General features: G+C 68.3%; 42 protein-coding genes and 1 riboswitch (1 of these 43 running past the window's edge). Of the genes, 21 read left to right on the forward strand and 21 right to left on the reverse strand.

Annotation, left to right across the window (positions count from 1 at the left end):
* Positions 1–42: 42 nt before the first annotated feature.
* The 6 genes from Pph01_RS40660 to abc-f form a co-directional block, all read right to left on the reverse strand.
* On the reverse strand, positions 43–1,713 hold the full coding sequence (locus Pph01_RS40660; RefSeq protein WP_204078605.1) for a hypothetical protein: 1,671 nt from the start codon (positions 1,711–1,713) through the stop codon (positions 43–45).
* A 137-nt stretch (positions 1,714–1,850) separates the two neighbouring features.
* A complete protein-coding gene (locus Pph01_RS40665) occupies positions 1,851–2,219 on the reverse strand; it encodes a hypothetical protein (RefSeq protein WP_204078606.1) in 369 nt (122 codons plus the stop codon).
* A gap of 408 nt (positions 2,220–2,627) precedes the next feature.
* Positions 2,628–3,938 carry an MFS transporter gene (locus Pph01_RS40670; protein WP_204078607.1) on the reverse strand — a complete coding sequence of 437 codons (1,311 nt, stop codon included), beginning with the start codon at positions 3,936–3,938 and terminating at the stop codon, positions 2,628–2,630.
* Between the two features lie 147 nt (positions 3,939–4,085).
* The gene (locus Pph01_RS40675; RefSeq protein ID WP_204078608.1) at positions 4,086–4,616 is read right to left on the reverse strand and encodes a GNAT family N-acetyltransferase; all 531 of its coding nucleotides are present in this window, start codon (positions 4,614–4,616) and stop codon (positions 4,086–4,088) included.
* 173 nt (positions 4,617–4,789) lie between these two features.
* On the reverse strand, positions 4,790–6,190 hold the full coding sequence (lpdA, locus tag Pph01_RS40680) for a dihydrolipoyl dehydrogenase (RefSeq protein WP_204078609.1): 1,401 nt from the start codon (positions 6,188–6,190) through the stop codon (positions 4,790–4,792).
* 199 nt (positions 6,191–6,389) lie between these two features.
* Positions 6,390–8,027: a ribosomal protection-like ABC-F family protein gene (gene abc-f / locus Pph01_RS40685; protein ID WP_204078610.1), complete on the reverse strand. Its 1,638-nt coding sequence runs from the start codon at positions 8,025–8,027 to the stop codon at positions 6,390–6,392.
* Between the two features lie 371 nt (positions 8,028–8,398).
* Between abc-f and Pph01_RS40690 the strand changes: the two genes are divergently transcribed.
* On the forward strand, positions 8,399–9,046 hold the full coding sequence (locus Pph01_RS40690; protein ID WP_204078611.1) for a hypothetical protein: 648 nt from the start codon (positions 8,399–8,401) through the stop codon (positions 9,044–9,046).
* A 126-nt stretch (positions 9,047–9,172) separates the two neighbouring features.
* Here the strand turns inward: Pph01_RS40690 and Pph01_RS40695 are convergent, their stop codons facing one another.
* The 3 genes from Pph01_RS40695 to Pph01_RS40705 form a co-directional block, all read right to left on the reverse strand.
* Complete coding sequence (locus Pph01_RS40695; RefSeq protein WP_204078612.1) at positions 9,173–11,245, reverse strand: glycosyltransferase family 2 protein; 2,073 nt, start codon at positions 11,243–11,245, stop codon at positions 9,173–9,175.
* Between the two features lie 222 nt (positions 11,246–11,467).
* On the reverse strand, positions 11,468–11,707 hold the full coding sequence (locus tag Pph01_RS40700) for a tautomerase family protein (RefSeq protein WP_204078613.1): 240 nt from the start codon (positions 11,705–11,707) through the stop codon (positions 11,468–11,470).
* A gap of 38 nt (positions 11,708–11,745) precedes the next feature.
* Positions 11,746–12,453 (reverse strand): SDR family NAD(P)-dependent oxidoreductase, encoded by a 708-nt coding sequence (locus tag Pph01_RS40705; protein WP_204078614.1) that lies wholly within the window; start codon positions 12,451–12,453, stop codon positions 11,746–11,748.
* Positions 12,454–12,546: 93 nt separating this feature from the next.
* On the opposite strand from Pph01_RS40705, the gene Pph01_RS40710 reads away from it, so the two are divergent.
* Positions 12,547–13,173 carry a TetR/AcrR family transcriptional regulator gene (locus Pph01_RS40710; protein WP_204078615.1) on the forward strand — a complete coding sequence of 209 codons (627 nt, stop codon included), beginning with the start codon at positions 12,547–12,549 and terminating at the stop codon, positions 13,171–13,173.
* Here the strand turns inward: Pph01_RS40710 and Pph01_RS40715 are convergent.
* From Pph01_RS40715 to Pph01_RS40725, 3 genes are all read right to left on the reverse strand, one after another.
* Positions 13,162–13,833: a response regulator gene (locus tag Pph01_RS40715; RefSeq protein WP_204078616.1), complete on the reverse strand. Its 672-nt coding sequence runs from the start codon at positions 13,831–13,833 to the stop codon at positions 13,162–13,164. The two genes, Pph01_RS40710 and Pph01_RS40715, sit on opposite strands and share 12 nt — an antisense overlap.
* Positions 13,830–14,975, reverse strand: coding sequence for a sensor histidine kinase (locus Pph01_RS40720; RefSeq protein WP_239117382.1), 1,146 nt, complete (start codon positions 14,973–14,975; stop codon positions 13,830–13,832). Before Pph01_RS40720 ends, Pph01_RS40715 begins: the two co-directional genes overlap by 4 nt.
* 88 nt (positions 14,976–15,063) lie before the next feature.
* Positions 15,064–15,969 carry an EamA family transporter gene (locus Pph01_RS40725; RefSeq protein WP_204078617.1) on the reverse strand — a complete coding sequence of 302 codons (906 nt, stop codon included), beginning with the start codon at positions 15,967–15,969 and terminating at the stop codon, positions 15,064–15,066.
* Between the two features lie 147 nt (positions 15,970–16,116).
* Between Pph01_RS40725 and Pph01_RS40730 the strand changes: the two genes are divergently transcribed.
* The 3 genes from Pph01_RS40730 to Pph01_RS40740 all read left to right on the forward strand — a co-directional run bounded on the left by Pph01_RS40730 (position 16,117) and on the right by Pph01_RS40740 (position 18,943).
* Positions 16,117–17,535, forward strand: coding sequence for a sensor histidine kinase (locus tag Pph01_RS40730; protein WP_204078618.1), 1,419 nt, complete (start codon positions 16,117–16,119; stop codon positions 17,533–17,535).
* Positions 17,536–17,725: 190 nt separating this feature from the next.
* Positions 17,726–18,241, forward strand: a complete 516-nt coding sequence (locus Pph01_RS40735; protein ID WP_239117383.1) for an NUDIX hydrolase — start codon at positions 17,726–17,728, stop codon at positions 18,239–18,241.
* A 180-nt stretch (positions 18,242–18,421) separates the two neighbouring features.
* Positions 18,422–18,943 (forward strand): ATP-binding protein, encoded by a 522-nt coding sequence (locus Pph01_RS40740; protein ID WP_204078620.1) that lies wholly within the window; start codon positions 18,422–18,424, stop codon positions 18,941–18,943.
* Positions 18,944–18,980: 37 nt separating this feature from the next.
* Here the strand turns inward: Pph01_RS40740 and tenA are convergent, their stop codons facing one another.
* Complete coding sequence (gene tenA / locus Pph01_RS40745; RefSeq protein WP_204078621.1) at positions 18,981–19,679, reverse strand: thiaminase II; 699 nt, start codon at positions 19,677–19,679, stop codon at positions 18,981–18,983.
* A riboswitch (TPP riboswitch) is annotated at positions 19,674–19,785 on the reverse strand. It overlaps the preceding gene by 6 nt.
* Positions 19,786–19,871: 86 nt before the next feature.
* Between tenA and Pph01_RS40750 the strand changes: the two genes are divergently transcribed.
* The 7 genes from Pph01_RS40750 to Pph01_RS40780 all read left to right on the forward strand — a co-directional run bounded on the left by Pph01_RS40750 (position 19,872) and on the right by Pph01_RS40780 (position 35,058).
* Positions 19,872–21,410, forward strand: coding sequence for a TIGR02677 family protein (locus Pph01_RS40750; protein WP_204078622.1), 1,539 nt, complete (start codon positions 19,872–19,874; stop codon positions 21,408–21,410).
* A complete protein-coding gene (locus tag Pph01_RS40755) occupies positions 21,403–22,740 on the forward strand; it encodes a DUF2398 family protein (RefSeq protein ID WP_204078623.1) in 1,338 nt (445 codons plus the stop codon). The genes Pph01_RS40750 and Pph01_RS40755 overlap by 8 nt, the downstream gene beginning before the upstream one ends.
* A complete protein-coding gene (locus Pph01_RS40760) occupies positions 22,737–26,954 on the forward strand; it encodes a TIGR02680 family protein (RefSeq protein ID WP_204078624.1) in 4,218 nt (1,405 codons plus the stop codon). Before Pph01_RS40755 ends, Pph01_RS40760 begins: the two co-directional genes overlap by 4 nt.
* 212 nt (positions 26,955–27,166) lie before the next feature.
* On the forward strand, positions 27,167–30,712 hold the full coding sequence (locus Pph01_RS40765) for a lamin tail domain-containing protein (RefSeq protein ID WP_204078625.1): 3,546 nt from the start codon (positions 27,167–27,169) through the stop codon (positions 30,710–30,712).
* 516 nt (positions 30,713–31,228) lie between these two features.
* Entirely contained in the window at positions 31,229–33,928 is a 2,700-nt protein-coding gene (locus Pph01_RS40770) for a helix-turn-helix transcriptional regulator (RefSeq protein ID WP_204078626.1), read from the forward strand.
* A 144-nt stretch (positions 33,929–34,072) separates the two neighbouring features.
* The gene (gene wrbA / locus Pph01_RS40775) at positions 34,073–34,705 is read left to right on the forward strand and encodes an NAD(P)H:quinone oxidoreductase (RefSeq protein WP_204078627.1); all 633 of its coding nucleotides are present in this window, start codon (positions 34,073–34,075) and stop codon (positions 34,703–34,705) included.
* A gap of 62 nt (positions 34,706–34,767) precedes the next feature.
* Positions 34,768–35,058 carry a GNAT family N-acetyltransferase gene (locus tag Pph01_RS40780; protein ID WP_204078628.1) on the forward strand — a complete coding sequence of 97 codons (291 nt, stop codon included), beginning with the start codon at positions 34,768–34,770 and terminating at the stop codon, positions 35,056–35,058.
* On the opposite strand, the gene Pph01_RS40785 is transcribed toward Pph01_RS40780, so the two are convergent.
* Positions 35,039–35,794 (reverse strand): ferritin-like domain-containing protein, encoded by a 756-nt coding sequence (locus Pph01_RS40785; protein ID WP_204078629.1) that lies wholly within the window; start codon positions 35,792–35,794, stop codon positions 35,039–35,041. The two genes, Pph01_RS40780 and Pph01_RS40785, sit on opposite strands and share 20 nt — an antisense overlap.
* Before the next feature lie 255 nt (positions 35,795–36,049).
* The gene (locus Pph01_RS40790; RefSeq protein ID WP_239117384.1) at positions 36,050–36,445 is read right to left on the reverse strand and encodes a cytochrome P450; all 396 of its coding nucleotides are present in this window, start codon (positions 36,443–36,445) and stop codon (positions 36,050–36,052) included.
* A gap of 227 nt (positions 36,446–36,672) precedes the next feature.
* Here Pph01_RS40790 and Pph01_RS40795 point away from each other — a divergent pair, with 227 nt between their 5' ends.
* On the forward strand, positions 36,673–37,713 hold the full coding sequence (locus tag Pph01_RS40795) for a hypothetical protein (RefSeq protein ID WP_204078631.1): 1,041 nt from the start codon (positions 36,673–36,675) through the stop codon (positions 37,711–37,713).
* Here the strand turns inward: Pph01_RS40795 and Pph01_RS40800 are convergent.
* A complete protein-coding gene (locus Pph01_RS40800) occupies positions 37,651–38,469 on the reverse strand; it encodes a pyruvate kinase (RefSeq protein ID WP_204078632.1) in 819 nt (272 codons plus the stop codon). The genes Pph01_RS40795 and Pph01_RS40800 overlap by 63 nt on opposite strands.
* A gap of 376 nt (positions 38,470–38,845) precedes the next feature.
* Between Pph01_RS40800 and Pph01_RS40805 the strand changes: the two genes are divergently transcribed.
* The 4 genes from Pph01_RS40805 to Pph01_RS43805 all read left to right on the forward strand — a co-directional run bounded on the left by Pph01_RS40805 (position 38,846) and on the right by Pph01_RS43805 (position 42,834).
* Positions 38,846–39,661 (forward strand): hypothetical protein, encoded by an 816-nt coding sequence (locus tag Pph01_RS40805; RefSeq protein ID WP_204078633.1) that lies wholly within the window; start codon positions 38,846–38,848, stop codon positions 39,659–39,661.
* 23 nt (positions 39,662–39,684) lie between these two features.
* Entirely contained in the window at positions 39,685–40,239 is a 555-nt protein-coding gene (locus Pph01_RS40810; protein WP_204078634.1) for an NUDIX hydrolase, read from the forward strand.
* A 726-nt stretch (positions 40,240–40,965) separates the two neighbouring features.
* Positions 40,966–42,576, forward strand: a complete 1,611-nt coding sequence (locus tag Pph01_RS40815) for a GMC family oxidoreductase (protein ID WP_204078635.1) — start codon at positions 40,966–40,968, stop codon at positions 42,574–42,576.
* Between the two features lie 33 nt (positions 42,577–42,609).
* On the forward strand, positions 42,610–42,834 hold the full coding sequence (locus Pph01_RS43805; RefSeq protein ID WP_204078636.1) for a ketopantoate reductase family protein: 225 nt from the start codon (positions 42,610–42,612) through the stop codon (positions 42,832–42,834).
* Positions 42,835–42,951: 117 nt separating this feature from the next.
* Here Pph01_RS43805 and Pph01_RS40825 read toward each other — a convergent pair whose 3' ends face one another.
* From Pph01_RS40825 to Pph01_RS43540, 4 genes are all read right to left on the reverse strand, one after another.
* Positions 42,952–44,154: a cytochrome P450 gene (locus Pph01_RS40825; RefSeq protein ID WP_204078637.1), complete on the reverse strand. Its 1,203-nt coding sequence runs from the start codon at positions 44,152–44,154 to the stop codon at positions 42,952–42,954.
* Between the two features lie 36 nt (positions 44,155–44,190).
* Positions 44,191–45,561 carry an NAD(P)/FAD-dependent oxidoreductase gene (locus tag Pph01_RS40830; protein ID WP_204078638.1) on the reverse strand — a complete coding sequence of 457 codons (1,371 nt, stop codon included), beginning with the start codon at positions 45,559–45,561 and terminating at the stop codon, positions 44,191–44,193.
* A complete protein-coding gene (locus Pph01_RS40835; protein ID WP_239117385.1) occupies positions 45,551–45,856 on the reverse strand; it encodes a ferredoxin in 306 nt (101 codons plus the stop codon). Before Pph01_RS40835 ends, Pph01_RS40830 begins: the two co-directional genes overlap by 11 nt.
* Positions 45,857–46,616: 760 nt before the next feature.
* The gene (locus tag Pph01_RS43540; RefSeq protein WP_204078639.1) at positions 46,617–47,264 is read right to left on the reverse strand and encodes a DUF6444 domain-containing protein; all 648 of its coding nucleotides are present in this window, start codon (positions 47,262–47,264) and stop codon (positions 46,617–46,619) included.
* Between the two features lie 288 nt (positions 47,265–47,552).
* Here Pph01_RS43540 and Pph01_RS40850 point away from each other — a divergent pair, with 288 nt between their 5' ends.
* From Pph01_RS40850 to Pph01_RS40860, 3 genes are read left to right on the forward strand one after another with little or no spacing between them, the layout of a single operon-like run.
* A complete protein-coding gene (locus tag Pph01_RS40850) occupies positions 47,553–53,324 on the forward strand; it encodes an RHS repeat domain-containing protein (RefSeq protein WP_204078640.1) in 5,772 nt (1,923 codons plus the stop codon).
* Complete coding sequence (locus Pph01_RS40855; protein ID WP_204078641.1) at positions 53,321–53,809, forward strand: hypothetical protein; 489 nt, start codon at positions 53,321–53,323, stop codon at positions 53,807–53,809. The genes Pph01_RS40850 and Pph01_RS40855 overlap by 4 nt, the downstream gene beginning before the upstream one ends.
* A gap of 10 nt (positions 53,810–53,819) precedes the next feature.
* A complete protein-coding gene (locus tag Pph01_RS40860) occupies positions 53,820–54,077 on the forward strand; it encodes an SAM-dependent methyltransferase (protein ID WP_204078642.1) in 258 nt (85 codons plus the stop codon).
* Positions 54,078–54,383: 306 nt separating this feature from the next.
* Here the strand turns inward: Pph01_RS40860 and Pph01_RS40865 are convergent, their stop codons facing one another.
* Positions 54,384–55,763: an MDR family MFS transporter gene (locus tag Pph01_RS40865; protein WP_204078643.1), complete on the reverse strand. Its 1,380-nt coding sequence runs from the start codon at positions 55,761–55,763 to the stop codon at positions 54,384–54,386.
* A gap of 822 nt (positions 55,764–56,585) precedes the next feature.
* On the opposite strand from Pph01_RS40865, the gene Pph01_RS40870 reads away from it, so the two are divergent.
* Positions 56,586–57,671, forward strand: partial view of a T6SS phospholipase effector Tle1-like catalytic domain-containing protein gene (locus Pph01_RS40870; RefSeq protein WP_239117386.1) — the 5' portion only. 627 nt of this gene lie beyond the right edge of the window; 1,086 of the gene's 1,713 nt are visible here — the first part of the coding sequence; its start codon is at positions 56,586–56,588; its stop codon lies off the right edge, out of view.

The following is a 57,671-nucleotide window of genomic DNA, read 5'->3' on the forward strand; positions in this document are numbered from 1 at the left end:
CATCTAGGCGGATGATCGGGCGCCGGCCTGTCTCGACTCCCCTCAGCGGACGTCGACGTAGTCCTTGACGCTGCTGGCGGCCAGGTAGGTGACGTTGCCCGCGTACTTGGCCATCCAGGTGCCGTCCTTCCGCGCCTTGAAGCCCTTGTGCCACCTGCCGTAGCGGTCGGTGGCGGCGGTGCCGACGTAGGACCAGGACTTCGATCCGTGCGCCTGGAAGTAGATGTTCACGTTCTTACGGCCCAGAGCGTGCCAGGTGGAGGTGCGGTACTTCAACGTTCCGCTCACCGTGATCGTCTTACCCTTGCGCACCGGCTCGGGTTTCGCGTTGAACCCCGAGACGGCCGTCCGGTATTTCACCGTCGCGTAGGCGGTGCCGCCGACTGAGGCGAGCTCACGGGCCCAACCAAAGTAGTGCAGCCTCCAGTAGCCGGATGACACCGCGGTCGCGCGTATCTTCACCTGCCCATTGGCGCCTGGGCGGCCCTGTCCCGCCCAGGTCCAGTGCTTCTTGTCCTTGGAGAACTCCAGATCCACATAGCTGGTCGTCACCGGAAGCGCCGCGCCGGTGGCGGTGCGCTTGGTCAGGACGGCGTTCGCGGTGATCTGTGCGCCCTTGCCCGCCGGGCTCGGCGACATCGTGAACCGGCTGAACGACGTGCGGTAGTAGGAGTAGACGACGTCATCGAAGAGCTCGTTGCTGGGTGCGTAGGGACCCAGGACGACAGCGCCGTTCCGCTTCAGATAGGGCGAGAAATCCGCGAACCACTGGCCGGCCTGCGGTACGACCACCGACTTGGAGTAGCTCCCGTCCGATCTCGTGCGCGTCTTCCCGAAATCGGTCTCCTTCTGGGTATCGGGGTCCCAGGCGTAGATCCTCACGTCCTGACCCGCAGCGCCGGTCCACTGCCCATCGGCCTTCTTGCGTTCGAGCCGGCCGGTGACCTGAACGGTGGTGCCGATGACCGTCGGCAAGGAAGAGAAGCCGATGGACAGCCGGGTCAGCTGGGTGCGCACTTTGAGAGGGCTTCGCGTCGAATCGGCCCAGAAGTACTGCGAGCTACCCTCGTAGCTCGCGTAGGCATCGCCGTTGATCATGTTTGTGTCATCGGCCCTGATGTACAGGCGGACAGGGGTGGAGAACCTTCCGTCCGAGCCGGCCTTTCCATAGCCGACGCAGGCGCCGTTGAGGTTCAGGCAGATCGTCGCGCCGGGCACCCCGACGTCGTTGCCGTCCCCGTCCTTGTAGACCAACCGCCCCGCGTACGTCACGGTGTCGTGGTCGATGTCCACGGTGGAGGGCGAAATCGTGAACTCGCTGAACCGCGTGTTACCGCGCCGGTCGAGGCGGATGGCCACCGCCTTGGTCACTGTCGCGCCCGAGGCGTCGGTGGCGTCGACGCCGATGTCGATGAGACCCAGCTCGAGCGGCACCTGCTGGGAGGTGCGCCAGACACCGTCGGTGGCGGTCCCGCTGACCAGTGCGAAGTCCTCGGCCGTTGCGAACGGCTCGTCGCGGTCGAACAACCGCAGCCTCGCCGTGATCTTGGTGATGGGGCTGTCCGACGCCGCGCTCACTTCGATCTGGGTGGTGCTCCACCCGGGGGTGGTGGCCTTGGCTGACCGAATCGTCAGAGCCCCGGCGGAGGCGGGGTGGGCGATGACGATCAGCATGGCGGCGAGCGCGACGCTCAGGAGAAGGGCGAACGGCATTCGCCCGGATATGACACGTTTTACCCGTACTTGCACAGAGGTGAGACACCCAACGGGTCATCAAGGTTTACCTGCCGCCGACAACGGTTCGTCCGTTCTGTCTGAACGCAGGTGAACTCTTCTGTTGTGGATCCTCGTCAGGCTGTCCGTGCGAGGAACTGTGCCAGCACACCGGGAGTTCCAAGCAGAACCGTGCTGTCCTCGTCTGAGAGGCCTGCCTCCCGGAGGTGCCTGCTCAGCTGGCTGATCGTCTCGCGGTATGTGGCCAGTTCTTCGGGAGAGACTCCAGGGAGTTCAAAGATGTACTCCACCGCCACGGGCACGTCACCAGGCAGATCGAGGATGAAATGCTTGACCGCCTCGACTTCCTCGCGGAGCTCCGCCAAAGTCTCTCCGGACACACCCCCAGCGATGGGCGCATCGATCGGGTCCGCGCCCCAGACGACGGTTCCTGTGTCGAGAGCCTTCTCTCGGGTGACCCTGAATCGGAGACGATGTGTGGTCACTGAAGCCAATCCTTCCCGAACACGTGCTCAAGAGCGTGTTCCAGGTCGTTGAGCTGCGTAGGTCGGATGGCCCGGACGGGGACGACCGCACGGCGACGGTGATCTGCGTATGGTCGTACAGCAAGACTAGACGAACCGTTCGTGTTGTCTCGGCCCAGTCAACTCGCAGCCCACACTCCCGGGCGAGGTCGTAGATCCTGTCCCGGATTTCCGGGTAGCTGCTCAGCACACGGTCACCGTAGCGATGGAGCGAGGTCGCGGCAGATCCTAAGCGGAATCGATCACGCTAATCCTGTTGCTGATAAGGGCAACAGGGGCCGTTTCGGTCTCCGTACCGCAACCTCGTCTGAGATGCGATGTGCTTTGCGACAGAGCAGGGCAGGACGCAGTGGGGTTTGAGCGATTCTGTCAAGAGGCCTCCCGGTCGTACACGTGGCCGAGGACCGATGTCGTTGCGGGCCGTCCCGGCCGCGTCACCGCGATGAGAGCCGACAGCAGGGCCGGGGTCGCCGCCAGCACGAAACACAGCCCCAGGGGCAGGCCGTCCACCACGAGGCCGATGGCCGCGGTGCCCATGGAGTTGCCGATGTTGAAGGCCGTGTTGACCCATGCGCCCGCCTGGGTCCGGTTCTCCGGTCTGGCGAACTCGTCGGCGAGCAGGTAGGCCGTGGTCAGGGCGGGAGCCACGAACAGCCCGACGACGCACGCCGCGGCGGTCAGGGTGTGCAGGTTCGATGAGGCTCCGGCCGCGGCGAGTGCGAGGCCCAGCGCAGTGGCCAGCACCGGTGACCGCACCACCCCGGAGACGCGCCAGGAGACCGCGCCGTAGGCCAGGCCGCCGACCGCACTGCCTCCCGCCAGCGCGGCCTCGACCCATGCCACTGCCGCTGTCTGGTGTTGCCGTTCGGCGAAGACCACCATGAGCAGGCTCAGCGCCCCCAGGCACAGGCCCACTGCGGCTGACGTCGAGATCGGGAGGATCAGCGTGCTCGCACCGCGCCCCCACCTCCCCGGAGGTCCGGTCGGCGCCGGGTCCGTGTCAGGTCCCTCGTCCTCCGCGGCGACAGAGGCGGTATCGGCGACCGAGCCGGTGTCGGCGCGGAACGGCTGGGCGGCGTGTACCGCCGGCGTCGACACGAAAGCGAAGGTTCCGATCACTATCAGAGCGGCGCTCAGGGCGACTCCCGCGGCAGGGGTCGCGAGACCGGCCAGCAGTCCGGCCAGCAGCGGCCCGGTGACGTAGAGGAGTTCCTCGGCGACGGTGTCCAGGCTGTAGGCGCGTTGCAGCAGCATTCGGTCGGGCAGCAGGTCGCTCCACAGAGTCCGCATGACAGGCCCGAGTGGAGGCGCGCAGCAGCCCGCCGCGGCTGACAGAGCCGCCAGCAGCCCGCTCGGGGTTCCCGGCCGCCAGGTGAGTACGGCCAGGCAGGTCAGCAGCATCGCGTACAGGACGGCCATCGGCGGCAGGGCTCTGCGCGGTCCGTAGCGGTCGATCAGCCTGGCCCGTAGTGGGGCGAGCAGGGACGTGGTGAGGCCGAACAGGGCGATGACGCCGCCGGCGAGGGCGTAGGAACCGGTGGTGGCGGTGAACGCCAACGTGAGGGACAGGAAGACCGTCCCGTAGGACAGCCGGCCCAGCAGTGCGGCGCCGAAAGCGCGCCTGGCGGAGGGAAGGGACAGGACAGCAAGGTACGACGGAGGCCGCGAAGGCGAAGACATGGGGATGTTCCTCAGGAAAGCAGCGCGCATCCGAGGCGCTGCGAGCTGTCAAGGACGCCGGAGTGCCGCATCGCGACGATGCGACCGGTCCGATGTCCTAGGCACGGGGGAGGAACACGCCGTCAGACTAACAGCGGGCCGCGGCACCTAGAAAGAGATCCGTTGCTCCCGCACATGTCTGACCAGGCGTGCCTCCGGTACGCCCGTGCCGTCCTCGGCGTCGAGTCGGGTGACGCCGTCCTTAATGAATCCGGCCTTCTCGTAGAACCTCAGCGCGGTGGTGTTAGAGGTGTAGGCATAGACGCAGAGTGGGTCATGGCCCCTGGCTTCGAGGTCGGTCAGGGCATGGGTGAACAGTTCGCGGCCGAGGCCTGTGCCGATGAGATCCGGTTCGATGTACAGGCCGTATACCTCCGCGGCGTGGGCCCCGAGGTCGGTGTCGTCGTCCGCCGGTCCGGTGCGGCAGAACCCGATGACGGTTTCGGCGTGCTCGGCCACCCACAGGCGGTGCTCCTGAGGCATGTTCGCCAGGTACTCCGCCCAGCCTGCGGCGTCCTCGGCCGGATCCAGGGCGTCGAGGAACGCCTCCGGCATGAAACCGGCGTATGCCGAACGCCAGGCGCGGACCTTGAGACGGCCGATGGCGGGCGCGTCGCTCACTGCGGCAGCTCGGATCATGAATGAACTCTATGAATCCTTGGTGTTGTGGGTGCGGTCGCCGTATCACGAACCCCAGGGCCGGCACCGGGACCCGGCTATGCCGACCCATGGTGGTCAGGGCCCGCGGAGGAACGCTGAACGGCAACCCGTACGGCAACGCCGCGGCTCCGCCGGCCCCGCACGGCGTTGGCTCACATGTTGATCATGTGACCGGCGAGCCCGTGAATGGCCTCCTTGACCGCCTCGCCGAGTGTCGGATGGGCGTGGACGTTCCTGGCCACCTCCGTCACGGTCAGGTCCCACTGCTGAGCCAGAGTCAGCTCCGGCAGCAACTCGGTGACCTCCGGACCGATCAGATGGGCACCGAGGAGCTCGCCGTACTTCGCGTCACTGAGAATCTTGACGAACCCGGTGGTGTCGCCCAGTCCGTGCGCCTTGCCGTTCGCGGTGAACGGGAACTTGGCCACCTTGACGTCGAAGCCGCGCTCGCGGGCCTGCGCCTCGGTGAAGCCGAAGCTGGCGATCTGCGGCTGGCAGTACGTGGCCCGCGGGATCATCGGGTAGTCGAGCTCCATGGTCTCCGCACCCGCGATCGTCTCGGCGGCGACGATGCCCATCGACTCGGCCGCGTGGGCGAGCATCAGCTTGGCGGTCACGTCGCCGATGGCGAAGATGTGCGGCACGCTCGTACGGCACAGCCCGTCGATCTCGATCGCGCCCCGGTCGGTCAGCCGTACGCCGGTGTGCTCGAGCCCGTAGCCTGTCACGTTGGGCTGGAAGCCGATGGCCTGCAGCACCTTGTCGGCCTCGAGCGTCGACGTCTGGCCGTCGCGGGACACGGTCACGCGCACCTTCTCGCCCGACTCGTCGATCGATTCGACGCGAGTCGAGGTGAGGACGTCGATTCCGAGCCGCTTGTAGCGCCGCGCCAGCTCCGCCGAGACCTCCTCGTCCTCCAGCGGCACGATGCGGTCGAGGAACTCGACGATCGTCACCTTGACGCCGTAGCTGTTGAGCACGTACGCGAACTCGACACCGATGGCGCCCGCTCCCGCGATGACGATGCTCTCAGGGAGGCCCTCGCTGAGGATCTGCTCCTCGTAGGTGACGACCCTCTCGGTCACGGCCGTTCCCGGCAACAACTTGGTCGTCGCCCCGGTGGCGAGGATGCAGTGGCCGAACGTCACGGTGCGCTCGGCGCCGTCCGAGCCCGCCACGCGGAGGGTGTGCGCGTCCACGAAGGAGCCGCGCCCGTCGTACTCGGTGATGCCGTTCTTCTTCATGAGGTAGTGGACGCCCTTGACGCGGCCGTCCGCGACCTTGCGGCTGCGCTTGAAGGCTTCGCCGTAGTCGAACGTGAGCGTGCCGTCGACCTGGATGCCGAACGTCTTGGCCTCGTGCGTGAGCAGGTGCACGAGTTCGGCGTTGCGCAGCAGCGCCTTCGAAGGGATGCACCCCACGTTGAGGCACACGCCGCCCCAGTAGCGTTCCTCGACGATTGCCGTGCTGAGTCCGAGCTGGGCCGCGCGGACCGCGGCGACGTACCCGCCCGGGCCGGCCCCGAGGACCACGACGTCGTAGTGATCGGTCATACCGGGACCATAGGCGGCCCGGGAAGCAGCGTCTCCAACCGGGGTGGAAAGAGTCGCTCGTTCCTCGTTGCGAACGGCCGTGCCCGGGGAGCCGGGACCGGCCGTTGCTCCGTCCATGGGCGTGAGGACCTGAGTCCATCGCCGTGACGACGGGGTGGCTCAGGCGGGGCGGCCCCGCCTGAGCCATGGCGGGCGTGCTTCAGCCGCCGTCAGGGGCCCCGGTTTCCAGCAGGCGGCCGCCGTCGAGCCGCAGCCAGCGATCGACCTTGATCTCCGCGAGGAACCGCTGGTCGTGGCTGACCACCACGAACGCGCCTTCGTAGGCGTTGAGCGCGCTTTCCAGCTGGCCGACGCTGACGAGGTCGAGATTGTTGGTCGGTTCGTCCAGAAGCAGCAACTGGGGCGCCGGCTCGGCGTACAGGACGCAGGCCAGGGTGGCGCGCAGCCGCTCGCCGCCGGACAGCACCGCGACGGGGAGGTGCACGCGGGAGCCTCGGAACAGGAAGCGGGCGAGCAGATTCATCCGCTGCGCCTCCGGCATCGCGGGCGCGAACGCGGCCAGGTTCTCCGACACGGTGCGGTCCAGGTCCAGCAGGTCCAGCCGTTGGGACAGGTAGGCGACCCGGCCGTCGGCCCGCCTGGTCCCGCCGCGCTCCGGCTCCACCTCGCCGTCGATCAGGCGCAGCAGGGTGGACTTGCCGGCGCCGTTGGGGCCGGTCAGCGCGATCCGCTCGGGCCCTCGGATCACCAGGTCCGCGCCGTCCCCGGCGAACAGGGCCCGCTCGCCGTAGCGGACCTGCATCCCGCTGCCGAGGAAGACCGTGCGACCGGCGGGGACGTTGGTCGCTGGCAGTTCGAGCGCGATCTTCTGCTCGTCGCGCAGGGCGCGGCTCGCCTCGTCGAGCTTCGCCCTGGCGTCGCCGACCCGGGCGGTGTGCGTCTCGTTCGCCCTGCCCGCCGACTCCTGGGCGTCGCGCTTCATCGTCCCGGCGAAGATCCTCGGCAGGCCGGCGCTCTTGAGGTTGCGGGCGGCGTTGCCGGCCCGGCGCTCGGCCCGCTCGCGGGCCTGCTGCATCTCCCGCTTCTCTCGCTTGAGGTCCTGCTCGGCGTTGCGGACGTTCTTCTCCGCGACCTCTCGCGCGGCGCGCACGGCCTCCTCGTACGCGGTGAAGTTCCCCCCGTAGGAGCGGATCTCCCCCCGGTCGAGTTCGGCGATGCGGTCCATGCGGTCGAGCAGGGCGCGGTCGTGGCTGACCAGCAGGAGGCAGCCGTTCCAGTCCTCGAGCACGCCGTAGAGCGTGCGGCGGGCGTCGAGATCGAGGTTGTTGGTCGGTTCGTCGAGCAGCAGGACGTCGGGCCGCTTCAGAAGCTGCGCCGCCAGGCCGAGGGAGACGACCTGGCCGCCGCTGAGGGTGTGCAGGCGCCGGGTGAGGGCGACGTCCCCGAGGCCGAGCCGGTCCAGCTGGGCGCGGGTGCGTTCCTCGATGTCCCAGTCGTTGCCGACCGTGGTGAATTGCTCCTCGCTCGCGTCTCCGGACTCGATGGCGTCCAGGGCTTTGATCACCTGGGCGATCCCCAGGACGTCGGCGACGGTCAGATCGCCGACGAGGGGCAGGCTCTGCGGGAGATAGCCGACCACCCCCGTGGCGGACACGGTGCCGCCGGTGGGGCGGTACTCGCCGGCGATCAGCTTGAGCAGGGTGCTCTTGCCGGCGCCGTTCGGGGCGACGAGGCCCGTACGGCCGGCGCCCACGGTGAAGGACAGCCCCTGGAAGACCGGGGTGTCGTCGGGCCAGGAGAAGGAGAGATTGGAGCAGATGACGAACGCGTCGGACATGCGAGAGACCTCTATGGAACGCGGGCGCGCCTAAGGCGCCCAGCCAGGGGACATGGATGAAGAGGAACGACGGCATGGGCCCCGGCGAAGACGCTCCTGTGCGCCCGCCGACGGCCGATCACGTCCGGGTGTCACCCGGAGATGTCGTCGTCGCCTGCCATGTCTGGTCTCCCTGTTCCGATCAGTTGCGGCTGTTCATATTAGTGACGAATAGGTAAAGGCGCGAGTGTGATTACGGGGCCGGCCCCCGGCATGCCCCGATCGCAAGCGGTGTCGCGGCCGTCTTGAGCTCTTCGGCGCGAAGTGTTCTCAATCACCACGCCATGCGATAGAAGATCAAATACACTCCACCGACTCTTCTCGAGGTATGCGTGAAGAAGTTCCTGCGCCTCCTTGCGGCGCCACTCTTCGTGGCGACCGCCATGGTCGCCTCCCTCTCCCTCCCCGCCAGCGCGGATGCCGTCGACACTGACCCGGCGATCGCCGCCCAGTGGCAGACGGCCTGGGACACCTACAAGTTCGCCGAGGTCACGCCCCCGCCGCCGCCCGGGTCGGGGCGGAGCCGGACCACGACCAGCATCTCCGTCACGATCAACGAGTCCGCCAAGAACGTGTTCGACGCCTACTCGAACATCAACAACCACATCGGCAGGGCGGCGTTCCTCAAGCGGGTCGTCACCCACAAGCAGTTCACGGATTGCGACGTGCGGTACATCAACTTCACGGCCATCGAGGACGTGCCCTTCGAGGGCACCGTCGTCTCGCTGGCGACGCACGCGCAGCAGCGGCTCCACCGTGACGATCTCTTCTACGAGACCGACACCTGGTCGGAGCCCAACGTGGTCACCCACCAGAAGATCACCTTCGCGAGGCTGTCCGGCGGGAAGACCAAGGTCACCGAGCGCCTCACCTTCGAGGCGGACACCTCGCTGATCGACTTCGTCGTCACGAACGGCGTCGCCTCGCACCAGCAGACGCAGACCGCCCTCAAGCAGGCGATCGAGAGCGGCGCGCTCTGACGTGTCACGGACGCGGGGCACGCTCGCCGAGCGTGCCCCGCGCTTGAACCGAGCCTCACTCCCCGTTCTCGTGTCCAGGTGTCAGCGCGGAACGCTGTGACCCACCGGCCCGCCTCCGGAGGAGTGCTATGCGCCGAGTCTGGAGGCCACGCGGCGCAGCTTGTCGCGGGCGTCCGGCCCCAGCCGGCTGATCACCGGACGGCCGACCCGCCGCAGGATGCCGCCCTTGGCCGGCGGGCGCCGTTCCCCGGAGGACGCCTTCGTGGCCGAGCCGACGGTGCCTGATTTGTCGGTCAACCGCAGCCGGCCGTCGGCGTCGACCCGGACCTGGCCGATCTTCAGCTCGGGGCCGGCGTGGCCGTCCAGACGGGCGGACAGCCGCCACGTGCCCGGGCGAAGACCGGCGATCGGAGAGCGGGCACGACCGTCGGCGGTGGTGCGCAGGCGGATCCTTCCGCCGGCCGGCTCCATCACGGCGGGCAGCGCGACGGAACCGGAGTCGTCACCCTTGCCGCGCAGGACGAACCAGGCCCGGGTCGGAGCAGTGCCGGGCTGGGAGACGACCGCCAACTGGACGGCCGGCTCGCCGTCCTCGTTCGGCATGCCCCGCACCTCGCGCCTGGCGAGGGCGGTGCCCAGCTTCTTGCCGCTGCGGTCCACGTCCAGGCTGAGGTTTCCGTGCGGAACGGTGAAGTACGGGATGGTGAGCTGGGCCGGCTCGCCGAGCAGCGCGGGCAGGCAGTGGTCGTCGACGTGCGCGGCGCGGTCGGCGCCGAGCCTGGCCTTGCGCACGAGGCCGAGGCCGCGCACCGGGACCCACACGTCCCACGTGCCGCGGGTCAGGGCGTCGCGGCCACCCACCGCCTTCGGGTCGAGGTAGGCGGTGCCGCACAGCACGACCTGGCAGAGGACGTCGCCGTCGGGCAGCCGCTCCAGCTCGTCGACGGAGGTCTCGAACGTCGCCGGGCACGGCCACTCCACCGCGGTGTCGCGATCGCGGATGCTCACCTCGGCCTTGAAGCCGTCCAGTTCGTCGGTGACGTCGACCAGCTCGCCGTCCGCCAGAACGCCCTGGTGGAAGTCCGGGTGCAGGTAGTACCGGTCGCCGCGGCGCAACAGGGCGAGCGGAGCCTTGTCGTCCCCGTACACCAGCCGGACTCTGACGGTGATGGCGATCCTGCCGTCGTCTTCCCAGGCCAGGTCTTCCAGGCGGGCATGCCCCTTGACGGTGGCCGCCCGGCGGGCGATCTCCACCAGCTCCTTGCGCTGGTCGCGGCGGAGCAGGGTCGAGCGGATCCGTAGGATCGCGCCGAGCCCGTCGTGGACGCCGTCGTTGATGTAGCCGTCGGCGAGTTCCCTGACGGCGTCGACCATCTCGTCGAGGTATTCAGGGGCGTACTTCACGACCGAGGGCTCGCTGAGCCGGCCGAGCATCTCCACGCGGTAGAAGCGGCGCAGCAGTCCTTCGCGGAACTCGCCCGGCTCGGTGTTGGCGTTGACGACGTCGAGGACCTCGCGCAGGTTGCCGTAGTAGCCGGACGGGATGATCTTGGCGGAGCCTGCGTTCTTGCCGTCGTCGCGCTTGGAGTAGTGGTAACAGGTGTAGTCGCCGAGGATGGAGACCGCCTTCGCCGGGAAGTACGTCTCCATCATGTAGAGCTGGTCTTCCAGGCGGCGCTTGCCCTCGGGATAGGCGATCTTGTTCTCGCGCAGGAACTCCGTACGGAACATCTTGTGCGGGGTGAGGCTGTCGACCAGTGGGGCGTCGTAGATGGTGCATTTTTCGCGGGTGATCCGGAAGACGCCGTGTGGGACGGCGCGGAAGTTGCTGGCGACCTTGCCGAAGACGATGTCCGAGCCGTTGCGATGGCCCAGCTCCCACAGCCGCCGCAGCGCGTCGGGCGCCAGGTAGTCGTCCTGGTCGACGAAGTGCACGTACTCGCCGCGGGCCTCGGCCACTCCGATGTTGCGCGGCTTGCCGGGCCATCCGGAGTTGGGGATGTGGATGACGCGCACGTGGGAGTGCTCGGCGGCGAGCTTGTCCAGGCGTTCGGGAGTGTCGTCGCTCGACCCGTCGTCGACGAAGAGGAGCTCGAGATCCCCGGGTGGCAGGGTCTGGCCGAGCAGGGAGGCGATGCAGGGTTCGATGTACTTGCCCGGGTTGTAGACCGGGACGATGACACTCACCTTGGCCGACATCGAAAACCGCCTCCCTGCGCCTCTTTATGACCAGCCCGTTCAGGACGCATTCATGGTCGCGCCTTCGCGAGGACATTCCTAATTCACGACGACGAAAAGACGCCTGGATCGCGGAAAAAGTTGTAGATCATCCCTAAATGTGATCTAGATCACAACAAAGGGTTGTGAGGAGGCGGATCCGCCTGCTTACGGGTGATGTGCGGGGCCGGGCCCCCGGCCTGTTCATCCGGAGGGACGCGAGCGCTGCTGGGCGCGGAACTGCTCGACGGGCAGGCCGCCCCAGCCCCAGTTCTCCAGCTCGACCTCCTCGATGACGACGAAGGTGGACTCCATCGGCTTGCCGAGCACGTCGAGCAGCAGCCGGCTGACGCCCTGGATGAGCGCGGCCTTCTGCTCGGCGCCGGCGGACTCCGCACCGGGTTCGGTTCCCTCGCGGGTGATCTGGATGGTGACGATCGGCATCGGTTCGGCTCCTGTCGTCGGTCGCTTCGTCCGGGCCGTCAGTGGCCGGCGGTCTGGCCGCCGTCGATGTGCAGGATCTCGCCGGTCACGAAAGGCGCCGACTCCAGGTACATCACTCCGTCCACGACGTCGTCGATCTCGCCCATCCGGCCGACCGGGTGCAGCCCGGCGAGTGCCTCGTGGGTCTCGACGGGGTGCATGGGCGTCTTGATGACCCCGGGCGAGACGGCGTTCACCCGTACGGACCGGGTCGCGTACTCGATGGCCAGCGACTTCGTGGCGGCCGCCAGACCGCCCTTGGTCAGCGAGGCGAGCACGGACGGCACCCCGGAGTTGGGGTGCTCGACGAAGCTGGTCGTGATGTTGACGATGTGACCGCCCCCCTGCTCGAGCATGGGACCCAGCACACGCTGGGTGATGTGGAAGAACCCCGCGAGGTTCACGCCGGTCACGCTGGCGTAGTCGTCGTCGGTGTAGTCGGTGAACGGCTTGGCGACGAAGATCCCTGCGTTGTTGACCAGAGTGTCGATGCGGCCGAAGCGGCTCAGCGCCTCAGCGACCACGCGCTCGGCCGTGTCCGCGTCTGCGATGTCGCCCTGGACGGTCACGATGTCCGCGTCCTCCGAGGGAGTGATCGACCGCGACGTGGCGACGACTCCATAGCCGAGCTTGCGGTAGGCGTCGACCAGTCCGGCGCCGATGCCCTGGGACGCTCCCGTGATCACTGCGACCTTCTGTCCTCGCATGGCTGTTCCTTTCAGCTGATTCATTGATTCCCCGATCGCTTGAGACGACCGGTCTACTATTCAAGCTAGACGACTGGTCGTATACTCGCAACCATGGGACGCACCAGTGACGCGAGAGACAAGATCCTCTCGGCGGCGCGGACGCTGATCGAGCAGCGTGGCTACACCGCCTTGGGGGTCGCCGAGATCTGTGCCGCGGCGGGTGTGCCGAAGGGCAGCTTCTACCACTTCTTCGAGTCCAAGCAGGCCCTCGCGCTCACCGTGATCAACGAGCATTGGACGGAGCAACGACGGCAGTGGATCGAACTGCTCGGCCGTGACCGTCCCCCGTTGCAGCGGTTGCGGGACCTGTTCGAGGCGACCGAGACCGTCCAGCGCGTCGGGCAGCAGGACGGCGGCAAGGTCGTCGGCTGCCTGTTCGGCAACCTCGCCCTCGAGCTCAGCACCCAGGCCGATGACGTGCAGCGACGACTGCAGGAGATCTTCGACGCGCAGATCGAGCTGATCGAGAAGGTGGTCGCCGAGGCGCACGAGCGGGGTGAGACCGCCGCCACGGTGGACACGCATGACGCGGCGCGATCCATCGTGGCCCAGTTGGAGGGGCGGGTGCTGTTCGCGAAACTCCTCAACGACCCGGGGCAACTCGAGGCGATGTGGCGCAACTGCCTGGCGTTGCTGGGCGCACGCCCCCTGCAGGAGGGCGCCGGGTCACCCCGATGAGCTCTGCCGGCCCCGCACGATGTGGTTCTCCCAGGCCCAGGCGGCGATCCCGACGCGGTTGCGCACCCCGAGCTTGGCCTGGATCCCCGACAGGTGGCTCTTGACCGTGCTGAGCGAGATGAACAGGTCTGCGGCGATCTCCTGATTGGTGCGGCCGTAGGCGAGGGCCCGGACGACCTCGAGCTCCCGTTCGGACAGCGCCTGCGTTGGCCGGCCGCCTGACGGGGCCGCGGTCGCCGTCAGCCGCCGCAGCAGCCGTGTGGTGACCGACGGCGAGACCAGGGCGTCCCCCGCGCTCGCCGCGCGGACGGCCTCGACGAGGAGCACGGGGCCGGCGTCCTTCAGGATGAAGCCGGCCGCCCCGCCGCGCAGCGCGCCGTACACGTATTCGTCGAGGTCGAACGTGGTGACCACGACCACCCGGAGCGGGTCGGGGACGCCGGGACCGGCCAGGGCGCGGGTGACCTCGATGCCGTCGAGGCGGGGCATCCTGATGTCCACGAGGCACACGTCCGGCCGCAGCCGGCGGGCCAGGTCGATCGCCTCGACGCCGTCCGACGCCTCCGCCACCACGTCGATGTCGGGCTGGTCCTCGAGGATGATCCGCAGGCCGCCGCGCACCATCGCCTGGTCGTCGGCCAGCAGCACCTTGATGGTCATCGAGGCTCCCGGGCGGGAACGGGCAGGGTGGCGAGTACGGACCAGCCCGCCTCGGGGCGCGGGCCGGCACGCAGGGTGCCACCGAGGACCTCGACGCGCTCCCGCATCCCGACCAGGCCGTATCCGCCCCGGTGGTGGTGGCGTGCCGGGACCGGCGCGGCGTCGTCGACGACCTCGACGGTGACGGCCTGCCGATCCTGAGCGACGCTGACCGTGACCGAACGAGCGTGCCCGGCGTGCCGGACGATGTTGGTCAGCGACTCCTGGACGACGCGGTAGACGGTGCTGGTCACCTCGGGCGGCCAGTCCGATTCGCCCTCGGGAAGCCGCAGGTGTACCTCGGGGCCATGCCCGCCGAAGCGTTCGACCAGGTCGCTGAGCTGTTCGGGCCCCTGTGCGGCGGGTGCGGCGTCGCCGTCGTCGCGCAGGATGCCGACGACGCGGCGCATCGCCGCCAGCGCGCCGGAGCCCGCGGACTCGATGTCCGCCAGGCAGGCGTCGAGCGTGTCCGGGCGCCTGCGGGCGACGAGGCGTGCGGCCTGGGCCTGGACCACGATGCCGGTGACGTGGTGGGCGACGATGTCGTGCAGTTCCCTGGCCAACTCCAGGCGCTCGTCGCGCCGCACCTTCTCGGCGACGGCGCGGCGGCGGGAGTCGAGCGACCGCAGGCCCAGTCCGATCATCAGGGCGGCGACCCACCCCGGGCCGTTCAGCAGCGGCGCCGTTCCCGAGGAGAGCGGAGGAGCGGCGAGCCAGGTTCCGGCGACCACCGCGAGGCCCCCCGCGGCCACGGCGGCGGCCTGCGGGACCGGCAGCACCCTGATCGCCGAGCCCACGAGGACGGACAGGCCCAGCACCATGGCGGGGCCGGGCTCGGCGGGCAGATGGACGAACCGGGTGGCCAGCATGGCGACCGCCGCGACGGCCAGGCCCGCGGCCGCCGCCCACGCCCGGTCACGCCGGCGCGCCAGGGCGATCACGCACACCACGGCTCCGGCCGCGCAGTCGAACTGCCAGTAGCCGCCGCCCCATGTGCCCGCGATCTCGACCGCCGTGACGACGAGCGCCGCGATGAACACGACCGCCAGCCCGGCGTCGGCCAGGATGCCAGGCCGCCCGCTGAGCCGATCCCGAAGGTTCACCCGCTCAGGCTACGAGAATCCCGTTCGTGCCGAACCGGCCGAAAGTACGGTCCTGCGACGGCCGGCGGAGGACCTCCGGCGAGGAACGTCACGCCTGCGCGAGCGCGAGCAACACGGTCGCGGTCAGGGCCAGCGCGACGCCGAAGGCCTGCGCCGGAGCCATCCGCTCGTTCAACGCGGCGCGGGACAAGGCGATCGTGGCCAGGGGATAGAGGTTGACCAGCACGGAGACGACGGCGAGGCTGCCGGAGCCCAGCGCCAGCAGGAGCAGGGCGTTCGCACCCCCGAGCAGGAATCCGGCCGCGATGCCCAGCGCGCGGCCGCGGCCGGGGGAGGTCAGGCGGGACGGCTCCTCGTCTCCGTCCAGCAACGACAGGGCGTACCGTGCGCGGGCGCCGGCATGGGGAAGCGCCAGGAGCGGCGCCAGCACGATCAGGCCCACCGCGCTCTCGACGAGCCCGGAGGTGAGGCCTGATTCGTCCGGCGCGAGATCCAGGGAGACGATGGAAAGGCCCAGGCTGATCCCGGCGATCACGGAGAGCACGACTGTCCGCGTCGGAACCCGGACCAGGGCGGGGGCGGGCCTCCGCCGTACCGAGATCAGGATCCCGCTCGCGACGGCGAGGCCCACGGCGACCCAGGACCAGGGCGTCAGCCGCTCACCGCGCGCGACCGCGACGGCGATCGGCACGACGGACTCGAGAACGGCGATCAGCGGCGAGGCGAGGCTCATCGGCCCGATGGCCAGGGCCGCGTAGAACGTCAGGAATCCGATGATCGCGAAGAGGCCCGCGACGGACCCCGTGAGCACCGAGGCGGTCGACCACACCCCGTCGCCCAGGACCACCATGATCGCGAGGATGAGCGTGGAGAACAGGTAGATGATCGCCGTCGCCGGTACGACACGCAGGCGCATCGCCGCGAGCCCGCCGAAGAAGTCGGACACTCCGAAGGCGATCGCCGACAGCAGTGCGAGCGCGACGGCGAGGATCACGTAACCACTGTAACGGGAATGCCGGTTACTGAATAGTTCTGTCGCGGTGAAGCGGCCTTCCGCGCCGGAACCCTCGCCGGTCAGCACGCCACCCGTGACCGCACGCACTCCGGCCTGTGTGGTGCACTGGTCAGGGGGATCTGCGAGATGAGCGCGCCACAGCAATGGTCCATTACAACGCGCATCACTCTGTTCACCGGTGTGGTGGCGGCTCTGCTCTCTGCGCTTCTCGCCACGGTTCTCATGATCGCCCTCAGCCGGATCGCCACTGACTTCCTCACCGACGAGCTCGCCGCGAACGCCGGCCGCGTGGCCGTCGCCGTTGAGCGGGACCAGATCTCCTATCCCCTCTCGTACCACCAGTCCCGCAACATGCAGGTCGTCGACACCGAAGGCAAGGTCGTCGCCGCCACCGACCGACTGCGGGGCAAGCCGCGCATGGCCAGGTTCACCCCCGACAAGACGACGGCGACCTCCATCGTGTGCGGCGGGGTCTTCCCGGCGGAGGAATGCAACATCGTGGTGGCGAAAGCGGCTCAACGCGACGGTGAGAAATGGATCGTCTACAGCGCCTCCCCGGTGTTGCCCGCGTGGGTCGACCCACGGCTGGCCGCCCTGGTGGGAGGGAGCGCGGTCATGCTCGCCGCGGCCGTCACCTACCTCGGTCACCGGGTCGCCGACGCCTCCCTCCGGCCGGTTCGGGCCATCCAGGGGGAACTCGAAGAGATCAACGCGACCTGTCCCGACCGCCGGGTGCCCGTGCCGAACAGCGACGACGAGATCCATGATCTGGCCGAAAGCGTCAACCACACCCTGAGCCGGCTGGAGGCCGCGCTGCTCCAGCAGCGCCAGTTCGTCTCCGACGCGTCCCACGACCTGCGCAGTCCGATCGCCGCGATGCAGGCCGAGGTCGAGGACGCGCTGATGGCGCCCCAGGAGACCACCGTGCCCAAACTGGGCGTGACGCTGCTGAGCGACCTCAAACGGCTGCAGGCGATCGTGCATGATCTGCTGACCATCGCCCGTCTGGACTCCGCGATGCCCGGTGCACGCGAGCCCGTCGACCTCTCCGACCTCGTCGGCACGGAGTTGCGGGCGCGCCGGCACACCAAGGTGATCGAGACGGTGCTCCAACCCGGCGTGTTCGTCGTGGGTGACCGTTCACGACTGGTGCGCGTGTTCACGAACCTCGTCGACAACGCTCAGCGGCACGCGGAGAGCACGATCATCGTGACCGTACGGCGGGAGCCGGAGAGCGGCGATCAGCGTTTCCCCGTAGGCGTCGCGGTGCTGGAGGTCGTCGACGACGGTCCCGGCATCGATCCGGACAAGCGTGAGCTGGTGTTCCAGCGGTTCATCCGGCTGGACGCCGCCCGCAGCAAGGACGCCGGCGGTGCGGGGCTGGGCCTGGCGATCGCCCGGCAGATCGCCGAGAGCGGAGGGGGCACCCTCCGGATCGAGGACAGCACTCGCGGCGCACGGTTCGTCCTACGGCTCCCCGCCGTCCCGGCGGCTGACGACGCCGTCGAGCCGGCCGCTCGCGACTCGCTCAACTGGCGCGACTGAGCGGCGGTTCGCGACTGGCTCAACTGGCGCGGCTGAGCGGCGGCTCGGGACTCGCTCAACTGGCGCGACTGAGCGGCGGCTCGGGACTCGCTCAACTGGCGCGACTGACCGGTGGCTCGCGACTCGCCCAACTGGCACGACGGGGCGCGCACGGATGCCGTGCGGCGTGGCCCGTTCTAGGCTGGCCGCCGTGCCCGGTTTCATCCAGCGCCCGAGTGCGCGCCTGCTCCTCGCGGACGATAATGATCGGCTTCTGCTCTTCAGCAGTGTGGACGCCACGTGGTTCACCCCCGGTGGGGGAGTCGACGAGGGCGAGCCGCTCGTCATGGCGGCGGTGCGCGAGTTGCGGGAGGAGACCGGATTCCGGGTGGCCCCGGAGGAGCTGGGGCCGGTCGTCGCCACGGCGTCGGGTCACTGGAGGGCGGGCTGGGACGGCCGGATCCGGTTCTCGGTGGACTCGTTCTTCTTCCTCCGCGTGCCGGAGTTCGACGTGTCCGGCGAGGGACTCGAACGGCACGAGGCCGACTACATCACCGGGCATCGGTGGTGGTCACTGGAGGAGCTGCGGGCCACGGAGGAGAACGTCCTCCCGTGGGGTCTGGCCGGGTTGCTGGAGCGCCTCTACGCGGGCGAGATCCCGGCGGAGCCGGTCCGGCTTCCCTGGCACCACCCGGAGTTCGCACACCTCGCGGACGCGGGACAGTAGCCGGTCCGGCGGTCGCACACTCGACGGCATGGCGGCCAGCAGGTAGTCGCGGTGTCGGGCCTTCCGGAGTGGAGGAGTCGGGCTTTCCGGATCCGAAGATGGGTGCTGTCGTGGCAGACACCGCGCGTACGCGCCGGAATCCTGAAAGGGAAGACAGCGTCAGCCGGGGAGGTGGGAGCCATGGCAGCCGCAACAGCCCTTCCAACGGAGGTCCGCCCAGGTGCGGAGCTCGTGGTCGAGGAGCCCGTACGCCGTTCCCGTCCGCGGCGGCCCGTTCAAGCCACGCGACCGGCGCAGGGCCACCGCATGACGTGGGTCCTGGCGGACGACCCGTCCGCGGTGCCGGAAGGCCGCCGCCTGGTCCGCGGGTCGATGGCCGGATGGCGACTGGACGGTCAGACCGACGTCGTGGAACTGCTCGCCGCCGAGTTGATCACCAACGCGTTGCGGCACGCGTGGGGGAAGCCGCTTCTGACCCTGTCCCTCATCGACGGCACGCTCCGATGCGAAGTGAACGACCTGAGTCCGGAAATGCCGCACATCAGGCCCGCCGGCACATCTGAGGAAGACGAGGGCAGGGGACTCCGCCTGCTCGAGCGGATGTCCGATCGATGGGGCTCCGTCCTCACCTACACGGGCAAGGTCGTGTGGTTCGAGGTCGCGGCGTCGTCCCCGGCCATGCCGTACGTCGAAACCCCGTGACGTCGGCCACCGGTCCCGTGACAGATCCGAGTCGGCGTCAGACCGGCCACGCCTCCCGTCGCCAGGCGGCGTCCCAGAACATCCACTCGTAGCGGGACGTCGTGACGAAGTGGTCCCGGGCGCGGGACCGCTGACCGTCGGTCGCCTCGTCTCCGGCGCGGTCGGTCAGGGCCACCACCCGCCGGACCACGCTCTGGAAGGCCTCGTCCCCGTAGGCGGCGATCCAGCGGCGGTACAGCGGGTCGGGGGAGGAGCGTTCGAGCAGTTCCTCGCCGACCCTGGCGTAGATCCAGTAGCAGGGCAGCACCGCCGCGAGGCCGTCCAGGAACGAGCCCCCGTACACCGTCGCGAGCAGGTAGCTCGTGTACGCCCGGGTGGTCGGTCCCACGGGCGCCGCCGCGGCTTGTTCGGCGGAGCCGCCGAGATCGGCCATGAAGGCGCCGTGCATGTCCTGCTCCGCGGCGATCGCTCCCACGGCGTCGCTCGCGAAGGCACGCACGTCGTCCTCGGTGGGCGCCTTGGCCGCGCACAGCGCCAGCGCTCGCGCGTAGTCGCGCAGGTAGTGCGAGTCCTGCACCACGAAGTGACGGAAGGCGTCGCGCGGCAGGGTGCCGTCGACCAGGCCCGTGATGAACGGATGCTCGAGGATCGCCTTGTAGGTCGGGACGATCGCGTCCCACAGCTCTTCGCTGAACGGCCGCCGGATCGCGTGCGGAACGGTCGACTCGGACGTCATTTCGGACCAACTCCCTACGCCGGCATGACCCGGTCAGGTTCGAGCGGTCTGCGGCCGCGTCAGCCACACTCTCAGCCCGGTGCGCCGGGCTCCCGCGGTGTCGTGATCGAGGCTAGCGCATGGAATCCCGTCGCCGGCCGCGGCGGCGGACCTCGGGGGGTTGTCGCACCCTTGCGGAATACTTACCTGGTCATGGCTGATTCATTTGATGGCTCGAGAGACCTGGACCTGGACGCGCCGGCGATCGGCGATCGTTTCCGGTTGTTCAACTTCACCCGCAGAGACGACCACGTCGCCTATCTGTGGGTGCTGCGAGCCATGGAGCGCCTCCGCGCGGTCCATCGTGTCCAGGTGGACGGCGACGACGTGATGGCGGCGCTCCGGGATCTGGCACTGGTCCACGATGAGGTCCCCCGGTTGGACGCGGGTCTGCGCAGCCGGCTGGACGCGCTGGCCGACGACGGAATCATCCACAGGCTGGAGGACGCGTCCCGGGCGGGAACGCTGGAGCGTTATCGCAACAGGCAGTCGGTGTACCAGTTCAGCGAGCTCGGCTACCGGGCCTTCATCGCGGTCGAGGACGTGCTGGCCGCCCGAGTCCGCGACGCGAACCTGTCCCGTCTGGTCTTCTCGGACATCCTCGACGACCTCAAGGCGCTCGCGGCGGCGAACCGTACCGGTGACGAGGAGCAGGTCTATCGGCGACTGTCCCGGTTGAACCAGGTCATGGAGGACATGGTCCGCCGGTCCGCCCAGTTCCATGTGACTCTCAACCAGATCGTCCACTCCACCGACGCCTCGCCCGAGGTGTTCCTCCGCTACAAGAACGCCCTGCTCGTCCACATGAGCGACTTCATGGCGGAGCTCGATCGTTACCTGCCCCGATTGGACCGGGCCGTACGGGACGTCGAGGCGACCGGGGTCAACACGATGCTCGTCCGGGCGGCCGACGCCGACGACCGGCCGTTTCTCGGCACCGTCGAGCGGATCGAGGACTGGAAGAGGCGTTGGCAGGCGCTGCGGGCGTGGTTCACGTCGACGCCCGGGGAGGAATCCGGGGCCGCGGATCTGCGGCGGGCGACCAGGGCGGCCGTCTCGGGTGTGATCGCGTTGCTCCGGCAGCTCACCGAAGCCCAGCGCGGAGGGGTGAACCGGGCCTCCGAACTGCGGCATCTCGCCCAATGGATCTACAACACGCCTGACGAGGACGCGGCGTACGCCCTCGCCTCCGCGGCGTTCAACGTCGGCTCGGCCCGCCATCTCGGTGGCGCCCACGACGACGTCGAGGAGATCTCGTCGACGGCGACGTGGTGGGACGCGCCGGGAATCGAGATCGCTCTCACGCCGTTCCGGACGGGCCGGCAGGCCGGGCCCGGCCTGCCGCAGCCTGTGCGCGTTGACACGGGACAGCGGGCCGATCTGCGGCGGCGGCAGATCGCGGTCAGGACGGCCGAGCGGACCGCCGCCGAGAGCCTCGCGGCACGAGGAGCCCACGACCGCGTCCTCGACGAGGCGGAGACCAGGGTGCTGATGTCCCTGCTGACCAGGGCGCTGGAGGCGCGGACTGTCGTCGCCGGCCGGCTCGATTCCGGGGCCGGAAGTGACGACACCGTGCTGATGCGGCTCGTCCCGGATTCGGGGGGCGGCGCCGTCCGCACCCGCCACGGGGTGATGCACCTGCCGGGATTCGCCTTGGAGATCGTTTCGCGTTCTGGGCGGGCACGTGGCTGAGCCGAAGGCCGCGGCCGGGGTCCAGATCGGAGATCTCGGCGCCTACCAGGATGCGGTTCGGCTGGTCCTCACCAGCGACCTGATCACAGCGGTCCACCCCCGGCCGGGAGTTCTGGAGCGGGTGCTGCCGTGGGCGGACGAGCTCACGCGGGACCTTCGCGATCTGTTCGGCTACACCCTGATCGCGACGACCCGCCATGTGCGGCTGATCCGTCAGCTCGACACGCTGAACCCGTCCCGCGGGAAGATCTTCACCACCAGGGCGGGCAAGGCGTTCGACCGGCGGCGCCTGGCGTATCTCTGCCTGATCCTCGGCTCGTTCCAGCGGTCGCGGGTGGAGATCAGCCTGGCCGACCTCGTCCGGCAGTTCGGCCCCGTCGCCAACTCGATCGACGGGCTCGGCTTCGATCCGCTCGTACCCGGCCACAAGGGAGCGGTCGTCGATGTGCTCGGCTGGCTGGTCGAGCGCGGGGCACTGAGCCTTTCCGACGGCTCGGTCGAGGCGTGGGCCCGCGGCGGCGGAGGCGACGCCCTGTACGACATCGATCACGACATCTGCGCAATGATCTTCAGGCCGCCGCGTCCGCTGCAACATCTCACCAGCGCCGCCGGTCTGCTGGACGGCGCGGCGTCCGTCGAAAGACGGGCACGGAGGCTGTTGCTGGAGCGCCCGGTCGTCTACTACTCCGACGTCGACGCGGAGACGGCCGCGGTTCTCCAGCGCGACGACGTCGCCGAGAACCTGGCCCGGCTCACCGGCCTCGTCGTCGAGCGCCGCGCCGAGGGTGTGCTGCTCGCCGACCCGGTCGGGCGGTTCACCGACCGGCCCTTCCCCGGCAGGGGCGGGGTCGTCAACCGGGCGGCGGGTCTCCTGATCGCCAGGATCGCCGACCTCCTCGAGGAGGGTGACGTGCTGGGGCGCGTCGACGCGCCCGTCGAGGCGCAGGCGCAGCAGGACCTGCTCGCCCGGATCGACTCGGCGCTGCCTGAGTCCGGGGTCGTCCGCGAGCTGGCCTGGTCCGAAGGGCCGCGCACACCCCTCGGGCGGGGCACGGAGCCGCTCGTCTTCGTGGAGCGGCACACGCTGGAAGAGCTGATCGAGGTGCTCTACGACCAGTTCGGCGCGGCCTCCTTCACCGGCACCTGGCAGCAGGATCCGCACGGCCTGCTCGACGCCGCGGTCACCCTGCTCGAGGAGCTCCGGCTCATCCGCTCCGTGCCCGGCGGCGTTCTCGTCCTTCCGGCCGCGCTCCGGTATCGCAACATCTCCCTCGCGATACCTGCGCCACCCAAAGACCAGCTCGACCTCTTCGACGGAGACCCGAAATGACGCGCTTCAAACCGTCTCGTGCCGGTTTGATCAACATCTGGGACTACACGGACGAGGAGTTCGTGTTCGCGGACGGCAGGTTGGTGCTCCGCGGTCACAACGGCTCAGGCAAGACCAAGGCACTCGAGGTGCTGTTCCCCTTCATCCTCGACGGGGTCGTCGACGCCCGCCGGCTGGATCCCTTCAGCGGTGAGAACCGCACGATGAAGTCCAACCTCCTGTACCGCGGGCAGGAGTCGGAGTACGGGTTCGTCTGGATGGAATTCGCGGCGGGCGCGCGGACCGTCACGCTCATCATCGCCATGCACGCCCACAAGGACCGGCCGGAGGTCAAGAGGTCGTACTTCGTGACGACCCGGCGGCTGGGCGTCGACTTCGGCCTGCTGACGGACGATTCCCGGCCGCTGACCGACCAGCAGTTGAAGCGGGTCCTCGAACCCGAGGCGTGGCACACCAGCCCGACCGACTACCGGGACGCGATCGACTCCGCCCTGTTCGGACTGGGACGCGAACGGTACACGCAACTGCTCGACCTGCTGCTCGCGCTGCGCAGGCCGTTGCTCGCCAAGGACCTCGACCCGGGCAAGGTGTCCGACACCCTCACCGCGGGGCTGAGCCCGGTTCCGGAGAGCCTCGTCGAGCAGGCCGCGCGTGACTTCGACAACCTGGCCGCCGTCCAGCGGCAGTTCGACGACCTCACGGCCGCTGACGGCGCCGCCAAGGCCTTCCTCGAGTCGTACGCCGACTACCTCCGGGCCGAAGTGCGCTTCCATCTCGACCGGGTCGCCGGCCGTACGCGGCAGGTGGTGAAGCACGCCGGCGAGGTCGCCGTGGCCGGAGCGGAGATGCGGCGCGCGGACCTCGCGCGCGGCGCCGCGGAGGAGGAGCGGACGAACGCGGGCACGGAGCAGAACAGACTCTCCGCCCGGTTGGACGGGCTGAAGAAGGACAGCGCGTACACCGCGCAGGGAGAGCTCGAAATCCTCCGCGGCCAGGTCGGCAGGCAGGCCCAGGAGATCGTCCGCGAGCGGGAGGCGAACGCCAGGGCGGCCGCGCGCGTCGCGGACCTTCTCACGGAGGTGGAGGCCGCGGACCAACGGCTCAAGAGCGCCCGCGACGGCGTCAGGCGGCTCTCCGCCGACAGGGCCGAGGCCGCGAGGCTCGCCGGGCTCGTGTACTCGGATGACGACGATCTTCATGCCGCCAGGGCGCAGGCCGGCTCGCGCCGGCAGGACGTGGAGGACGTCCAGTCCTGCCTGCGCAAGGTCGGCGACACCGAGAAGGACCGGCGGCGGGCTGAGCAGGCGGCGGACAGGGCCCGGGAGAGGGCCGAGGCCGCCGAGCAGGCCGTCGAGACCGCGGTCCGTGAGCTCGAGGAAAGGCGCGCGCAGGCGCTCGACCACCTGCACGCCTGGGCCGGCAGGTGGTCCCCGGATTCCGCGGGCTCGCCGGTGGGCGCCGACGACCTCGCCGTCCTCGTCGAGGCGCTGGACCGCATGGGAGAGGCGGGCGCTCCACGCGTCGCGGAGGTCTTCGGCGACCTGGCCGACGCGCGGCGGACGGCGCTCGCTCAAACGGTGGCGGCGCTGGACGCGAGGTCGGCGCAGCTCACGGCGGAGCGCGAACGGCTGGCCGCGCTCGTGAAGGAGATCGCGGCCGAACGCGACGACGCGCCCGCACTCGCCGGCGCCAGACGCGCCGACCGGACGGTACGGCAGGGCGCCGCGCTGTGGCAGCTCGTGCGGTTCGCCGACGACGTCTCCGATGCCGATGCGGCGGCCATCGAGGGAGCCCTCGACGCGGCCGGTCTGCTCACCTCATGGATTCATCCCGATCCTCAGCTCACCACCACCGCTGTGGAGGAGGCCGAGGCCGACGTTTATCTGCTTCCCACGCCGGCCGGATCGCGGCCGGCCGGGGCGACCCTGTCGAGCGTCCTCGTTCCGGAGGATCAGAACCACGTTCCCGCGCGGATCATCGCCGAGGTGCTCGACTCGATCGCTCTGACCGACGCCCTCACCGGCACAGCCACGGCACCCGGGGTCACCACACGAGGGCAGTTCACCTTCGGCGTGCACCTGGGCGCGCAGCCGAAGGCCGCGGCGGAGTACATCGGCGCCACCAACCGGGCGGCTCGTCGCCGGGCGCGCATCGCCGAGTACGAGCGGAACATCGAGGCCACGTCACAGGAACTGTCGGCAGCCCAGGCGGAGCGCGACATGTTCCAGGAGCGGCTGAACCACGTGGGCCGCGCCAAGGCGGAGCTTCAGCCGGTGGGCAAGGACGTTCTCACCGCCGTGAGCACGCTGGCGCAGAAATCAACCCTCCTGGCCGCGGCTCGGGCCGAACACGGCGAAAACGCCAAGGCTCTGGACGGCGCCATCGCCGAGATGGATGCCGAGCGCCGCAGGCTGAGGCAGGCGGCCACTGATCGGAACATGCCCGCGGAGGAGAAGGAGATCGAGGTGATCGCTCAGGCGATCGCGGATTTCCTCACCGCCGCCGAGTTGGTGTCCGAGCAGCACAAGCACATCGTGTCTTCGGAGACGGACCTCGAGTCGAGGCGCCGCACGATCGCCTCGCTTGAGGCGGAGCATCAGACCGCACGCGACACCCTGGCCGAGAAGGAGGAGGGGCACGCGGGTGCCGTCGAGCGCCTGACGGCCATGGAAGAGGCGCTCAGCGCACCGCTCAAGGAGATCCTGGGGCAGATCGGCCAGGTGGAACGCGAGCTCGCCGCCGCGGACGAGGCCTGGCAGGCCGCGGACGCGTCGGTCAGGCGGGAGCACGACGCCCTGGTCGGGGCCAGAGTCGCCTACCAGCACGGCACGGAGGCCCTCACCGGCGCGTTGAGCGAGCTGCTCGATCAGCTCGCGGCGTTCGGGCCCCTCGCTCAGCCCGAGCTGCGGCCGGTCCTCGGAATCGCCCCGGGGGCGGCATGGCCGGACCGGGCCCAGTGGGCGACGCCGGAGCAGGCCGTGCTCGAGATCATCGAACGGCTGGCCGGGCAGGATGCCGCCTCGGTGGTCGAGTCCGTCCTGCCGCAGGGCGCCGCGGACCTGCTCAGGTCCTACGAGGAGGCCACTTCGGGACGGCAGACCGGCGAGGCGGCCAGGAAACGCGCCCGGGACCGGATGTCGGCGGCGCTGGGCGAGTTCGACGACGCGCTGAACGCCTGCGAGGAGGACTACCGGCTGGACTGGCAGCCGGGGGAGTCCGTGGTCGTCGTCCAGGTCCAGGACGCCGACGGCCGGCATCCGGTCGCCGACTTCGCACGGCGCACCGCGGAGCGTGCGGCGGAGCAAGGCGTCCTGCTGGAGGAAAGGGAGCGGACGGTCCTCGAGGACGAGCTGCTCGCCGGCCTCGCCCAGCAGATCTTCGATCGTGTCGTCGCCGCGAAGGACCTTGTCAGAGGCATGGACGCCGACACCAGATCCCGGCCGATGTCGACCGGCACGACCGTGGGCATCCGCTGGGTGGTGGCGGACAAGATCACCGACTCACAGCGGGAGATATCCGAGCTGCTGGGAAAGGACGGCCTGGAGGTCGCCCGGCTGGCCGATCTGCGCCGGATCCTGCGGCAGATGATCCGCGAGTATCGGGCAGGGCATCCCCGGGCGACGTACAAGGAGGTCCTCTCCAAGGTCCTCGACTACCGGATCTGGCGGTCGTTCGAGCTCCGGCTCAAGGTTCCGGGGCAGGACGAGGTGAGGCTGAGCAAGAAGCGCCACTCCCAGATGTCCGGCGGGGAGAAGTCCGCGGCGATCCATCTGCCGCTGTTCGCCGCGGCGAACGCCCTGTACTCGTCGGCGTCGGACACCTGCCCGCGACTGATCGCACTCGACGAGGCGTTCGCCGGCATCGACGACGTCTACAAGCCCGACCTGCTCGGGCTCACCGTCCGCTATGACCTGGACGCGTTCATGACCGGCCACGACCTGTGGATCCGGTACGAGACGGTTCCCGCGGCGGCCCACTACGACATGCACAGCGACAAGGCGTCGCACACGGTCTCGGCGATGCTCGTGTTGTGGGACGGATGCCAGCTCATCGACTCCGCGGCCGGGTTCTCCGGCAACGAAGAGCTGGCGACGGAGTTGCTGGGGTTCTCCCCGAGCCGGCGCGTGCCGGTGAAGAGCGGGTTGCTCGGCCTGGTTGACGACGGCCTGGTGGACACCGGGGAGGGGGACGCCGATCTCGGGGACGGGCGCTGACGGAGCCGGTTCACGGAGCCGGTTCACGGAGCCGGTTCACGGTGCCGGTTCACGGAGCCGGTTCACGGAGCTCGGGCGAGACTCCCGCGAGATCAGCGAGCACTCACCTGTTGTTCGCCCGGTATTCGCGTCCCATTCGCCGGGATGCCCGAAGCTGCTGGGCGATTACTGCCCGCTGTCCGCTGCGGCGACCTGCGAAGAGGACATCAACGTTGCACAAGAGTTGGCGTTCGCCGATCACATGGGCGGTCGCGTTACTGACCGCTGTTCCGCTCCTCGCCGCGGTGCCGCCCGCCTCGGCGGACGATCAGGCCCCCTCCACCGTGAAGATCAACGAGGTCGAGTCGAACGGCGGGACGCCGGGCGACTGGGTCGAGCTGGTCAACACGGGTGCGGCCGCCGTGGACGTGTCGGGTTGGGTCGTGAAGGACAACGACGACACGCACGCGTTCACAGTCGCGGCGGGCACGACGGTCGCGGCCGGGGCGTTCCTGGCCCTGGACGTCGAATCGGCCTTCGGATTGGGCGGTGCGGACTCTGCTCGTCTGTATCTGGCGGACGGCACGACGCTGGTCGATTCCTACACGTGGACGGCTCACGCGGCGACGACGTACGGCCGGTGCCCGGACGGCAGCGGTGACTTCGTGACCACGACGTCGCCGACCAAGGGTGCGGCGAACGACTGCGGCTCGCCGTCCTCGGCGGTGAAGATCAACGAGGTTGAGTCGAACGGCGGGACGCCGGGTGACTGGGTCGAGCTGGTCAACACCGCCAAGACTCCCGTGGATGTGTCCGGCTGGGTCGTGAAGGACAACGACGACACGCACGCGTACACGGTCGCGGCGGGTACGACGGTGGCGGCCGGTGGGTTCCTGGCGCTGGATGTCGAAACGGCCTTCGGGCTGGGCGGTGCGGACTCCGCCCGGCTGTATCTGGCGGACGGCACGACGCTGGTCGACTCCTACACGTGGACGGCCCACGCGGCGACGACGTACGGCCGCTGCCCGGACGGCACCGGCGCGTTCGTGACCACGACCTCGTCCACCAAGGGCGCGGCGAACGACTGCGGCTCGCCGTCCTCGGTAGTGAAGATCAACGAGGTCGAGTCGAACGGCGGGACGCCCGGTGACTGGGTCGAGCTGGTCAACACCGCCAAGACTCCCGTGGATGTGTCCGGCTGGGTCGTGAAGGACAACGACGACTCCCACGTCTTCACGGTCGCGGCGGGCACGACGATGGCGGCCGGGGCCTTCCTGGCACTCGACGTCGACCCGGTCTTCGGGCTGGGCAGTGCGGATTCGGCTCGTCTCTACCTGGCCGACGGCACGACGCTGGTCGACACCTACAGCTGGACGGCTCACGCGGCGACGACGTACGGCCGCTGCCCGGACGGCACCGGCGCTTTCGTGACCACGACGTCGCCGACCAAGGGTGCGGCGAACGACTGCGGCGGGCCATCCTCGGTGGTGAAGATCAACGAGGTCGAGTCCGACGGCGGCACGCCGGGTGACTGGGTCGAACTCGTCAACACCGGTAAGACTCCCGTGGACGTGTCCGGCTGGGTGGTCAAGGACAACGACGACTCGCACGCGTACACGGTCGCGGCGGGCACGACGATGGCCGTCGGCGCGTACCTGGCCCTCGACGTCGACCCGGTCTTCGGGCTGGGCGGCGCGGACTCCGCCCGCCTGTACCTGCCGGACGGCGTAACGCTCGCGGACTCCTACAGCTGGACCTCCCACGCCACGACCACCTATGGCCGGTGCCCGGACGGCACCGGCGCGTTCGTGACCACCACGTCGCCGACCAAGGGCGCGGCGAACGCGTGCCCCGGTCAGATCTCGGCCAAGCCGTGGCCGGGCGGCGACGCGGTGGCCACTGCCGACGCCGCCGACGTGTTCGGCACCAACATGAGCGGCCTCGCCTACGAGGCGTCTGGTGACGGCACTCCCGGAGTGCTCTGGGCGGTCAAGAACGGCCCCGGCACGCTGTACCGCCTGGAGTGGGACGGCACCAAGTGGGCGCCCGCCACGACCGGCGGCTGGAACGCGGGCAAGGCGCTGCACTACCCGGACGGCACCGGCGACCTCGACTCCGAAGGCGTGACCCTGACCGCAGCCGGTCCGTCCGGCGGCGTGTTCGTCTCCACCGAACGTAACAACGGGAACAGCGGCGTCAGCCGTCCCGAGGTGCTGCGCTTCGACCCGGTGGGCACGGCGGCCGGCCTCAGCGCCACCAAGGAGTGGAACCTCACCGCGGACCTGCCGGCGGTGGCCGCGAACAGCGGGCTCGAGGCGATCTCCTGGATCCCCGACTCGTTCCTGACCTCGCACGGCTTCCGCGACGAGCACACCGGCGCGGCCTACGACCCGGGCGCCTATCCGAACCACGGCGACGGCCTGTTCTTCGTCGGCCTCGAGGCCAACGGCACCATCTACGCCTACGCGCTCGACCAGACGGGCGGCGGATTCACCCGGGTCGCCACGATCGCGAGCGGGTTCCCCAGCGTGATGGACCTCGAGTTCGAGCCCGAGACGAACCGCCTCTGGGCGGCGTGCGACGACACCTGCAACGGCCGCACCGCGACCCTCGACATCGACGCCGGCGGGAAGTTCGCCGTCACCGACGTGTACGAGCGGCCGGGCACGATGCCCAACATCAACAACGAGGGGTTCGCGATCGCGCCGCAGTCGGAGTGTGTGGACGGCCACAAGCCCGTCTTCTGGTCCGACGACAGCAATGATGACGGGCACGCGCTGCGCAGCGGAACGCTCACCTGCACGGTGCTCGACCTCGACGCGGACGACGACGGCATTAACGACGACGTGGACGTGACGTTCCCGCCGGGCACCTCCCACGCGACCGACCCGGCCAACGAGACGTTCTCCGACGCCCTGGTGGGCGGCACCACCTCGGGCAGGATCGTGAGCCGCGGCGGCCGCACGCTGACCGTCTCCGACGTCCGCGATCCCGCGGGGGTACGGGTGAAGGCCGGTGCGGGCTCCGCCCCGGCGCGGTTCCAGCTGGTCGGCAGCGGCGCGACGATCGCGCTGGGACAGGGTTCCTACGAGCTCACCGGTTCCGGCAAGACCAGCACGATCAACACGCTTGACGGCGAGCAGGCGGTCGTCACGGTCAGCGTGAACGGCACGCCGATCACGCTGACGGTCGGCGACGGCGGATCGGTCACCTACACCGAGGTGTCGGCCAACGGCAAGGTCACCGGCCTGACCGGCATCCAGCGGACCGGGACCGTCGGCGTCCGCGCGGACGGCATGCCCGCGACTGCGTGCGCCGCCATCGAGATCCAGAACGTGATCGTCGCCACGACCGGCAACGAGCTGATCTCCGGTACCGGCGCCAACGACCTGATCATCGGCCGGGGCGGCAACGACACGGTCAACGGCAACGGCGGCGCCGACTGCGTCACGACGGGCAGCGGCAACGACCAGATCACCACGACCGGCGGCGACGACTGGATCGACGCGGGCGGCGGCAACAACGTGGTCCGCGCCGGCGATGGCGCGAACACCGTGGCGACCGCGTCGGGCAACGACCAGATCACCACCGGAGACGGCGACGACACGGTCAACGCCGGCGGCGGCAACAACACGGTGACCACCGGCGGCGGCGCGGACACCATCACGACCGCCAGCGGCAACGACGGAATCGACTGCGGCGCCGGCTCGGACACGGCGCGGGCCGGTGGCGGCAACAACACCAACGTCGGCAAGCGGTGCGAGGCGTTCGGAATCTGATCGCGATCGATTGATCGACAGGGCCGGCCACCAAGGCCGGCCCTGTTTGTTATTCCGGGGCCTCCCTGGGCGTGATCATGCACACCTTCGGTGAGTCAGCCTCTGACCTGGCCTTTCATCGAGCATGATCATGCGCGGATTCGGCAAAGCATGCCGTGACCTGCGCGTTCGCTGTTCGTGATCATGCACGGATGTGCGGCCTCGGGAATGGACGGCTTGAAGAACTCGCTGTCCAGGGGGTGCCCTTCGTCGTCAGTTTGTCCCCGTACGCCCGCGTGCCGGCCACCATGAGCCGCCCGTCGCCGGGCTTCCCAGGCGATGAGTCATGTGATCAGAGTGGCTACAGGGATGCGGCGAGCTTCGCCGTGGTACGCCGAAGGGTCCCAGCCTTCGCAGGGCTGAATCCCCCGCGATCAGGTGCGCTTCCGCGTCTCGGTGTCCAGGCGGGGAAGAGGTCGGCCGCCGTCTCCGTTGCGTTACATTTCGGTATCGTAACGTAAGGAGGTGGCCTCAGACATGCTGTACGGGAGAGATCGGGAGACGGCGGAGCTTGACCGCCTCCTCGCCGCGGCCCAGCGGGGCCGGGGCGGCGCGTGCCTGCTCTGGGGCGATCCGGGCATCGGCAAGACGGCGTTGCTCCGGTACGTCGAGGGCCAGGCCGACGGCTTCGCCGTTCTGAGCAGCAGGGGGACGCGGTCGGAATCGGCCATGGCCTTCGCCGCCCTGCACGAGCTGCTCTGGCCCGTGCTCGACCGAGTGGACGCGTTGCCCGGCCCCCAGGCAGCGGCGCTGCGTGCCGCATTCGGCCTGAGCGTGGGCGGGACCGACAGCCTTCTGCTCGGCGCGGCCACGCTGACTCTGCTGTCGGAACTGGCACGCAGGCAGCCGGTGCTGATCCTTCTGGACGACGCCCAGTGGATCGACCCGGAGTCGGCGAGCTGTCTGGCCTTCGTCGCCCGCAGGCTGCGCACCGAGCCGATCGCCCTGGTGGCCACCGATCACGGCCCGGCGGACGGCAGGTGGAGCGGCCTCGAGGGACTCCACATCGAGCCGCTTGACGAGGCCGCCGCGCAGGCGTACCTGCGGGACAAGCACGCCGAGCTCGCCGAGCCGGCCGTCAGGGCCGTCCTGCGTTCCGCCCACGGCAATCCGCTGGCGCTGTGTGAGTTCTCCGGGATGGCCTGCAAGGGCCTCGCCGTCGGGGACACCCTGACCCCGGGGCCGATGCTGCGTCAGGCGTTTCTGGCCATGGTCTCGAGCCTTCCCGGAGCGGCGAGGACCCTGCTCCTCCTGGTCGCGGCGGAAGACCGCGGCGACCTCGGGACCGTGAGCGCCGCGGCCGCCACGCTCGAGATCGGCGCCGAGACCTGGGACCAGGCCGTCGTGGACCGATTCCTCGACCTGTCGGGGAACCGGGTGAGTCTGCGGCATCCCCTGATCCGCAGCGTGATCTACGAGGCGGCGCTCCCTCCCGAACGGCAGGCCGTACATCGGGCGCTGGCCGCAGTGCTCGCAGGTCGAGAAGACACGGACCGCCGAGCCTGGCATCTCGCCGAGGCGACGCTGGAGCCGGACGCGGAGGTCGCCGACCTGCTGCACCACTCGGCGCAGCGGGCCCTGGCCCGAGGCGGGTGCTCGGCGGCCTCAAGGGCGCTGCGCCGTTCGGCGGAGCTGACCCCTGACCCGGTGCAGGCGGGCAGCCGGTACGCCGGGGCCGCGCGCGCCGCCTGGGAGTCGGGGGAGCCGGAGTGCGCGCGCGAGTTGCTGGCGCGGGCGCGGAGCCGGGCCCCTGAGGCGGTGGTCGCGACGCTCAGCGGAGGGCTGCGGGGTCTGCTGGAGTTCGTCCACGGTGAGCAGGCGCGCGCCCATCGGCTGCTGCTGGCCGAGGCGCGCATCGTCGAGGATCCCCGGCTGGCGGTGCAACTCGCGTGCCTCGCGCTGCGGGCGGCATGGAACGTCGACTCGCCTGAGCTGTGGGCTCGAGCGGTGGAAGTCCTGGACGGGTTGCCGGCGACGGGGGATGAGCAGGTCGATCTGCTGGTCAAGGGGGTTCGCCACTGGTGGTTCGATGAGGCGATGCCCGGCGGCCAGGTCATGCCGGAGGGCAGGCCGGGAAACGACTTCAACCTGATCATGTGGCTGCTGCTTCCCGCGCCCATCGCCGTCGCCTGGGGCCTGGAGGAGCGGGCGCGCGCCTACTACCAGGGAGCCGCCGAGCGGTCGAGGGAGACGGGGGTGCTGTCCGCACTGGCCTTCGTGTTGTCGCAGCTCGGCATGGTCGACATGATGAGCGGTCACTGGGTGGAGGCACGGCTCAACGCGAGCGAGGGGCTCCGGCTCGGCGAGGGCATGGTGGCGTCCAGTGTCATCGCTCAGTCCCTGAACGTGATGTGCTGGCTGAGCGCCGTCACCGAGGGGGAGGACGCCGGGGAGGAACTGATCCGGGAGGTGCAACGGAACAGATCCAGCTGGTCGTCCCGGGCACTGATGGGCGCGTCGTACTGGCACCAGGGGGTGGCGGCGCTCGGTGCCGGGCGCGCCGAAGACGCCTCGGACCTGCTGGACAGGTTGATCACGCCGGGCGGTGAGGCGGCGCATTCGACCTTCGCGGTGCTGGCGGCGGCGGACGCGGTTGAGGCCGCGGTCCGCGCGGGGCGCCAGGACTCGATTCCGGAGTGGGTGCGGCTCATCGAGGAGTGGGCGGACCGGAGCGGGGCCGCCTGGGCGACGGGCGCGGCCTTCCGTTGCCGGGCCCTGACGGCCGGACCCGCGGAGGCGGAGGCTCTCTACGCGATGGCGCTGGCCGGATACGCCGAGGCCGAGCGGCCGTTCGACCACGCCAGGACCGAACTCCTCTACGGCGAGTGGCTGCGCAGGGCCCGCCGCAGGGTCCAGGCCAGAGGACATCTGCGCGCCGCCAGGGAGACCTTCGCCCGGCTGGGGGCGCATGACTGGCTGGTCCGCGCTACGACGGAGCTCGAACTGGCCGGTGAGACGGGCGCCCATGCGGATCAGGCCTCCGACCCCACCCCGTTGACGCCGCAGGAGACCCGGATCGCCAGGCTCGCCGCGCAGGGGCTGACCAACAAGGACATCGCCGCCTCCCTGTTCATCAGCCCCCGGACGGTCGGCCACCATCTGTCCAGCGTCTTCCTCAAGCTGGGCATCGCCTCACGCGCCGAGCTCAGGAAGCTCGCCGCGACGCTGCGCGAATGAGCGGCCCGCCCGCCGCCGCCGTGACCTGCACGGAATGACCGATGCGATGACCTATGCAGTGACCTATGCGGTGACCGATGTGCGCTCCGGCGGTCCCGCCTAAGTTCTCATTTCGGTATAAACCGTTATTGAGAGAGATCAACTATGTCCTTGAATGAGGCCGTCCGGGTAGCCGTCATCTATTACTCGTCGACGGGAACGGTTTTCGAGCTCGCCAAGGCCGCCGCCACCTCTGCGGAGAAGGCGGGCGCCGAGGTACGGCTGCGCAAGGTACGCGAGCTGGCCCCCGCCGAGGCCATCGCCACCAACCAGGGCTGGAGCGACCACGCCGCCGCCACCCAGCACATCGTGGAGGCGTCCTTGGACGACCTGGTGTGGGCCGATGCGATCATGTTCGGCACGCCCACCCGCTACGGACTGCCGGCGTCGCAGCTCAAGCAGTTCATCGACACCGCCGGCAGCCTGTGGGCGCAGGGCAAGCTGATCAACAAGATCGGTTCGTCGTTCACTGCCAGCGGCACCCGGCACGGCGGGCAGGAGACGACGATCGTCGCGCTGAACAACACCTTCTACCACTGGGGATCGATCATCGTCCCGCCCGGGTACGCCGACCCGATCCAGTTCCAGATGGGCAACCCGTACGGCACCAGCCACACCTCCAGCAACGCCGAGGTCCCGCCCGGCGAGATCGAACTGGCCGCGATGGAGTTCCAGACTCGCCGCGTCGTCGAGATCACGGCCACGTTCAAGAGGGGACGCGAGGCCCAGTTCGCGTGATGCGAGGCCCGGTTCGGGTGCCCCGGTGCGCGGCCTGTGCGGGGAGAGTGAGAGAGGCGCTGATGAAAGTCGAGATCAGACTTGACGGCGCCCGCTCCCTCTTCGACGCGGAGGTGGGCGGCGAACATGCGGGGCACCTGCATTTCGTCCGGAGCCGCGGCGTCATCGCGTACACCCGTATCGAGGTCGAGCCGGAGTTCCAGGGGCGGGGTGTCGGTGGATCCCTCGTCAGGGGGGCGCTCGACGTGGCCCTGGCCGAGGGCGTACGGGTGCCGGCGGTCTGCCCGTTCATGAAGCACTGGCTCGAGCATCACCCCGACTACCTGGGCATGGTCAGAACCCGGGGCGTATGACGGCCTTCGACGGCTCTGATCGCAAGGTCGGCGACATCACGTCCGCGACGACGGTACGGAAGTCCGCCGCGACCTCGCGCGTGAAGGCGGTCCGGGAGACTCCGAGCCCGCGCAGGGCGTGACCGTGGTCGAGCACGACCACGGTCACCACGCCGGCCAGCAGCAGCCACCACACGACCGCGGCGGCCGCCCGGGACAAACGGGGGACCTCCTGGAAGGACCGCCGCAGCCGGTCGCAGTGGAACGGCACGTGGCGTAGCTCATCCGAAAGGATCCGGCCCGCCACCTCCGCGGCGAGGGGATCGCGGACGCCGTCGCGCACGGCCCGGTAGTAGGCGAGCGCGACCACCTCGGCGAGCATCAGAACCATCAACTCCGTGCGCAGGCCGAGGAGCCGCCGCAGCCGGACGAAGACGGCGTTGGTCCAGTGGCCCGCGATCGTCGTCGCGCCCGCCGCCTCGAGCAGGCGGCCCAGCAGGCGGGCGTGCTCGCACTCCTCGGCCACGAACAGGCGGACGGCGTCCGCGTACACGGGATCTTTCGCCAGGTCGGCCTTACGGATCAGACTGCGGCCGTCGCCGTCCTCCCCGACCTGGAACCGCTGAAGGCTCCGTACCAGGGCGGGCCCGAGCCGGGCGCCCTGGCTCCAGTCGGGGTCGCCCCACGTCTGCCGGAGGAGGGCGGCACCCTCGAAGTCGCGCAGCCAGGCGGTGAAGTCACCGGTTTCGACCGTCATGGCCCTCGAACCTACGAAACCGCTGTGCAGATTCCGGGGGTGGATTTGTAGAGGTTCGGCGTGCGACCGCGGCGCCCCGCGCATCTCGCCGAGAATCCCGGTACGCATTGGTGCGCTGAGATCAGCCTCGGGCGCATGCAGCACCCGGACCGCCGACGTCCGTGGGCGGAACTACACATCGAGTACTGCCAACGGAACGCCCTCCGCGGCTGAATCAAGACGTCGAGCACACCGTACGGACAGGACATGGGCCCGCTAAAGACGAAGGACCTTTTCCGGCCGTACGGGATCATCGGCGGCGCGGATGCCATCGAAGTCGATGAGCAGGTGCTGCGGACCGCGCAGGTTCGGCGGGTGGCGGTACGGCGGCGGGTCGGTCACCAGGCGCGGGCCGGACAGGCGTCGCGCGAGTTCGCCGAGCGCGACCCGGGTCTCCAGCCGGGCGAGGGGAGCGCCGAAGCAGTAGTGGATGCCGCCGCCGAACCCCAGGTGCTGGTTGTCCGGCCGGTCGGGGTCGAAGCGATCGGGGTCGTCGAAACGGGCGGGGTCACGGCTGCCGGAGGCCAGCACCAGGATGATCACTGAACCCTTGGGGACGGTGGTCCCGCCGATGGGGATGTCCGCCAGTGCGGTACGGCGAGGGCCCGGCATGTGGATCGGCCTCCGAGTAGTCATGCTGGCGTGTGGCGAAACGAGGGATCACGAGCCGCGCCGCCAGCCACGAAAGGCCATCGCTTGAGCCAGCAGGACTGAACGGGATCGAATGTTATGGTCGGCTGATCCGTGCATCCCAGGGGGCATTCACGATGAAACCCGCTGTCCGAGTTTTCCTAGATGCCGATCGTCGTGCGGAACTGGCGCCGTATACAGTCACGGCGATGCTGCCCTTAGGCGAAAAGAATGTCGAAGTGAAGATCCGGACCGAGGATCCTACGCTGGCCAACTGTATGGGCGCTCGGATACTTTCACACGCTCCCGTCGCGGTTCGACCCGTCGTTACCACGGTCTCGGTCGTGCTGTTAAGCGCTTCTCCCACGAAATACGACCTGGGCATCGAAGAAGGGGTCCGGCGGGCTCTCAACACCCGCACCCAAGAGGTAATCGCCTTCAAATGCACGACCATGATAGAAGCTGATCTGGCCCTGAGGTCGGCAATAGCGATCTCCTTGCCGGGACGATTAGAGGGCATGCATGGAGCGCTACTCCGGCTCAAGTACAAGAACTCGGTTGATGTCCGGAGCCGGACCTGGACCGTGGCACTACTCGGCGCGTCCGGCGCCGGGAAATCCCACATCATCGCCCAGTTCCTCGCGGATCCAGAGTGCGAGGTGGCCATCCTTGCCGAGGATTGGTTCGTGGCCTGTGCCGATACCGGCAGAGCGTATTCCCTTCCGGAGCGACACATACTGCTCAAGCACGAGACCGCGTCAATGTACTCCGGAGCCGAGCCGGCACCAGAACCGTCGTATCCCGACCTGGCCGACGGCACCCGGGCTCTCTACGACGCCAATCGCCTGTTTGCCACCGGTTCCAAAGGGGGCGGAGGGTCCGTAATCGACACGTTGGTGGTCCTGCGAGCGGAAAGTTCGGCTGCACCCCACATCCGGCGGCTGACAGCAGAGGACGCCCAGTGGATTCGCGCTGGCGCATATTCAGCGTATTACCAAGCGAAAGAACAACTTCTCGATGGGAGCAGCGAAGTCTTCACTGCGGCCCAGATTGACCGGCGTCTGGCGAATCTCCTGCGCCTGGCCGAGCGGACGTCGGCATTCGTGTTCGCCGGAAGTCATGCCATAAACGGTCACGCGGCTCTTCGCACGCTTCTCTTTTTGAGGTCAGGGCCTGATCCGCATGGCTTATGCAGGACACCCGCACAGATCTCGCAGGACGCGGACGGCTCGCACGGGATGGAGCACTGAGATTGAACCGGCGAGCAACAACCCATCCACCCTCAGACTCAGAAGACGCCGTATATCGGCTACATCAGTGACGGACGGCTTGGACTGGTCGCACATACTCTCCAGGATGCCCGACCCAACAATGACGGGGCGCTGTGCGCGTCGGCAAATCTCCGCCGTGTTCCGTACGATCTCCCAGACGGCGGATGGCTCGAGCTCGGTACTGAGGTCGTGTCTGCCGACGAGTACGCCGTCCGCGACATCGGCTATGCGCGCCGCTTCGGCGTAGCCGCGCGCCGACTCAATCTTGGCGAAGACGGTGGCGCCGATCGCACTCTTACGGATGCTCGCGATCTGGGATTCCTGCTCGCAGAAGGACACGATGAAGACGTCGGCTAGCTCTGGACCAAGGCGAGCAGCCAACTTGAGTTCGGACGCGGTCGGACAGGAGACGCGCAGTGCCGCCTTCCGCCGGCCGACGCTTCTGGCCGAGAGTGTTACGGGAGATGCCACCACGCATCGCATTGTCACTTGCGTTTCGTCCACAGCATTGACGGAGAACACGTAGGCGCCGTCGGCGATGTCGATCTCATCCCCGACGATCACGTCGTCGACCAATCGGCGACCGTGATCAACGTAAATGATTTTCGAGTCCGGATTCCTTCTGCTTGTTTCTTCCATGCTGTCGGCTAGGACCACCTCGTCACCGATGGTGAGGCGGCGGGCGCCGCTGAGTCTCCTGACCAGAGGTCTGTCACCAGGAAGGTCGAGCAGCACCTTGATCCCCCGGTCTCGCGCGGCATGGATCCAGGGAGCTAGTGCTCCACCATCAAGGAGTCGAAGGACCCTTCCCTTTGCGATGATCCGAACGCCTGTGCATCCTGCCTCTGACAGGTCGACGGGATCTGGCCATGCCGTATGCCGATTTGACAGGGTCACAAGTACGTCGGTTTTCATGTTGACACTCACAGAGCCATCACCGCGGACACTGTTGGGTTCGGTCGGGAATTCTGGGGTTGATGATTACGGACGTCCGAAACATGAGTATCGGTTCCTTCGGAATCGTTTCACCCCGTTTCTCGATCACTGCACCACGTCGGCATATACCGCCTATGGTAAAGCCAGGGCCGTATAGCACATACTGGAGAACGCCATGAGAAGGATCCGCTGGCGCGATTGGCTAGAGGCGGTCGCTGCGCTCCTCACCGTCACCGGTCTAATTCTGCCCATTGCGATATTAGTCGCAGTGTCGGCTGGCCTATGGGAATCAAAGGATCCTCTGCAGGACATTCGACACGTTTTGGAGTTGGTCAGTGGGGCGGTCTCCGGGTTCATGCTGGCGGCTGGAATAGCGCTGTTCAATTTGCGGCGGCAGAGTATGGCGAATGGAAGAAGTACGGCAGAGGTCGAAAAATCAGTCCAGGCCCTGCAGGCGATGGTCTTTCCGGAGGTCGACGGTGTGCTGAAGCGCCGCGAGGCCATGCCGGGATGGCCCATGACCTTGCGAGGCGGTCGGCGGCTGTCGCTAAGTGGTATGTCGCTGCGTGCGTTCTCCCTGGAGAACCTGGGGAACGTCGAGCACATCCTGGAGGCAGGTGGTAGTTGCAGAGTCTTGATGATCAAGCCGGGGTCCGAGTCCAGCGCGGTCGCGGCGCTGAATTTTCTGAACGACACCGATCCGTCGGAGTATGATCGCGATGTTCGTCAGAGCCTTGATAGGTTCGCTTCCCTTCGCAATCGTTACGCAACTCAAATGCAAATTCGAGTGCTCGATCATGTTCCGGCCATGAGCCTAGCCGTTGTGGACGAAGGTCTTCCCGAAGCGCGTACTTTCGTGGAGTTCTATACGTATGAAAGCTCTTCGAACGCTCGACCCCACCTAGAGCTTAAGCCGGCTACTTCTCCGGTATGGTATGTATACTTCACTAATCAGTTCGAAAAGATGTGGCAACGGGCCACAAACTACTGATGTGATTCATATGGATGGTTACCATGAGAGTGGACCGGATGCCCGGAGTGAAACGCGACTCCCTCGAGGTCGCTTATCGCGGAAAAGTCTTTGATATAGCGCTCCAGGCGACGCGGGACCCGAGTGGACAGTCGGTGCTCGCCGAATTTGCGGCCTGTGACGACGTGGTCAGGGTCTATCCGGTTGACGATGAGAATGTGTGGCTCATCAGGGAGAAACGTCTCGGTATGGGCAGTGAGCTGGTTCTACGGACCGTGGCAGGCGGAATCGAAGAAGGGGAGAAACCCGTTGTCGCGGCTGAGCGCGAGCTACTCGAGGAACTGGGGATCGTGGCTGACTCTTTCGAGGTATTTCACGAGTCGACACCGATGCTGAAGGCGTTGCACACCGTCTATCACGTCGTTGCTCGGGGTCCGAGAATGTCGACCAATGCCTCGCAGTACAGCGATCCCGCCGAGTACATCGAACCTGCGATCTTCCCTCTCAATCAGGTCGAGAACCTTGTCTGGGACGGCTCGATTCGGGAGGACATCATCGCGTTCGGGCTGCTTCGGCTGCTTCGCTCCCTGCATCGATAAGCGGTCGCGCACGCGGCAGCAGCCGTTGCCGTGAAGACGCCCGCAGCGCCGGGTGTGCCTGCTTGGGTGCTGCAGTGGGGCAAGCACTCGACGTCCGTCCGATCACCATGGCGGAGGACCTGACCGAATAGGCCGTCGCCGCGTACATCGCGCAGTATGCGTCCAGGTCGGCCGAATGCGTCAGCACCCTCGACCGTCGGATCGACCCGACCGAAGACCTGGCTACGTTGCCGGTCTGCGAACCACGCTCGGCGGTGCCCGCCCCGTAGCTCGTCCCAGACGTTCTCGGATGAGTTCCAGCAATTCAAGGGCACGGTGGGAGAGCTGGGCAGACGGTCAATCTGACTGTCTTAACATCGGCTTTCATCTAGAGCATCCCGCACGGGAGCCGTTCACCCTGCCGGTGTCCCCTTGTGCGTTCATCGCCTTAACTTGCAATCGGCTGTAGCAGTTCGCTTGGCGGGGCAAGCGACGTCGCAGCGATGCGGACCGTCGTCGGGGGAATCGTCGAAGTGGCACGCACATCGCTTGGTTCCGGTAGCCCGTAACACGGGGTTATTGGCTAATCCTTGAGCGGTGCGGGTCGAACTGGTCGTGGCAGATGTGGTCTTTCTGGGGCTCACCCGTTCCAATAACGATCAGCATCTTGACCAAGCGTTTGGCTTGTGGAATACATTCGCTCAGACTGCGGTGTCGTGGTCGTTCATCGTCGCTTGCGAGGGCCACATGGATGAGTCCGCCGACTATGTCATCGTCGGGGCCGGGAGTGCCGGATGTGTGCTGGCCAGACGGCTCGCCGACACCGGGGCCCGCGTCATTCTGCTGGAAGCAGGCGGATCCGACCGGTCGAGGCTGGTACGCAAACCCGGGTTGATCGCCGTGTTCCACAACATCCCCGAGCTGAAGAAGCGGCTGGACTGGGGCTACTACAGCAGCCCGCAGACCGCCGCGCTGGACCGCAGAATCCCGCAGACCCGTGGGCGGGTGCTCGGCGGCTCGGGGTCGATCAACGGGATGGTGTTCGTACGCGGCCACCGCCGGAACTACGACGACTGGGCGGCCGAGGGCTGCCAGGGCTGGAGTTACGCCGACGTCCTGCCGAGCTTCAAGCGGATGGAGAACTGGGAGGACGGCGGCACCGACCTGCGCGGATCCGGCGGCCCGATCCAGGTGACCCGTGCCAAGGACATCACCCCGGCCGCGCAAGCCTTCATCGAGGCCCTCGCCGACACCGCGGGCGTCATGAAGAACGACGACTACAACGGCGAGTACCAGGAAGGCGCCTCGCTCTTCCAGCAAAGCGCCCACCGCGGGCTGCGTTACAGTTCGTCGGTCGGGTACCTGGACGGCCACGGCCTGCCGAACCTCAAGATCGAGACAGGCTGCCTGGTGACTCGCGTCGTCCTCAGGAACGGCCGGGCCACCGGGGTGGACGTGATCACCAAGGAGGGGCACCGGACGATCCGGGCCACCCGGGAGGTGGTACTCGCGGCCGGCACGTTCGGCTCGGCGCAGCTCCTCATGCTCTCAGGCGTCGGCCCCGCCGCGCACCTGCGCGAGCACGGCATCGAGGTCGTCGCAGACCTGCCGGTCGGGGACAACCTGCACGACCACATGTTCGTGCCGATGACGTATCTCATGAAGTCGGCCCGCAACAGCGGCACCGCGCGGTACTTCGCCGCAGGGCTGATCAAGGAGACGCTGCGCGGCGGCACCACCTGGGTGAGCCGCAGCGTCTTCGAGGCCGTCGGCTTCGTCCGCAGCTCCATGGCCGCCGGCGATGTCCCCGACATCCAGATCCACGCGCTTCCATGGGGATACCCCGGCCCCAACCAGGACGCGCCCATCCGGCACAAGGTCGACCCGCGCCCGTCCCTCACCCTCCTGGCCACACTGATCTACCCCAAGAGCCGGGGCACTCTCCGGCTCTCCTCCGCCGACCCCACGGCCGCGCCGGTCATCGACCCCGCCTACCTCGCCGAGCCGGACGACCGCAGACTGCTCCTGGACGGGATGGATCTCGTCCGCGACGTGATGGCCAATAAGATCATCTCTGCCGACGTGACCGGCGAGCTCGCCCCCGGCCCCGCGTACCCGGACCGGGCCGCCCTGGCCGCCGAGGTGCCGAACCGCGCCACGACTGTGTACCACCCGGTCGGCACGTGCCGGATGGGCGTCGACGAGCGGGCGGTGGTCGATCCGGAACTTCGGGTGCGCGGCGTCGAAGGCCTGCGCGTCGCCGACGCCTCGATCATGCCGTCCATCACCGGAGGCAACACCAACGCCCCCGCGATGATGATCGCCGAACACTGCGCATCTCTCATGCTCCAGCCCTGAGTTTCGCGGGCCGCCGCATCCCAGGACCTTAAGATGATCCGCGCGTTCGTCGAACGGGCTCGTGAGTCTGGACCGCCTTCGACGCCGAGTTACACCTCGATGACGCGCGACGTCATGGCCAGTAGGCCGACTGAGGTCGACTTCATGTTCGGCGACCTCGTCCGTCGCGCGGCTAAGGTCGGCGTCGGCGTACCGCGCATCGCACTCGCACACGCGCCGCCACGCGTCCTGCTGATGTTGTGGTCGTCAAATCTTTAAGATCAAATACTGGCTTGTCTTTAAGGGGTAAGGGCAGGCTGCTGGCTGGTGAAGTGGGCACTACGCGCCACGCTCGCGGCGGCACGCCCCCGGAGGGTCCGGTGCACGTACGAGCGGTCAGAGCTCGATGGGGAGGTGGCGGGGTCCGCGCAGCATTGCGCTGCGCCGGTAGGGGGGCGGATCCTGCACCAGGGTCGTGGTGCCGAGGCGGGGGATCAGCGCGGTGAGCGCGATCTGGGCTTCTATACGGGCGAGCGGCCCGCCGTAGCAGAGGTGGATTCCGCTGCCGAAGCCGAGGTGCTGGTTGTCTGGCCGGGTGGGGTCGAAGCGCTCGGGGTCGCGGAACCGGTTGGGGTCACGGTTGCCTGAAGCCAGCATGAGCACCAGGGGCACGCCCTTGGGGACTGTGGTGCCCGCGATGTCGATGTTGGCGAGAGGAGTGCGCTGTCGCATGTGGACCGGGGGCTCGTAGCGCAGCAGTTCCTCAACCGCGTTGGGTAGCAGTTCGGGTTCACGGCGCAGCCGGTCCAGTTGGTCGGGATGGCGCAGGAGCGTGAGCACCCCGTTGGTGATCAGGTTGACCGTGGTCTCGTGTCCGGCGATGAGCAGTAGTACGGCGGTGGCCGCCAGCTCCTCCCGGGTGAGCAGTCCGGCCGGGTCCGGCTCGTTGACGAACGCGGAGAGCATGTCGTCACGGGGGTGGCCGCGGCGTTGCTCGGCGAGGTCAACGAGGTACCGGCCCATCTCCACCCGTGCCCGGCCGCCGACTCGCTGGCGCTCGGTGGGATCCTCGCCGGGCTTGATGTCGGCGGAATCGATGATCGTGGCGGACCACTCGCGGAAGACGGGCTCGTCCTCGCGCGGTACGCCGAGCAGTCGACAGATGACGGAGACGGGCAGCGGATAGGCGAAGTCCTCGACGATGTCGATCCGGGCACGGCCGTCGAACGCCTCGATCAGTTCCTCGGCGATCTGGGCGATCTCTCCACGCATCGCGTCCAGACGGCCTGGGCTGTGCGGCGGCCCGAACGGTCGCATGGCCAGGTTGCGCAGCCGGTGGTGCGCGGGGTCGTCGAGAACGATGAAGGAGATTTGCTCCTCTTCCTGGGGCAGGCCGCGGTACGGGGCAGCGAGGTTGCGGCGGTCCGCGCTGATGCGCGGGTCGTGCAGCAGGGCCATGATGTCGTGGTACGTGCCGATCAGGTAGCTTCCGTCCGTCTGCCGCGCCACCCCGGCCTCGCGGAGTTCCGCGTACAGCGGGTAGGGGTCGGGCCGGTTGGCGTAGTCATTGATCCGTTCCAGCAGAGTGTCAATGGCCATGCGGGGCTCCTCGTAGCTGGGAAGAGACACAAGGGGTCAGTCGGCGGGCCGTACCACGGTCAGCCGGCGGTCGGGCAGGTAACCGGTGAGCGCGACGGTGGGACCGTGGAAGAGCCCCTTGGGGTCCGGCACGTTGGAGGGGATCGGGAACGCGGCGACCAGGGGGCGACCGTCGGCCGCGCCGGGCCCAGGAGGGAAAGGAGCGGCGGTCTCGATCAGGCCCTGGTAGTACTCGAGCCACTTGGCCATGTTCACGGTGACGGCGGCGGTGATGCGGCCCCGGTAGCCGTAGACCGCCACCAGTCGGCGTTCGTCGAGCGAGCCTTGGGCGATGACTACCTGGTCGGAGAATGTGGGGACGCCCACGGACTTGATGTTCAGCCCGAACTGGCTCGACCAGAAGACCGGGACCGCGAGGTGCGGGCGCCGCGCCGGCTCCGGACTGACCATGTTGTGCGCCGCGACCTCCGCCTGCGTGACCGCGTTGCCCCAGTGCTCCAAGGAGAGCATCTGGTACTCGAACAGCGGGTGCGGGAAGCGGGCGGCATCGCCGGCCACGAAGACGTCGTCGGTGACGATCCCGTACATGTTGAAGGCGCGGCACCCTGCGTCGCAGGCGACCCCCCGCGGGCCGGCGGCCAGCCCTGCTTCGGCCAGCCACTCGGTATTGCGGACCGCCCCCATGGCGACGACGCACACGTCCGCGTCGATGTGGCTGCCGTCGGACAGGTCCGCACCGGTGAACCGGCCATTTCCACGCAGCGCGGTGACCGTCACTCCGCAGCGTAGGTCCACGCCGTGTGCCCGCTGCATACCGGCCGCCAGCATCGAGAGCGTGCCGCCGAGCGCGCCCACCAGCGGTCCGGGGCCGCGTTCGGCGAGCGTGACCTCGATGCCCCGCTCCCGGCAGGCCGAAGCGATCTCCGAGCCGGTGAAGCCCCCGCCGATCACCAGCACCCGGCGCGGCCCGGCAGCCAGCCGCTCGGTCAGGCGCCCGGCGTCGTCGCGGGTGCGCAGGGTGAACACTCCGTCGAGGGCGGCCTCGTCGGCGTTGGGCCAGGGTCGCGCCCGGGTCCCGGTGGCGATCAGCAGCCGGTCGTAGGTCACTGACTCGCCGTCGGCCAGCAGTACCTGCTTCCCAACCGGGTCCAGCCCGGTGGCGCGCACCCCGAGCCGCCACTCCGCGTCGGGGTCACGGCGCATCGGCAGTGCGGCCGCGTCCGCCGCCATCCTCCCGAGCAGTACCTGTTTGGACAGCGGCGGGCGGTCGTAGGGCGGATGGGGCTCATCTCCGATCACGGTCAGTGAACCGGTGAAGCCTTCCTCCCGCAGAGTCTCGGCGGCCCGCAGCCCGGCCAGCGACGCGCCGACGATGACGATGCGGCCCTCCCGAAGGTCATCGGGCACCGGCGCTCACCTCCTCACCCAGGAGGATGGCTTGGACCGGGCACGCCGCCGCGGCCTGGCGTACGCGGTCGAGCTGGTCATCGGGGACGGCCGGGTTGTATAGCAACGCCTCCTCCCCGTGCAGTTCGAACACCTCCGGCGCGAGGAACACGCACTGCGCATAGCCTTGGCAGCGAGTGAGATCTACGACGATCTGCATCTCAAGCCACCCCTCCCTCGCCTCAGCTCCCGGTTTCTTTCCAGGTTCGGGAAGGATCAGGCGCTCGCACCGTCGCTCCGCCAGGGGTTTGTCCATGTCCTCACCTTGCGGGTACGCCCATTGGCGCAGCCCAGACGGTTCGTTGGGCTGAACGAGTGAATGCGGGCACGCCTGGAGTGACGGGCTAATGGAGTGTTGGGGTACCCGGGATGGCGCGAATGACAGGCGTGATCAGCACCAAGCAGGTAGGTTCCGCAGCGGGGGCGCTACCGGTCACAACCGCTGGAGTAGAGCGTGGGCGATGCTGCTTATCTACGAGGCGTGAGCTGACCAAACGCTCTGTAGAGCCCGCGCCGCTTACTTGACCATCCCGTATATGTCCCGCGCGCGTTGGGTCCTCACCACGCAATGACCCGCGCCGACTCACGCGCATCACCAAGTGGGGCCTGACGCCGACGTCGATGTCCGAGCCGACGTCGGCTGGCTGGTCGCGGTCGACTCCACCGTTGTGCGCGCTCACCAGACGCCGCCGGGGCAAAAAGGGGAGTCAGCCCCAGAGGAGCCAGCAGATCAGGCTCGGCCGATCCCGTGGCGGACTGACCAGCAAGATCCACCTGGCGTGCGACGGCGGCGGCCGACCACTCCTTTCGTCGCGGCCACCACCGGAGAACTCCTCCGCGAGCTGACCATCGACCCCCAGCCGCGACTACCAACCCCAGGACAAGCAAAAACCCCCGAACCCGTAGGTTCGAGGGTTTCCGATGTCTCGAAACATCACAAAGTGCCCCCGGCGAGGGACCCACAAGTAAGGAAACTGGAGACATCCCCTCTGACCAGGTAGTTCGAGCTCGACAGCTCACGATTGAGGCGCTCCGGCCCCTTCCGCAGCGCCGTGTCCGTACCTTCCGAGCCGCAGCGGAGGGGTGAACGCGATGCCATTGTCGTCCGACCGCTGGATCCTGGGGGACCGCTGTCTGTGGATGGCACGGTGGTCAGCTCGTCCATGGCGCTGTTGCTGGAGAGCCAGTACGGCCGGAGAGGCGGAGTCCTCCCGTGGACGATGCTGATTGTGGCGAGTCTCGCATCCCTTGCCGCCAACGACGCGGTCGCCAAGCCCACTCGCATTGGCCGGGTGATAGCGGCCTGGCAGTCCTTCGCCCTGGTCGGCGTAGAAGAGGACGTTGTTATTTGGGGCGGGCAGCAACGCACCCATGGCCTTTGCCCGGCTTGCGCCCGCTGTTTTCCCGCACGACCTCGGCTTGGGCTTCGGCTTGGCGAACCGGTCCGACGACGGCGGCAGCGAAGAGTGACCCGAGTTCATCCGCAACCGGCGCACAAGCTCAGCCACCCGGGCCTTCAACTCGGCATTCTCCGCCCGCAGACGTTCGTTGTCCGCCTGCAGCGCCGTGATCTGCTCATCCTTGGCCACCAGCACCCGCTGCAGATCCCGGATCAGCTCATGCGCTTCGGCCAACCCCGCGCGCAGCTCGGCCAGCTCTCTCAACTGCGCAGACTCGGACGCGAGCGCCCATGAGCACAGCAAGAGAGAGTCAACGATCAAATGGTGCAAACGGCATTAAATCGGATTACCTGAGCAGTTATCGGCTGTCAGCGAACCCCGAAGAGTCGCTTTCATGAACTTTGCACACGTATTGACTGTTGATCAGATTCGCCTGAATACTCCCCGGTATCGCTCGGCGGCCGACAGAGGGAGTTTTTCACCATGCGTCAGATGCGCCATCGTGCGACCTTGGGTCGATTACTCCTGACCGGATCGCTCAGCATCGTATTGATGACCGGCCAACTCGTCGGGTCAGGCCAGGCGATCGCGGACCCCGCCCCGGCGGTGACCGCGTCCGCGTCGGTCTCCCCGACCCCGACCCCGACCACGGCCACAGCCGCAGCGTCCACGGACACCGCTCAGCCGCAGCTGGCACCAAAATCGGCGGAGCTCAGGCAGAACCTCACGCCGGTCGACCCGGTCAACCCGCCGGCCGGATCGGTGGCCGTCGACCGTGGCCCGAACAAGGCCCTGCAGCCGATCGCCCCGCTGCCTGCCGTCGACCCACAGCCCGGCACCGTCGCGATCGATCGAGCGCCGGTGGTACCCAACCCGCCGGTCACACCCAGCCCGCTGACCATGCCACTGCACCCGGCCCAGGAACTCGTCGACGCCACTGCGGCCGACGCCACCGCGACGCTCGGCCGCGCGGGCCGACTTCAGCCGAACGGTACCCCGGACCTGGACGCCCGGAAGCTCCAGCCGCAGGTCGCCTCGGCCCAGTTCATCGACCCGGCGCACCCGGCCACCCTGCAGGACCTGACCACCGCGCTCACCAGCGGCAACATCCCGCCCCCACTGCCCGTCGACCCGCTGGCCTTGCTGCAGAAGCTGCCTGACGGCATCCCGAGGATCACCTACCGGATGTGCTCGGAGTCGGCCACCAAGCAGGTCTCCTGTTCGTTAACCCTGCCGCTGGCCGTCCCCGCCATCCTGGACGTGACCGGTGACCACACCCCGGACGTGCTCGCCGACCTGGTGCCGGTGGCCGCCCCCGGCGATGTGGTCGCCGCCGCGCAGGCACTGCTGGACGTGCAACAGCAGCTCACCGCCGTGCAGAACCGGCTGAACGTCGTAAACGACCTGCTGAGCGACCCTCTCCAGGTCATCCTGCACCCCGAGTTGCTCGTTGAGAAGCTGCAACTCACCAGCCTGATATCGGACTTGCAGACCGCCCTGACCGACAAGACGCAGGCCCTGCTCGACCTGGTGAACCTCGGTGTCGGCCTGCTGCAACTCAGGTTGCCCACCAGCGAGCTGGCCGGCGAGCCGCTGCCCGCGCACGTCTGGGCGGTCTATGACCTGCCTACCCACAAGCGGGTCTCGGTCGGCTTCGACGGGCTGCGCCGGGGCACCACGTTGCCTACCGGCACGCTCGGCCTGTTCACCTTCAACCCGATCGAACTGGCCCGGGGTGTCTACGACATCAACGCCCGGCTGCTGCAAGGCGGAGCCGGCGACGCGCTGGCGATCACCGCCGGACTGGCGAACGTCACCGCCGACGATGCGGGCAACCCGTACCAACCGACCGTGGCCAGCGCCCGGTTCTCCCCGGTGCCTTCGCTCTTCACCGCACACGCCAGGATCGACCCCGGCAGCAGTACCACGGACCAGAAGGTCGTGGTGGACTCCACCAGCGACAAGACCACCCATCTGGACACCCAGGTGCTGAGCAACCGCGACGGCGTCGACGAGTTCACCCAGCTCGCCGTGGACACCCTGCCCACCCAGGTCTCGGCCACCCTGACCCGGCCGCCCGGCGGCAAGGCCGTGCTCAACTACCAGGCCTCATCGGGCATCGATAAAGTGCTCTTCGCCGACTTCGGGTACGCCGGTGCCGGACTCGTCAACGCGGTGCAGGCCACGGCGGCGGGCATCCCGACCGCGTTCAACGCCGCGCTGGCCAACACTGACACCGGCGTCAGCCTGGACTACACCGCCACCAGCCGGCTCGCCGCGCTCGACGTCGATGTGTACGACAAGGCCGGCGGCCTGGTCGGCCGAGGCTCCTTGCGCGGGATTCCCACCGCGGTCAATCTCGCGGCCGACACCAAGGCCGGCCACGTCACCTTCACCGGCGCTCAGGCGCTGGACCAGGCCACCGTGGCGATCTCCCGCAACCTCGGCTCGTTCGTGCCCTACGACGGGGACCACGCCACCATCGTCACGGCCGGCGACGCGCTGGGCGTCTCCGCCCGGGTGACGGGCCTGCGCCAGGTGGACGCCTACTACGACGGGCACCCGAGGCTGTCCACCACCTTCGAGCCCGGCGGGCAGTCGTTCATCGCGGCCGGTGACCTCGGCGGGCTGCACAAGGCCCGGCTGGAGATCTCCAACCTGCCTGCCACCGCGTCCCTGGACGTGGACACCGCGGCCCGCAAACTCGACTACCAGACCAGCTCGGTGATCCACCGGGTGTTCGCTGCCTACACCAACACCGCGACAGGTCCGACGCTGTTCGCCACCGTGAGCGAGCTGCCGGCCAAGATCTCCCTCTCCTACGAGCTGGTCGACAAACCGCGGTTGCAGTACCAGGCGAGCAGCCCGCTCCAGAAGATCGAGGTCTTCGCCAGCCTGGACCATGTGGAGACGCTGCGCCCGCAGCAGGACCACTACCTCTCCGCCGCCGCGACCGGGCTGCCCGAGACCATGGACTTCTTGCTCGACCTGCCGGCCAGGCACCTGGAAGGCACCCAGTCCGATGAGTTGACCGGGCTGAATGTGGTGGCCAGGGTGCCGTTCGCGGGCCGGGACTGGACCGCCGGCGCCGATCTCGCCGGGGTGCCTGCCCACTTCGACGCGGACTTCACCGAAGGCACCTACCGGTTCCGCGGCCTCTCCGGGCCGCTCGGCTCGGCCCATCTCACAGTGACCAACCACGCCGGCCAACTCGCCCCCACCGGGCTGCATCTGGCCGTGCACTACCGGCAGACCACCGGCGACCTGGACGGCAGCGTCTCGGTCCGCGACCTCTCCTGGGTCGAGTACGCGCACGCCGGCGGTGGGCAGACCTTCCGCCTGGACACCGACACCGGCGGTGACCCGGTCTTCGTGGACGCCGACGTCGTGCTCGCCGCGAACGGCGCGGACGACACCGAGCTGGCCGCCGCAGCCAGGGTGGACGGACTGCCGAACACCATCCAAACCACGTTCGCCGACGGCAAGTTGAGCTACACCGCGACGGGCAACCTCGGGCTGACCATCGCCGCCAAGGTCGGCAAGGTGGCCGCGCTCTCCGGTCTGGGTGCGCCGCTCTTCGACAACGGGGTGGCCCTGGTCGGCCGTGGCTGCGACACCGGGGCGGGCTGCGCCAAGGACGACAGCGTGTTCTGCACCGCCTTCGCCCGCTGCCTCGGCGTGGTCGGCACCGTGCACCTGCCGGGGCTGCCCACCAAGCTGGATGTGGACACCCGCGCGCGGACCGTTCAACTCACCGGCTATCACCCTCCGTCGGCGCCGCTCCAGACGTATCTGCGGCTGACCGGACTGGTGGACAAGCTGCCGGATGTACGGGCGCTGGCCTCCCTCTCGGAGCTGCCCTCCGCGCTCGACCTGACGGTGGGTCCGGTGGACGTCAGCGGCGGGTCGATACGCTTCCGCTACGCGGCCTCGGCACCGCTGGGCACGCTCAGCTTCGACGCCGACCTGGCCACCACCGACACCACCTTCCGGGTGGTCCGTGGCCGGGCCGTGGTCGGCAACCTGCCCGCCACGGTGGACATCACCGGCACGATCGGCGACCGCACCACCATCGCGGTGCGCGACTCCGCGCCGGTGGACTCGATCGCGGTCACCGTGACCAATGCGGACACCGGCTACCTGACCGCCTCGATCACCGGCGTACCCGCCACCGCGGACGTCCTGGTCGACCTTCCGGCCAAGCACTCCGAGACCACCATGTCCTCGCCGATCTCGGCGATCTCCTTCCTGGCCCATGTGCCGTACGGCGGCCGGACCTGGTCGGCCTTCGCCGACGTGCGCGGGATACCGTCCCGGTTCGACGCGGACTGGGGCAATGGCACCTACTCCTTCAAGGCCGCGCCGGGTACCACGCTTGACCAGGCCACGTTCGCCGTGACCAACCATGCCGACGCGCTCGCCCCGAAGGGATCGCACCTGGCCGCGCACTACAACCAGACCAGTGGCAATCTGGACGGCAGTGCCTCCATCACCGGCCTGTCCGACGCCGGGTTCAACCAGAGCGGATCCTCCATCACCGCGAGCTACCACGCCGCACAGCAGACGATCGCGCTCGACGGCGACGTGGTGCTGTCGGCCGGTGGCGTGGACGACACCAGGTACGCGGCCCTCGGCCGGATCGGGCCGATCCCGGGCAGCGTGACCTTCACCTCCACCGGCGGCGTGATCACCTACTCGGCGGACCACACTTTGGACGTCGAGGTCCAGTTCTGGCTGGGCAAGGTAGCTGCGCTGACCGGGCTTCAGGCACCGCGCTACGACAACGGCGCCTCGGTGGTCGACGCCGGCTGCGCCAAGGGGGCGGGCGGCTGTGCGGACGGTGGTCCGTTCTGCACCACCGACCACGGCTGCTTCGGTCTGACCGGCATCATCAACGTCTCAGGCCTGCCGACCCAGCTGACCATAGATCCGACGAAGAGCAGCTACTCCTTCGCCGGGTACCAGCCCCGCGCCGACGCGCTCACCCTGTACGTTGACGATTCGGTCTTCGTACAGTCCCCGCCGAGCCGAATCAAGGCCGAGGCGACCCTGACTGATCTACCTTCAGGAATCACCTTCACCCTTGGCCCGATCAAACTGACCGGGACGCTGGACATCGCCTATCACTCGGACGTGCCGTCGGCCGGGAAGCTGGACGTGCACGCGCAGGCCGACCAGGTGCCGATCTTCGGCTCGACCAGCGCACTGGCTCACCTGGATCCGATCCCGGGCAGTCTGGCGATCAGCGGAACGGTCGGCTCGCCCACGTCGGTGACGGTCAAGGACTCTGCGGTGATCAACTCGCTGTCGCTCCGGGCCACCGGAACCTTCAACGGGGCCCCGGCGACCGGCCTGGTGGCCTTGCGCGACGTACCCACCGACATGACCGTCGAGGCGAACGGCTTCGGCAGCACCCAGGGTGACAACATCCCGACGTTGCACTACGTCGCGAACGACGGCCTGGACACCTTGGATGCCGACGTCCAGGTCGAAGCGAACATGGTGAAGAACCTCAATCCGGGAATCATCGGCGCCGACGACCTCGAACTGCACATCACCAACCTCGGCCACCTGACCGATGTCGGGTTCAACCCCACGACTCAGATCGCTGCGATCACCTCCACGCCGAAGACCGACGAGCTGAAGATGATCGGCAACCTGCATCTACGCGTGCCGAGGATTCAGCCCGACCCCGACATCACCTTCTTCAACTGCCTGGGCCTGGTGAAGGGGCGGTTCTACGGACATGCGGAGGTGAAGGACAGCTGGATCAGCAACATCACCTTCGACCTGACGGACGTGCGGACCGCGAACCTGCAACCCGGCAACATTCGAACCGACTCGCTGTTCGGCAGTCTGCCGCGCGAACTCGGTTACCTGTTCCTGGGCTTTGACGGATCGTTCGGCACCGCCGGCATCTCGATGGCCGGGGTCCACCTCGACCTGGATATCGATCTGTACCTCAGGATCGACAAGATCGTCGGGCCCGACTTCTTCCAGGAGCACTTGAACCTGACCCGCCTCTACGACAGCGTGTACTTCCATCGCTACGACGACCAGCACCAGAGCGTGGACAAGTTCACCTTGACGGACTGGGGCATCCCGATCGCCGACATCACGGTCACCGCCGTGCCCGGACTGGCGGAGGAGGTGCCCAACGCGGTCACTGTGCCCGGCGGCCGGCCCAGCTTGATCACCATGCTGGACCCGGGCGGCGAGGTGGACGATTTCGTCTTCAACATTCTGGCGTACGCCGCCTGGCCGTACTCCGGCGATCACTCGCCGAAGCTCGACACCGGCAGTTCCGGAGGAGGAATCTGTTGACGGTTTCATCCAGCGGCCCGCCGGTGGTACGCCACCGACGGGCCGCCGGCCTGATCGCCCTGCTGCTGGCCGCCGGGGGCAGCACAGTCAGCGGTTGCGGCACCAGGTGTACCGGGACCACGCTGCAGGTTCAGGCGGTCGAGGTCGGTGACACCCGTGCCCCGCTGACCGTCAGCGCTCGCTTGACCCGCGACGGGCGGCCCCTGGCAGGCGTCCAGGTGAAGCTGGCGGTGAACCTGGTCGGCGACGACAACGCGCATACCGACGCCCTGTTCTACGCCGACACCGATGCCGACGGGCGCGCGAGCGTCACCCGGCGGGAGGGAGTCGCCGGACTCTCCTTCCCCAACCATCGGGTCACCGGGTACGCCGCGTACTTCCAACCTCTGAGCCCTCTAAACGGGGTCGCCTACTGCTGGTCCAGCGCGGGCGCGCCGATCACCTGCCGCACCGGGGACGCCGTCGGGACGTGCCCGCGCGATTGACCCGTCCCCGATGCCGACCGCCTCGGGCTCGGGAACGCACCCGGGCTGGGACTTCGACCCGGAGGCGATGGCCGCGGTAAGGGCGGCCGCGAGGCAGGGCGGCATGACGCTGATGCCCCGCGTGCGCGAGCAGGTCGAGCGGTTCTTCGACGGCTGGGAGATGGTCGCGCCTGGCGTGGTGCCGGTCAAGGACTGGCGCCCCGACGACGCCCCGGCGATCGACGAGGGCCCGGCCTTCTACTGGGCGGGCATGGCGCGCAAGCCCTGACCCGGCCGAACGTCACCCGCCGTCGCCGCGGTCATGATCCTTGTCTGGGTGGTCACCGTTGACGCGGTTGGCCACGATCATGGCGAACAGCGGGATCGCTGGCGACCGCCACGGCCGCCGGGCCGGAGAAGCGGGCGATCACCGTGCCGGACAGCGCGAAGAGCAGCAGGGACGTTGTTGACAACGGCGTTAGCAAGATCCATTGGACGGCGACCGGCCCGGCGCGACATGCCAGTGTTGTCGCTCGGTGATCAACCAGCCCGCTGAATCGCGGAAGCATGTCGCTCCACCACCGTCACACCCGTTTCATCGGCCGGGTTCTTCGAGCTCCGCTCGGGCCGGTAGGAGCAGGGCGGTGACGACCACACCCAAGGACAGCACCGCGCCGATGATGAAGGCCAGCCGCATGCCTGCGAGGTTGGCGAGCACCTCTGAGGCTCCCGCGGATCTCAGGACATCGGCTCGCGCGCTCATCACGGTGATCACGAGCGCGGTGCCGAAGGCCGCGGCGACCTGCTGCAGCGTGCTCAGGATGGAGCTGCCGTGGGAGTAGAGCTGCGGGGGAACCGCTCCGAGCCCGAGAGTGAATACCGGGGTAAAGGTCGCGGCCAGACTCACCATGAGCAGCGCGTGCAGACCGAGGAGTAGCCAGAACGGCATGGTCATCGTGACCTGTGTGAAGCCGGCGAGCGCGAGCGTGATTCCGATCGCGCCTGGAATGACCAGAACCCGGCCGCCGAACCGGTCGAACAGGCGGCCGACGGTCGGACCGAGCAGCCCCATTGCGAGGCCGCCCGGCATCACGAGGAGTCCAGTCTCCAGGGGACTGAGCTCGCGGACGTTCTGCAGGTACAGCGGCAGCAAAATCATCGAACCGAGCATCGCCATGAAGGCCACCGACATCAGGATCAGCGCGACCGTGTAGGTGCGGTGGCGCAAGGTACGCAGGTCCATCAGCGGCACGCCGCGCCTTTGCAACGAAAGCTGGCGGACGACGAAGACGGCGATGGCGACCAGGCCGGCCGCCACGATCGCGGCGGCAACGCCGACGTCACCGCCCTGGAACCGGCTGAGCCCGTAGACCAGGCCGCCGAAGCCGGCGGCGGCGGTCACCACGCTCAACCAGTCGATCGCACCGAACTGGGGCTCTCCAACGTTCTTCAGCTGCTTCAGGCCGCGCCATGTGATCACCGCGGCGATGGGGAGCACCACGGCGAACAGCAGCCGCCAGGACCCGAATTGGAGGATCACCCCCGAGACCGCCGGGCCCATTGCGGGCGCGACCGAGATGGCCAGGGTGACGTTGCCCATCACGCGGCCCCGGTCTTCCTGCGGCACCACCTGCATCAATGTGGTCATCAGCAGCGGCATCATCACGGCCGTCCCGGACGCCTGGATGATGCGGGCGCCGAGCAGCACTGCGAACGACGGCGCGACGGCGGCCAACGCCGTGCCGAGCATGAACAAACCCATCGCGGTGGCGTACGCGTGACGGGTGGACACCCGCTGCAGGAACCACCCGGTGATCGGGATGACAGCGGCCATGGTCAGCATGAAAGCGGTCGAGAGCCACTGCGCGGTCTGCTCGGTGATGTGCAGAGCGCCCATCAGCCGCGGGATCGCATTGATCATGATCGTCTCGTTCAGGATGACCACGAACGTGGCGAGCACCAGCAGCCTGATCACGTCCGGGGTGCGCCCTGAAACGGCCGTCGCGGATTTGGCAGGTGAGTCAAGCTGTGGGGTGGACACGGCACCTCGTTGGGGGTTGTCGGACATGACGTGGTCATGGCTGGCGTCCCAGCCTTGGGTCTCACAAGAAGGTGTGGTCATGCAAAGACTGACCGGCGCCACCGACAAAACTCATCGCCCGTGCCCAGCATCCCGGCAAGTGATGCGAAATGTCACCCGGATTCACCGGCGGCGGAGATCTCCGCGTCTGCGTCGCCGTACACCGGGTAGTGCTTCGCGTCGCGGACGCATGGGGGAGCTTCCCACTCCCCGACCCTGCTGCCAACACCACTTAATCCGTAGTGAAGGGCAAGGCCCGGGTCGATACCATCCGCTCCTGCTCTGGCAGTAGATGCGGTCGGTGCCGTGTTTCCTCGCGCGGTGTATGGGCCTACTGGTTTGGCGTCGTGGGGACACCGCGATACCAGGTTTCCCAGATTGGTCGGGCGAGTAGCGGAGTGCGGTCGTCCCCGCCGTCGGTGAGAGTGACGTCGATCAGGGTGCCCCCAAGGACGGACGGGCGCGCACCAGTGATAATCAGGCCCGTGCCGGCGCGCGGACCGCCGGTGACAGCGCTCTGATCGCCGCAGGACATGGGGGACGAAGGTGTGATCAGCGTGCTCCGGTGCGGTCAACGCCTCACCGCTGTGATCAGGTGAAACGCCGGCGTTGATTTTCCGTGGGCGTTTTCTGTGTGGCCTCACTCGGGAACCATGGGATGGCAGCCTTCAGGAGGCTTCTCGGGGGAATGCTGGGGGATTAATGCGTCATCTCATCATGTGTTGCGACGGCACCTGGAATACGCCAGAGGACGAGTCGGTCACCAATGTGCGCCGGCTGTACAACGCCCTCGCGGAGAGAGGCGAAGACGGCATCCCCCAATTGGCTTACTACCAGCCTGGGGTAGGAACTCTGCGGAATAGGCTGCTGGGAGGTGGTGTAGGGCTTGGTCTGTCCCACAATGTCATGGACGCTTACCTCTGGCTGGCTGCTCGGTACGAGCCGGGGGACCGCATCGCGCTGTTCGGCTTCAGCCGTGGGGCCTACACCGCTCGCAGTCTCGCCGGAATGATCTCCGCGTGCGGGCTGATTGACATTACGAAAACGGACGAGGCCGCGCTCTGGCCTCAGATCAACGATCTGTACAACCGCGGATACCGGCAAAGAAAGCGCGATCCCCACTGGCGTGACGGGCTCACCTTCCGCTGGGACACGGAAGATCGTGAGCATATTCCGGTGCATTTCATCGGGGTGTGGGACACCGTCGGGGCGCTCGGCGTACCGGACTACATGGGCTGGTTCAATCTCCTGGACCCGCTCCGCCAACACAACTTCCACGACCTGCGGCTCAATCCGCACATCAAGTACGCCCGCCACGCCGTGGCCATGGATGAGCGCCGCAGCCCGTACACACCTGCCCTGTGGTCTGAGCCGTATGCGCCGGGACAGGACGTCAAGCAGGTGTGGTTCCCCGGCAGCCACAAAGACGTTGGCGGCGGCCACCTTCAGAAGGGGCTGAGCGACGGCGCACTGCGGTGGATGATCGACGAAGCGCGCGATGCAGTCAAGATCGGCTTCCACATGACGACCGTGGAGGACCAGATCGAGCCCAATCCGCTCGACGTCATGCATGACGACGAGCGCGGCGTGGTCGGCGTGCTTGAGCCGCTGGTCGACTCGGCGCTCAAGCCGATGCTGGAGCCCATCATTCAGCCGCGGCCGCGTGCTGTGCCCCGGATCGACCCCAACGCGCCGAGCCGCCTTCTCCATACTTCGGTGTATGTGCGCTACAAGAACCCGCCCATCACCAGCGGGCCGTACCGCCCCACCCAGGTGCTCGCTCCAGGGCAGAGCAAGACGATC

Source organism: Planotetraspora phitsanulokensis, from assembly GCF_016863295.1.
In the GTDB taxonomy this organism is placed as follows: domain Bacteria; phylum Actinomycetota; class Actinomycetes; order Streptosporangiales; family Streptosporangiaceae; genus Planotetraspora; species Planotetraspora phitsanulokensis.

Coding starts and splice junctions, on each gene's coding strand:
- Pph01_RS40660 (WP_204078605.1), bottom strand. CDS start 1,713: ATGCCGTTCGCCCTTCTCCTGAGCGTCGCGCTCGCCGCCATGCTGATC.
- Pph01_RS40670 (WP_204078607.1), bottom strand. CDS start 3,938: ATGTCTTCGCCTTCGCGGCCTCCGTCGTACCTTGCTGTCCTGTCCCTT.
- Pph01_RS40675 (WP_204078608.1), bottom strand. CDS start 4,616: ATGATCCGAGCTGCCGCAGTGAGCGACGCGCCCGCCATCGGCCGTCTC.
- lpdA (WP_204078609.1), bottom strand. CDS start 6,190: ATGACCGATCACTACGACGTCGTGGTCCTCGGGGCCGGCCCGGGCGGG.
- abc-f (WP_204078610.1), bottom strand. CDS start 8,027: ATGTCCGACGCGTTCGTCATCTGCTCCAATCTCTCCTTCTCCTGGCCC.
- Pph01_RS40695 (WP_204078612.1), bottom strand. CDS start 11,245: ATGTCGGCCAAGGTGAGTGTCATCGTCCCGGTCTACAACCCGGGCAAG.
- Pph01_RS40700 (WP_204078613.1), bottom strand. CDS start 11,707: ATGCCGATCGTCACCATCCAGATCACCCGCGAGGGAACCGAACCCGGT.
- Pph01_RS40705 (WP_204078614.1), bottom strand. CDS start 12,453: ATGCGAGGACAGAAGGTCGCAGTGATCACGGGAGCGTCCCAGGGCATC.
- Pph01_RS40710 (WP_204078615.1), top strand. CDS start 12,547: ATGGGACGCACCAGTGACGCGAGAGACAAGATCCTCTCGGCGGCGCGG.
- Pph01_RS40715 (WP_204078616.1), bottom strand. CDS start 13,833: ATGACCATCAAGGTGCTGCTGGCCGACGACCAGGCGATGGTGCGCGGC.
- Pph01_RS40730 (WP_204078618.1), top strand. CDS start 16,117: ATGAGCGCGCCACAGCAATGGTCCATTACAACGCGCATCACTCTGTTC.
- Pph01_RS40740 (WP_204078620.1), top strand. CDS start 18,422: ATGGCAGCCGCAACAGCCCTTCCAACGGAGGTCCGCCCAGGTGCGGAG.
- tenA (WP_204078621.1), bottom strand. CDS start 19,679: ATGACGTCCGAGTCGACCGTTCCGCACGCGATCCGGCGGCCGTTCAGC.
- Pph01_RS40750 (WP_204078622.1), top strand. CDS start 19,872: ATGGCTGATTCATTTGATGGCTCGAGAGACCTGGACCTGGACGCGCCG.
- Pph01_RS40760 (WP_204078624.1), top strand. CDS start 22,737: ATGACGCGCTTCAAACCGTCTCGTGCCGGTTTGATCAACATCTGGGAC.
- Pph01_RS40770 (WP_204078626.1), top strand. CDS start 31,229: ATGCTGTACGGGAGAGATCGGGAGACGGCGGAGCTTGACCGCCTCCTC.
- wrbA (WP_204078627.1), top strand. CDS start 34,073: ATGTCCTTGAATGAGGCCGTCCGGGTAGCCGTCATCTATTACTCGTCG.
- Pph01_RS40780 (WP_204078628.1), top strand. CDS start 34,768: ATGAAAGTCGAGATCAGACTTGACGGCGCCCGCTCCCTCTTCGACGCG.
- Pph01_RS40785 (WP_204078629.1), bottom strand. CDS start 35,794: ATGACGGTCGAAACCGGTGACTTCACCGCCTGGCTGCGCGACTTCGAG.
- Pph01_RS40790 (WP_239117384.1), bottom strand. CDS start 36,445: ATGCCGGGCCCTCGCCGTACCGCACTGGCGGACATCCCCATCGGCGGG.
- Pph01_RS40795 (WP_204078631.1), top strand. CDS start 36,673: ATGCTGCCCTTAGGCGAAAAGAATGTCGAAGTGAAGATCCGGACCGAG.
- Pph01_RS40805 (WP_204078633.1), top strand. CDS start 38,846: ATGAGAAGGATCCGCTGGCGCGATTGGCTAGAGGCGGTCGCTGCGCTC.
- Pph01_RS40810 (WP_204078634.1), top strand. CDS start 39,685: ATGAGAGTGGACCGGATGCCCGGAGTGAAACGCGACTCCCTCGAGGTC.
- Pph01_RS40815 (WP_204078635.1), top strand. CDS start 40,966: ATGGATGAGTCCGCCGACTATGTCATCGTCGGGGCCGGGAGTGCCGGA.
- Pph01_RS43805 (WP_204078636.1), top strand. CDS start 42,610: ATGATCCGCGCGTTCGTCGAACGGGCTCGTGAGTCTGGACCGCCTTCG.
- Pph01_RS40825 (WP_204078637.1), bottom strand. CDS start 44,154: ATGGCCATTGACACTCTGCTGGAACGGATCAATGACTACGCCAACCGG.
- Pph01_RS40835 (WP_239117385.1), bottom strand. CDS start 45,856: ATGGACAAACCCCTGGCGGAGCGACGGTGCGAGCGCCTGATCCTTCCC.
- Pph01_RS40850 (WP_204078640.1), top strand. CDS start 47,553: ATGACCGGCCAACTCGTCGGGTCAGGCCAGGCGATCGCGGACCCCGCC.
- Pph01_RS40860 (WP_204078642.1), top strand. CDS start 53,820: ATGCCGACCGCCTCGGGCTCGGGAACGCACCCGGGCTGGGACTTCGAC.